59 protein-coding genes (1 of these 59 cut by a window edge) are annotated in these 55,971 nt (G+C 61.8%); 21 read left to right on the top strand and 38 right to left on the bottom strand.

Annotation, left to right across the window (positions count from 1 at the left end):
* Positions 1-271 precede the first annotated feature (271 nt).
* Entirely contained in the window at positions 272-1,009 is a 738-nt protein-coding gene (gene fabG / locus VFB05_RS04885; RefSeq protein ID WP_325009399.1) for a 3-oxoacyl-[acyl-carrier-protein] reductase, read from the bottom strand.
* An 18-nt stretch (positions 1,010-1,027) separates the two neighbouring features.
* Positions 1,028-1,981 carry an ACP S-malonyltransferase gene (gene fabD, locus VFB05_RS04880; protein WP_325009397.1) on the bottom strand — a complete coding sequence of 318 codons (954 nt, stop codon included), beginning with the start codon at positions 1,979-1,981 and terminating at the stop codon, positions 1,028-1,030.
* 439 nt (positions 1,982-2,420) lie between these two features.
* On the opposite strand from fabD, the gene rpsF reads away from it, so the two are divergent.
* The 4 genes from rpsF to rplI all read left to right on the top strand — a co-directional run bounded on the left by rpsF (position 2,421) and on the right by rplI (position 4,885).
* Entirely contained in the window at positions 2,421-2,915 is a 495-nt protein-coding gene (gene rpsF / locus VFB05_RS04875) for a 30S ribosomal protein S6 (RefSeq protein ID WP_325009395.1), read from the top strand.
* A 5-nt stretch (positions 2,916-2,920) separates the two neighbouring features.
* On the top strand, positions 2,921-3,160 hold the full coding sequence (gene rpsR / locus VFB05_RS04870; protein WP_325009393.1) for a 30S ribosomal protein S18: 240 nt from the start codon (positions 2,921-2,923) through the stop codon (positions 3,158-3,160).
* A 125-nt stretch (positions 3,161-3,285) separates the two neighbouring features.
* The gene (locus tag VFB05_RS04865; RefSeq protein ID WP_325009391.1) at positions 3,286-4,242 is read left to right on the top strand and encodes a hypothetical protein; all 957 of its coding nucleotides are present in this window, start codon (positions 3,286-3,288) and stop codon (positions 4,240-4,242) included.
* A 37-nt stretch (positions 4,243-4,279) separates the two neighbouring features.
* On the top strand, positions 4,280-4,885 hold the full coding sequence (gene rplI / locus VFB05_RS04860; protein ID WP_325009388.1) for a 50S ribosomal protein L9: 606 nt from the start codon (positions 4,280-4,282) through the stop codon (positions 4,883-4,885).
* Between the two features lie 87 nt (positions 4,886-4,972).
* Here rplI and VFB05_RS04855 read toward each other — a convergent pair whose 3' ends face one another.
* On the bottom strand, positions 4,973-5,836 hold the full coding sequence (locus tag VFB05_RS04855) for a hypothetical protein (RefSeq protein ID WP_325009386.1): 864 nt from the start codon (positions 5,834-5,836) through the stop codon (positions 4,973-4,975).
* A 439-nt stretch (positions 5,837-6,275) separates the two neighbouring features.
* On the opposite strand from VFB05_RS04855, the gene VFB05_RS04850 reads away from it, so the two are divergent.
* Entirely contained in the window at positions 6,276-7,526 is a 1,251-nt protein-coding gene (locus VFB05_RS04850; protein ID WP_325009383.1) for a cyclopropane-fatty-acyl-phospholipid synthase family protein, read from the top strand.
* A 14-nt stretch (positions 7,527-7,540) separates the two neighbouring features.
* On the opposite strand, the gene VFB05_RS04845 is transcribed toward VFB05_RS04850, so the two are convergent.
* Positions 7,541-7,861, bottom strand: coding sequence for a hypothetical protein (locus tag VFB05_RS04845; RefSeq protein WP_325009382.1), 321 nt, complete (start codon positions 7,859-7,861; stop codon positions 7,541-7,543).
* Positions 7,862-7,895: 34 nt separating this feature from the next.
* Between VFB05_RS04845 and VFB05_RS04840 the strand changes: the two genes are divergently transcribed.
* The 5 genes from VFB05_RS04840 to VFB05_RS04820 all read left to right on the top strand — a co-directional run bounded on the left by VFB05_RS04840 (position 7,896) and on the right by VFB05_RS04820 (position 13,023).
* Positions 7,896-8,018 carry a hypothetical protein gene (locus VFB05_RS04840; protein ID WP_325009379.1) on the top strand — a complete coding sequence of 41 codons (123 nt, stop codon included), beginning with the start codon at positions 7,896-7,898 and terminating at the stop codon, positions 8,016-8,018.
* 264 nt (positions 8,019-8,282) lie between these two features.
* Positions 8,283-9,782 (top strand): replicative DNA helicase, encoded by a 1,500-nt coding sequence (locus VFB05_RS04835; protein WP_325009377.1) that lies wholly within the window; start codon positions 8,283-8,285, stop codon positions 9,780-9,782.
* 51 nt (positions 9,783-9,833) lie between these two features.
* Complete coding sequence (gene alr, locus VFB05_RS04830; protein WP_325009375.1) at positions 9,834-11,024, top strand: alanine racemase; 1,191 nt, start codon at positions 9,834-9,836, stop codon at positions 11,022-11,024.
* Between the two features lie 33 nt (positions 11,025-11,057).
* Entirely contained in the window at positions 11,058-11,825 is a 768-nt protein-coding gene (locus VFB05_RS04825; RefSeq protein WP_325009372.1) for an exodeoxyribonuclease III, read from the top strand.
* Positions 11,826-11,985: 160 nt separating this feature from the next.
* Entirely contained in the window at positions 11,986-13,023 is a 1,038-nt protein-coding gene (locus VFB05_RS04820; RefSeq protein ID WP_325009370.1) for an HD-GYP domain-containing protein, read from the top strand.
* 13 nt (positions 13,024-13,036) lie between these two features.
* On the opposite strand, the gene VFB05_RS04815 is transcribed toward VFB05_RS04820, so the two are convergent.
* Both VFB05_RS04815 and soxC read right to left on the bottom strand, forming a co-directional pair.
* Entirely contained in the window at positions 13,037-13,573 is a 537-nt protein-coding gene (locus VFB05_RS04815; protein ID WP_325009368.1) for a c-type cytochrome, read from the bottom strand.
* Positions 13,560-14,897, bottom strand: coding sequence for a sulfite dehydrogenase (gene soxC, locus VFB05_RS04810; RefSeq protein WP_325009365.1), 1,338 nt, complete (start codon positions 14,895-14,897; stop codon positions 13,560-13,562). The genes VFB05_RS04815 and soxC overlap by 14 nt, the downstream gene beginning before the upstream one ends.
* 154 nt (positions 14,898-15,051) lie before the next feature.
* On the opposite strand from soxC, the gene VFB05_RS04805 reads away from it, so the two are divergent.
* From VFB05_RS04805 to VFB05_RS04780, 6 genes are all read left to right on the top strand, one after another.
* Positions 15,052-15,774 carry a sulfite exporter TauE/SafE family protein gene (locus VFB05_RS04805; RefSeq protein WP_325009363.1) on the top strand — a complete coding sequence of 241 codons (723 nt, stop codon included), beginning with the start codon at positions 15,052-15,054 and terminating at the stop codon, positions 15,772-15,774.
* A 79-nt stretch (positions 15,775-15,853) separates the two neighbouring features.
* A complete protein-coding gene (gene radA / locus VFB05_RS04800) occupies positions 15,854-17,305 on the top strand; it encodes a DNA repair protein RadA (protein WP_325009361.1) in 1,452 nt (483 codons plus the stop codon).
* 153 nt (positions 17,306-17,458) lie between these two features.
* Positions 17,459-18,088, top strand: a complete 630-nt coding sequence (locus VFB05_RS04795) for a CvpA family protein (RefSeq protein ID WP_325009359.1) — start codon at positions 17,459-17,461, stop codon at positions 18,086-18,088.
* 23 nt (positions 18,089-18,111) lie between these two features.
* Positions 18,112-19,632, top strand: coding sequence for an amidophosphoribosyltransferase (purF, locus tag VFB05_RS04790; protein ID WP_325009356.1), 1,521 nt, complete (start codon positions 18,112-18,114; stop codon positions 19,630-19,632).
* Between the two features lie 91 nt (positions 19,633-19,723).
* Positions 19,724-20,464 carry an SDR family NAD(P)-dependent oxidoreductase gene (locus VFB05_RS04785; RefSeq protein WP_325009354.1) on the top strand — a complete coding sequence of 247 codons (741 nt, stop codon included), beginning with the start codon at positions 19,724-19,726 and terminating at the stop codon, positions 20,462-20,464.
* Positions 20,465-20,581: 117 nt separating this feature from the next.
* Positions 20,582-21,649 (top strand): hypothetical protein, encoded by a 1,068-nt coding sequence (locus VFB05_RS04780; RefSeq protein WP_325009443.1) that lies wholly within the window; start codon positions 20,582-20,584, stop codon positions 21,647-21,649.
* Between the two features lie 3 nt (positions 21,650-21,652).
* Here the strand turns inward: VFB05_RS04780 and VFB05_RS04775 are convergent, their stop codons facing one another.
* From VFB05_RS04775 to VFB05_RS04705, 15 genes are all read right to left on the bottom strand, one after another.
* Entirely contained in the window at positions 21,653-22,903 is a 1,251-nt protein-coding gene (locus VFB05_RS04775; protein WP_325009352.1) for a TCR/Tet family MFS transporter, read from the bottom strand.
* The gene (der, locus tag VFB05_RS04770) at positions 22,900-24,285 is read right to left on the bottom strand and encodes a ribosome biogenesis GTPase Der (protein ID WP_325009350.1); all 1,386 of its coding nucleotides are present in this window, start codon (positions 24,283-24,285) and stop codon (positions 22,900-22,902) included. Before der ends, VFB05_RS04775 begins: the two co-directional genes overlap by 4 nt.
* Before the next feature lie 71 nt (positions 24,286-24,356).
* Complete coding sequence (locus tag VFB05_RS04765) at positions 24,357-24,899, bottom strand: hypothetical protein (RefSeq protein WP_325009441.1); 543 nt, start codon at positions 24,897-24,899, stop codon at positions 24,357-24,359.
* Positions 24,900-24,946: 47 nt separating this feature from the next.
* Positions 24,947-25,600 carry a tetratricopeptide repeat protein gene (locus tag VFB05_RS04760; protein ID WP_325009348.1) on the bottom strand — a complete coding sequence of 218 codons (654 nt, stop codon included), beginning with the start codon at positions 25,598-25,600 and terminating at the stop codon, positions 24,947-24,949.
* Positions 25,601-25,785: 185 nt separating this feature from the next.
* Entirely contained in the window at positions 25,786-26,610 is an 825-nt protein-coding gene (gene panB / locus VFB05_RS04755) for a 3-methyl-2-oxobutanoate hydroxymethyltransferase (protein WP_325009346.1), read from the bottom strand.
* Between the two features lie 3 nt (positions 26,611-26,613).
* Positions 26,614-27,216 (bottom strand): NnrU family protein, encoded by a 603-nt coding sequence (locus VFB05_RS04750; RefSeq protein WP_325009344.1) that lies wholly within the window; start codon positions 27,214-27,216, stop codon positions 26,614-26,616.
* A 113-nt stretch (positions 27,217-27,329) separates the two neighbouring features.
* Entirely contained in the window at positions 27,330-27,938 is a 609-nt protein-coding gene (locus VFB05_RS04745; protein WP_325009342.1) for a hypothetical protein, read from the bottom strand.
* Positions 27,939-28,029: 91 nt separating this feature from the next.
* Complete coding sequence (locus VFB05_RS04740) at positions 28,030-29,649, bottom strand: peptide chain release factor 3 (protein ID WP_325009340.1); 1,620 nt, start codon at positions 29,647-29,649, stop codon at positions 28,030-28,032.
* A gap of 93 nt (positions 29,650-29,742) precedes the next feature.
* Positions 29,743-30,747 (bottom strand): inorganic phosphate transporter, encoded by a 1,005-nt coding sequence (locus tag VFB05_RS04735; protein WP_325009338.1) that lies wholly within the window; start codon positions 30,745-30,747, stop codon positions 29,743-29,745.
* Between the two features lie 14 nt (positions 30,748-30,761).
* Positions 30,762-31,406: a DUF47 domain-containing protein gene (locus tag VFB05_RS04730; RefSeq protein ID WP_325009439.1), complete on the bottom strand. Its 645-nt coding sequence runs from the start codon at positions 31,404-31,406 to the stop codon at positions 30,762-30,764.
* A 141-nt stretch (positions 31,407-31,547) separates the two neighbouring features.
* A complete protein-coding gene (locus tag VFB05_RS04725) occupies positions 31,548-32,516 on the bottom strand; it encodes a branched-chain amino acid ABC transporter permease (protein ID WP_325009336.1) in 969 nt (322 codons plus the stop codon).
* 3 nt (positions 32,517-32,519) lie between these two features.
* Positions 32,520-33,383 carry a branched-chain amino acid ABC transporter permease gene (locus VFB05_RS04720; protein ID WP_325009334.1) on the bottom strand — a complete coding sequence of 288 codons (864 nt, stop codon included), beginning with the start codon at positions 33,381-33,383 and terminating at the stop codon, positions 32,520-32,522.
* Positions 33,384-33,457: 74 nt separating this feature from the next.
* Positions 33,458-34,681: an ABC transporter substrate-binding protein gene (locus VFB05_RS04715; RefSeq protein ID WP_325009332.1), complete on the bottom strand. Its 1,224-nt coding sequence runs from the start codon at positions 34,679-34,681 to the stop codon at positions 33,458-33,460.
* Positions 34,682-34,714: 33 nt separating this feature from the next.
* Positions 34,715-35,464, bottom strand: coding sequence for an ABC transporter ATP-binding protein (locus VFB05_RS04710; protein WP_325009437.1), 750 nt, complete (start codon positions 35,462-35,464; stop codon positions 34,715-34,717).
* A gap of 22 nt (positions 35,465-35,486) precedes the next feature.
* Positions 35,487-36,242, bottom strand: a complete 756-nt coding sequence (locus VFB05_RS04705; RefSeq protein WP_325009330.1) for an ABC transporter ATP-binding protein — start codon at positions 36,240-36,242, stop codon at positions 35,487-35,489.
* Positions 36,243-36,622: 380 nt separating this feature from the next.
* Between VFB05_RS04705 and VFB05_RS04700 the strand changes: the two genes are divergently transcribed.
* Positions 36,623-37,222, top strand: a complete 600-nt coding sequence (locus VFB05_RS04700; RefSeq protein ID WP_325009327.1) for a PAS domain-containing protein — start codon at positions 36,623-36,625, stop codon at positions 37,220-37,222.
* Positions 37,223-37,234: 12 nt separating this feature from the next.
* Here the strand turns inward: VFB05_RS04700 and VFB05_RS04695 are convergent, their stop codons facing one another.
* From VFB05_RS04695 to VFB05_RS04675, 5 genes are all read right to left on the bottom strand, one after another.
* The gene (locus VFB05_RS04695; RefSeq protein ID WP_325009325.1) at positions 37,235-37,612 is read right to left on the bottom strand and encodes an ArsC family reductase; all 378 of its coding nucleotides are present in this window, start codon (positions 37,610-37,612) and stop codon (positions 37,235-37,237) included.
* Positions 37,613-37,628: 16 nt separating this feature from the next.
* Positions 37,629-38,348, bottom strand: a complete 720-nt coding sequence (locus VFB05_RS04690) for a GNAT family N-acetyltransferase (protein ID WP_325009323.1) — start codon at positions 38,346-38,348, stop codon at positions 37,629-37,631.
* A 672-nt stretch (positions 38,349-39,020) separates the two neighbouring features.
* Entirely contained in the window at positions 39,021-39,701 is a 681-nt protein-coding gene (locus tag VFB05_RS04685) for a class I SAM-dependent methyltransferase (protein WP_325009321.1), read from the bottom strand.
* Between the two features lie 86 nt (positions 39,702-39,787).
* Positions 39,788-41,140 (bottom strand): MFS transporter, encoded by a 1,353-nt coding sequence (locus tag VFB05_RS04680; protein ID WP_325009319.1) that lies wholly within the window; start codon positions 41,138-41,140, stop codon positions 39,788-39,790.
* A complete protein-coding gene (locus tag VFB05_RS04675; protein ID WP_325009317.1) occupies positions 41,137-41,679 on the bottom strand; it encodes a hypothetical protein in 543 nt (180 codons plus the stop codon). The genes VFB05_RS04680 and VFB05_RS04675 overlap by 4 nt, the downstream gene beginning before the upstream one ends.
* 125 nt (positions 41,680-41,804) lie before the next feature.
* Between VFB05_RS04675 and VFB05_RS04670 the strand changes: the two genes are divergently transcribed.
* Positions 41,805-42,725, top strand: coding sequence for a LysR family transcriptional regulator (locus tag VFB05_RS04670; protein ID WP_325009315.1), 921 nt, complete (start codon positions 41,805-41,807; stop codon positions 42,723-42,725).
* A 53-nt stretch (positions 42,726-42,778) separates the two neighbouring features.
* Here the strand turns inward: VFB05_RS04670 and VFB05_RS04665 are convergent, their stop codons facing one another.
* Positions 42,779-43,153 carry an avidin/streptavidin family protein gene (locus tag VFB05_RS04665; protein ID WP_325009313.1) on the bottom strand — a complete coding sequence of 125 codons (375 nt, stop codon included), beginning with the start codon at positions 43,151-43,153 and terminating at the stop codon, positions 42,779-42,781.
* Positions 43,154-43,351: 198 nt separating this feature from the next.
* Here VFB05_RS04665 and VFB05_RS04660 point away from each other — a divergent pair, with 198 nt between their 5' ends.
* Positions 43,352-45,274: a right-handed parallel beta-helix repeat-containing protein gene (locus VFB05_RS04660; RefSeq protein ID WP_325009311.1), complete on the top strand. Its 1,923-nt coding sequence runs from the start codon at positions 43,352-43,354 to the stop codon at positions 45,272-45,274.
* 180 nt (positions 45,275-45,454) lie between these two features.
* Here VFB05_RS04660 and VFB05_RS04655 read toward each other — a convergent pair whose 3' ends face one another.
* The 7 genes from VFB05_RS04655 to VFB05_RS04625 all read right to left on the bottom strand — a co-directional run bounded on the left by VFB05_RS04655 (position 45,455) and on the right by VFB05_RS04625 (position 50,444).
* On the bottom strand, positions 45,455-45,862 hold the full coding sequence (locus VFB05_RS04655; RefSeq protein ID WP_325009308.1) for a DoxX family protein: 408 nt from the start codon (positions 45,860-45,862) through the stop codon (positions 45,455-45,457).
* A 14-nt stretch (positions 45,863-45,876) separates the two neighbouring features.
* Positions 45,877-46,686 carry an SDR family NAD(P)-dependent oxidoreductase gene (locus VFB05_RS04650; RefSeq protein ID WP_325009306.1) on the bottom strand — a complete coding sequence of 270 codons (810 nt, stop codon included), beginning with the start codon at positions 46,684-46,686 and terminating at the stop codon, positions 45,877-45,879.
* A gap of 65 nt (positions 46,687-46,751) precedes the next feature.
* Complete coding sequence (locus VFB05_RS04645; protein WP_325009304.1) at positions 46,752-47,726, bottom strand: SDR family NAD(P)-dependent oxidoreductase; 975 nt, start codon at positions 47,724-47,726, stop codon at positions 46,752-46,754.
* A gap of 97 nt (positions 47,727-47,823) precedes the next feature.
* Entirely contained in the window at positions 47,824-48,381 is a 558-nt protein-coding gene (locus VFB05_RS04640; RefSeq protein WP_325009302.1) for a TetR/AcrR family transcriptional regulator, read from the bottom strand.
* 108 nt (positions 48,382-48,489) lie between these two features.
* The gene (locus VFB05_RS04635; protein ID WP_325009300.1) at positions 48,490-49,194 is read right to left on the bottom strand and encodes a glutathione S-transferase family protein; all 705 of its coding nucleotides are present in this window, start codon (positions 49,192-49,194) and stop codon (positions 48,490-48,492) included.
* 6 nt (positions 49,195-49,200) lie between these two features.
* Positions 49,201-49,545, bottom strand: a complete 345-nt coding sequence (locus VFB05_RS04630) for a Lin0512 family protein (RefSeq protein WP_072825415.1) — start codon at positions 49,543-49,545, stop codon at positions 49,201-49,203.
* Positions 49,542-50,444: a LysR family transcriptional regulator gene (locus tag VFB05_RS04625; RefSeq protein ID WP_325009296.1), complete on the bottom strand. Its 903-nt coding sequence runs from the start codon at positions 50,442-50,444 to the stop codon at positions 49,542-49,544. The genes VFB05_RS04630 and VFB05_RS04625 overlap by 4 nt, the downstream gene beginning before the upstream one ends.
* Positions 50,445-50,713: 269 nt before the next feature.
* Here VFB05_RS04625 and bla point away from each other — a divergent pair, with 269 nt between their 5' ends.
* Entirely contained in the window at positions 50,714-51,610 is an 897-nt protein-coding gene (gene bla, locus VFB05_RS04620) for a class A beta-lactamase (protein WP_325009294.1), read from the top strand.
* A 46-nt stretch (positions 51,611-51,656) separates the two neighbouring features.
* On the opposite strand, the gene VFB05_RS04615 is transcribed toward bla, so the two are convergent.
* A complete protein-coding gene (locus VFB05_RS04615) occupies positions 51,657-52,307 on the bottom strand; it encodes a response regulator transcription factor (RefSeq protein ID WP_325009292.1) in 651 nt (216 codons plus the stop codon).
* A complete protein-coding gene (locus VFB05_RS04610) occupies positions 52,304-53,737 on the bottom strand; it encodes a sensor histidine kinase (protein ID WP_325009290.1) in 1,434 nt (477 codons plus the stop codon). The genes VFB05_RS04615 and VFB05_RS04610 overlap by 4 nt, the downstream gene beginning before the upstream one ends.
* A 322-nt stretch (positions 53,738-54,059) precedes the next feature.
* On the opposite strand from VFB05_RS04610, the gene VFB05_RS04605 reads away from it, so the two are divergent.
* Positions 54,060-54,932, top strand: coding sequence for a DUF3280 domain-containing protein (locus VFB05_RS04605; RefSeq protein ID WP_325009288.1), 873 nt, complete (start codon positions 54,060-54,062; stop codon positions 54,930-54,932).
* A gap of 6 nt (positions 54,933-54,938) precedes the next feature.
* Here the strand turns inward: VFB05_RS04605 and VFB05_RS04600 are convergent, their stop codons facing one another.
* Complete coding sequence (locus tag VFB05_RS04600; RefSeq protein ID WP_325009287.1) at positions 54,939-55,874, bottom strand: sigma-70 family RNA polymerase sigma factor; 936 nt, start codon at positions 55,872-55,874, stop codon at positions 54,939-54,941.
* A protein-coding gene (locus tag VFB05_RS04595) for an SDR family oxidoreductase (RefSeq protein WP_325009286.1) crosses the window boundary here: on the bottom strand, positions 55,871-55,971 show its end. The gene runs 658 nt beyond the window's last position; the window shows 101 of its 759 coding nt (coding positions 659-759); its start codon lies beyond the right edge, outside the window; its stop codon occupies positions 55,871-55,873. The genes VFB05_RS04600 and VFB05_RS04595 overlap by 4 nt, the downstream gene beginning before the upstream one ends.

The following is a 55,971-nucleotide window of genomic DNA, read 5'->3' as shown; positions in this document are numbered from 1 at the left end:
TTCCATTGGACCGACCCAAGACGTACGAGCCATCGTGGTCGTGAATTTCATTCGCTAGTCGCGCACAGTCTTTGGGCCCGTCACGGCCGATACGGACCCGGCGCACGATGACAGGCTCCGCATCGCCAATATACAGGGTTTCCTCATCCTGCAATGGTGTTCTTTGCCCCTCATTGGCGTTCGGTTACCATACTTCCAAAGCCTTGACTACAAGCCTCAACCTCCGTCCGGGCGGCGTTTCGCCCCGCCATGGACGCCTCAGATCAAGCCTCTAAATCATAGCCATTCCGCCGTTCACGTGAATGGTCTGGCCGGTCACATAGGCCGCTTCGTTCGAGGCGAGATAGACCGCCGCAGCAGCGATGTCGTCTGGTGTCCCCAGCCGCGCGGCTGGAACCTTTGATAGAATGGCTTCACGCTGCTTTTCGTTCAATGCGTCGGTCATGGCCGTGGCGATGAAGCCTGGCGCGATACAGTTGGCGGTGACATTGCGCCGGGCATATTCGGCGCCAAGCGTCTTGATCAGGCCGATCAGACCGGCCTTCGAGGCGGTGTAATTGGCCTGACCGGGATTGCCGGTGACGCCGACCACCGACGTCACCGCAATGATCCGGCCGAAGCGCTTGCGCATCATCAGCTTGGTTGCGGCGCGGGCGAGACGGAAGGTCGCGGTCAGGTTGACGTTGATCACCTGCTCCCAGTCTTCATCACGCAACTGCACAAAAAGATTGTCGCGCGTAATGCCGGCGTTGGCGACGAGAATATCGACCTGCCCCATCGCCTTTTCGGCAGACGGCACGAGCGCCTCAACCTCGGCTGAGTCGGAGAGATTGCAGGGTAGCACATGGACGCGCTCGTTCAGCGAGGCGGCGAGTGTGTCCAACGCCTCGCGCCGCGTGCCGGAAATCGCCACCGTAGCGCCTTGCCGGTGCAGGGCTTGCGCGATCGCGCCACCAATGCCCCCGCTTGCGCCTGTGACCAACGCCGTCCTGCCTGTGAGATCGAACATCTTTTCTTCCCTTGAAACTCAGGATGACTGCGCGAGCGCGTCCTTCGCCGAGACAATATCATTCGGCCCGCCAACTGAAACACCGACAGCGCCTTCGGCGATCCGCTTGACCAATCCGCTGAGCACCTTGCCGGCGCCGATTTCGAAAAAGCGCGTGACGCCGTGCCCAGCCATATAGGCTACCGACTCGCGCCAGCGCACTGTGCCTGTCACCTGTTCGATCAACCGGCGGCGGATTTCATCGGGCTCGGTAATCGGCGCTGCCAACACGTTCGACACCACGGGCGCGGCTGGCGGCTTGATCGTCACGCAGGCGAGTGCTTCAGCCATCGCGTCCGCCGCGGGTTGCATCAACCGGCAATGAAACGGCGCAGAGACCGGCAGCAGCATCGCGCGCTTGGCGCCTTTGGTCTTCGCAATCTCGACCGCACGCTCGACCGCGGCCTTGTCGCCGGAAACAACCACCTGGCCGCCGCCGTTGTCGTTGGCGGCCTGACAAACCTGTCCTTGCGCAGCCTCATTCGCAACCGCGACCGCAGTCTCATAATCGAGGCCGAGCAGCGCGGCCATCGCGCCGACACCTACCGGTACCGCCTTCTGCATGGCGAGGCCGCGAACGCGAAGCAGACGCGCAGTATCGCTGACGGCAAGGCTGCCGGCCGCAGCCAGAGCGGAATATTCACCGAGCGAATGCCCAGCAACGAAGGCAGCATGCTTGGCAACGGAGAAGCCAGCCTCGCTCTCCAGCACCCGCATGGTCGCCAGCGAGACGGCCATCAGCGCCGGCTGGGCGTTTTCGGTGAGTTGCAACGTCTCGCCCGGGCCATCCCAGATGATGGCCGTCAGCTTTTCACCGAGCGCCGCATCGACCTCGTCGAAAACGGCGCGCGCCGCCGGGAAAGCTTCCGCCAGCGCCTTGCCCATGCCTACGGCCTGGGAACCCTGACCCGGAAAGGTGAATGCTGCCGTCATGAGCGTCCTCGGAGATCCGTCTTCTGCTGCCCCGCTGCGGAAGACAACTTGATTATGCTTATTTTTCAATATCTTGCGAGAATTTCCGAAACCAGGAAAGCGCGCCAAATCACTCATCGCGCCGCAAGCCGCGCCGAAAGACACCGCAGGAGCCTTCCATGTCAAGCCGAGAGGCGCTGCGCCGGCTCCATCGGCCCCTTCGACCCCCCGGGCTTTCGCTTGCAAGGGCGCCCAAAATGCTTATAACGCGCCACATCCGTGGATCCCTGCCGGGAGCTGAACGGACGGTCTCAGCAATTTCACCTCTGGTGTTTTGATGTGGCAGGGCCAGTCGGCCCGTCGTCCCGTGCTTCCGCCTTCTGAGCTTATCCCGAGTCCTTTCCGAAGGTCTCGAAGGGCTTGCCGCCGGGAACCGCGCTAACGCAAGGAAAGGACATCCATGCCTCTCTACGAGCATGTGTTTCTCGCGCGTCAGGACGCGAGCACCCAACAGGTCGAAGAACTAACCGCCCAGATGACCGGCATCGTCGAACAGGCGGGCGGCAAGGTCACCAAGACCGAGAACTGGGGCGTGCGGTCCCTGACCTATCGCATGAACAAGAATCGCAAGGCGCATTTCGTGCTGCTCAACATCGACGCGCCGTCGGCCGCCGTTTCGGAAATCGAGCGGCAGGAGCGGATCAGCGAAGACGTGATCCGTTACCTCACCGTTCGCGTCGAGGAGCTCGAGGAAGGTCCGTCGGCGATGATGCGCAAGGCCGATCGCGACCGTGAGCGCGACGATCGTGGCGGCGGCTTCGGTGATCGCGGCGGTTTCCGTGGCGACCGCGACGGTGGTGGATTCCGTGGCGACCGTGATGGTGGCTTCCGTGGCGACCGCGGCCCGCGCCGCCCTCGTGATGATGCCGACGCAGCGCCGGCGGATGAGGAGTAAGAACAATGGCTGAAGCTGGTGCACGTCGTCCGTTTTTCCGTCGCCGCAAGACCTGCCCGTTCACGGGTCCGAATGCGCCGAAGATCGACTTCAAGGATTCCAAGCTGCTGATGCGTTACGTCTCCGAGCGCGGCAAGATCGTGCCGAGCCGCATCACGGCCGTGTCCGCCAAGAAGCAGCGCGAACTCGCGCGCGCCATCAAGCGCTCGCGTTTCCTCGGTCTGCTGCCTTACGTCATTCGCTAAGACGATCTTGATCCGCGGCGCAAAACGCCGCGGATCGAATTACTCATAAGGCTTCCGGGTCGTCCGGTCGCCGATGGTTGGGGTCGATAAAGACCTCTAACCGCTCGAAGGGGGCGGGACAGCTGATGATTGCGACCATAGCAATAGCGCTGGTCGCCGGCCTCGCGTCGGCACTGATGTTCGCCTCGATCACCTCGGGCGCGGCGATCTCGCTGCTATTGATCTATCTCGCACCATTGCCGCTGATGGTGGTGGCGCTGGTATGGGGCCCGTTCGGTGCGGCGATCGGCGGGACTTTCGCAACCGTTGCCGTCGCCTCGCTGTTCGGCCTTCCCTACGCCGGTGTGTTCGCTGTGGTGAATGCATTGCCGGCCTGGTGGCTGGCGCATCTCGTCCTGCTGGCGCGGCCACTGCAGAAAGATGCCGCCGCCAACGCAGATGGCGCGATGGAATGGTATCCGGTCGGACGGATCCTGCTGTGGATCGTGATTTTTGCGACGATCATCACGGCGGCCACGCTTCTCATGATGGGCTCTGATGCTGCGGCGATTCACAGCACCCTTCGCAGAGGCTGGGGTGACCTTTTCGAATCGTCGGGCCTGGCGCTGAACGATTCCACGCTCGATGCGCTGGTCGTGATCGCGCCGGTCGGAGCCGAAATGGCCACCGTGGTGATGCTGACCCTCAACCTGTGGCTTGCCGCCAAGATCGCCGCGACATCGCGGCGACTGCGCCGTCCCTGGCCGGATCTGAGAAGCACCGCGCTGCCGACAATGACGATCGCCGCCCTTGCTGCGGCTATCGCTGGATGTTTTTCCGGTGGCCTTTTGGCGATCTTCGCGCAGGTGGTGACCGCTGGTCTGTCGATCGCCTATGCCATGACAGGCTTTGCGGTGCTGCACACACTGACGCTTGCCCTGAAGAGCCGCGCGTTATGGCTGGGCTGCGCCTATGCCGTGGTCGTGGGCTTCGCGTGGGCGCTGCTCGCCGTCGCTCTGCTTGGGCTGGCTGACGCCGTCTTCGGGCTCCGCGCGCGCTACTTGCGTGACAGGCCTCCGCCGCTACCCAATCCTGAAAACTGAAACTGCAAATCTCGAACGATCTGAAAGGAAAACGAAAATGGAAGTCATCTTGTTGGAACGCGTCGCCAAACTAGGCCAGATGGGCGAGGTCGTTCGCGTCAAGGACGGATATGCCCGCAATTTTCTGCTCAAGCGCGGCAAGGCCCTGCGGGCCACCGCGGACAATCGCGCCAAGTACGACGGCATGAAAGCCGAACTCGAGGCCAATAACATCCAGGCCAAGGGCGAAGCGAACAAAGTCGCCGAGAAGATCGAGGGCCGCGACATCGTCGTTATCCGTCAGGCTTCCGAGTCCGGCCAGCTGTTCGGCTCGGTCACGGTGCGTGACATTGTCGAGGCGCTCGCCACCGACGGCATCACCATCTCCCGGCCACAAGTCTGGCTCGATGCGCCGATCAAGATGGTCGGCCAGCAGAAGGTGACGATTGCCGTGCACCCCGAGGTGGAAGCCACCATCACGGTCACGGTCGCGCGCAATGCCGACGAAGCCGAGCGCATCAAGCGCGGCGAGGATATTTCGACGCGTCAGGAAGATCGGGACGCCGCCGCCGAGGCCATCGCGGCCGCAGGCGAATTCTTCGATCCGGAAGCCCTGCCGACCGAACTGGCGCCGCAGCCGAGCGCCGAGCCCGAGCAGCAGTAAGCCGTTCGGCGTCGTGGATGGATGCGAAAAGCCCGGCCGATTGGCCGGGCTTTTATTTGCGAACGAGCTAGCGTGAATGCTGAACGACTATTGCGACATCGGGGGCGCCGGCGGTCCCGTTGACGGCGCTGGCGGCGGCGCGGAAGCGGCGGTGACGGCCGGCGATTCCGGAGCCGAAGGAGTTGGCGGCCGAGGTGCAGCAGACTCGGACGGTGCACCGGATGCAATTGCCGGAGATACAGGCGCGGAAACAGCAGCGGCCGGCGGCGCAGGCGTTACGGCAGGTACCGGATCGCGACGAACCATCGACTTGTCGCCTGGCGCGCCGTCCTTGGCCGCATCGATTTTAGGCGGTTCGGTTTTGGCGGCTTCCGACTTAACAGGTTCGGACTTAACAGGCTCGGACGTCGCCGGCTCCGCCGGCTTGGTGTCGGCATCTGGCCTCGTACCCGCATTGCCCATTTCCTGACGCGGCTCGCCTCTCGCTTTGTCGTCAGTTCCGGAATCAGCCTTGGGCGGCTCATTGGCCATCGAGGGCTCCTCGGCGCCGGGCGGCTTGCCTTGCCTGTTCCGCTGTTTGGCCGAAAGCTTGCGGCCATCAGGGCCGCGCTGCTCGGTGTCCGCCTGACCAGGCGCGTTGGCGGCAGGCCTGCCCTCCTCTGGCGCTTCACCGGGACGTGCTTGCCGTTTACGACCCTGCCGTCCGCCGTCTCCTAGAGGTGTCGTATCGTCCGGCCTTGCAGCTTCCTGGGCGGGCGCATTCCTGTTCTTGCGGCCCTGACGGTCGGCCTGATCAGTGCCGCCCTGCCCCGGTTTATCAGCGCCCTGCTTGGACTTGTCGCCCGCACCGTTGGAGATCAGGTACGTTGCCAGCTGCGAGGCCATATCGCCGCTCGTCGTGTAGTGCTCGCGCAGGAACCCCGGCAGCGAGCCGGGCGAGACCGTTTTCAAGAGACCACGCGGCGATTTGTGGCAAGCGTTACAAGTACCGGTAAAGAGCTGGGATGGACTTTTGCCAGCTTCGAGATTTGTAGCCTGCCCCCACGCGGACGGGCCGACAAGACAACTGATCAGAAGCATGACCGCCGCAAAAATGCGCGCTCGGCTCATCATTCCCTATTCTCCAGATGCGGAAAACGCGTCCAGCGCCCCTCGCGAAGCCCCCGGCGGCGCCACCTTATTATCCAATTATCCCACGAATGGAAGCAGGCTTGCGACGAAAGCATCAGAACCTGAATTCCGGGAATATCTGCTTTGTATACAACGCAGTAGCAAAAGGGCCCGTGGCGCTTTTATGATTTCACGAAGACGTACAGGAACTATCGGGTTCCAGGTACGTCGGATGTGACGACCGAGTTTTTTTGCGGGATCGCTCCCTCAGGTGATTTCGATGGACCGTTTGTTGCGTTACTTCCTTCAGAAGTTCATTCGCCGCGGCGCGATAACCTTCACGCTCGCGAATGGAGACAAATTCACCTGCGGCGACGGCAGCGGACCGCCTGTCTTCGCTCGCTTCCTCACTACCGACGCCGAAAAAAGGGTGCTCCGCAACCCGGAGCTTACGCTCGGCGAAATCTACACCGAGGGCGATTTCATCGTCGAAAACGGCTCGATTGCCGATGTGCTCGCGATCGTGATGGATCAGCCGCAAGTCGTGCCGCACTGGGCCCGACCGCAATGGTGGCTGCGCTACATGGCAAGGCACCTGCGCCAGTTCAACCTGCGCGGCCGCGCCAAAAACAATGTCGCCCATCACTACGATCTGGACGGCAAGCTCTATTCGCTCTTTCTGGATGCCGACCAGCAGTATAGCTGCGCCTACTTCGAACACCCTGATATGACGCTGGACGATGCCCAGCTCGCCAAGAAGCGCCATATCGCGGCCAAGCTCCTGGTCCGGCCAAACGATCGTGTCCTCGACATCGGCTCCGGCTGGGGCGGTCTTGGGCTTTATCTGGCGGAAACGGCAGGCGCCAACGTCACAGGCGTAACGCTGTCGACCGAGCAACTGCAGGTCTCGAATGCGCGCGCAGCGGAAAAAAATCTCGGCCACTCCGCGAGATTTCTGCTCGAGGACTACCGCGACATTCCGGGCCCGTTTGAGCGGATCGTGTCCGTCGGCATGTTCGAACATGTCGGCGTCGACTTCTACGACACCTATTTCAAACGCTGCGCCGAACTGCTGACCGACGACGGCGTGATGCTCTTGCACTCGTGCGGGCGTTCCGAGGGCCCCGATGCCACCAATCCTTGGATTGCCAAGTACATCTTTCCGGGCGGCTATATCCCGGCGCTGTCCGAGGTCATGCCTTCGATCGAGCACGCCGGGTTGCTCGTCTGCGACATCGAGATCCTGCGGCTACATTATGCAGAGACGCTGAAGGCGTGGCGCGAGCGCTTCATGGCGCATCGGGAAGAGGCGATCCAGCTCTATGACGAGCGCTTTGCACGGATGTGGGAATTCTATCTCGCCTCCTCGGAGATGGCGTTCCGCAAGCAGAACCTGATGAACATTCAGATTCAGCTCACCAAGCGCCAAGGCATCGTGCCGATGACGCGCGACTACATCACGCACGAGGAAGCCAAGTTGCGGCGGTTTGAGATCGGGAAGAAGCCGCGTCTTCAGGTGGCCGGCAGATAGGCCAAACCTCGCCGTCAGTTCCGCAAACTGAACCGCGACGCATAGGCGTGATGCGCGATTGCGGGCTGGGCCAGCCGGGAATACAGGGCAAGGCGGTCACGCCGGTCGACCGGACGCGCGCGCCATTCGGGACGGGAAAACTTTTCCATCGCCTCGATCAGCCTGGAAAGCCACAAGGACTGACCCTTTTCGGTCCGCCATGACGGGAGTTGTTGGCTCATAGCCGCTCCATCCTGCCAGCCCCTCGAAACCCGCTTACCGATAATTCCATCGCCGTCGGCTCGTTCCGCACAAAACTGCCCGAAAAGAAAATCGCAACCTGTGATCTGGTTCACAAATGACTCTGGCGCCCTTCCCTAAATCAGCGAAATGGCTCAGAAAACCTCGCCATCCTCGCAACCTGTGCATTCGGACGTCCGTACCGACTATGCGCTGATCGCGATCGCCGCCGGCGCCGCCCTCTTCGCGCTGCTCTATCTCATCCTGATCTGACACTTTATCCCCGGCAGCCAGATGCAGCGGCTCCCGGATATTGAGTGCGTCCGCTCGGCGAAAGGTTCATTCGCATCGCACATTTTTGCCGGAGCGGGCCGTCCGCGACGGCAAGTCGCGTCAAGCGCTTCAGCGACACTCTTTGTTGTCCCCCAACTCCAGTGTGAGAATCGGGCATAAGGCTGTTTGCGGCTTTCACTTGCCGCAAGAGAGGCGCTTTATCGCTGCCCCTTATCTGCCAAACTTCCGCGAACACTGGATCTCATGCCCTCGCTTGATTCGAACGTTCTGAAACTCGCCCCTGAGGTGGGAACTCCCGCTTTCCGCACTGCACCCCACAACATCGAGGCGGAGCAGAGCCTCTTGGGCGCGATTCTGGTCAACAACGACGCGTTCTACCGGGTTTCGGACTTCCTCGAGCCGAAGCATTTCTTCGAACCGATCCATCAGACCATCTTTGAAACATCCGCTAGCCTGATCCGGATGGGCAAAGTGGCGACCCCGGTGACGCTCAAGACCTTTTTGCCGGCCGACACCGACCTCGGCGGCGTGACCGTCGGCCAATATCTGGCGCGGCTGGCCGCGGAAGCCACCACCATCATCAACGCGCAGGATTACGGGCGTACCATCTATGAATTGTCGCTACGCCGCGATCTGATCCGGATCGGCGAAGACATGGTCAACGTCGCCTTCGACGCACCGGTCGACTTTGCGCCGCGTAACCAGATCGAGGATGCCGAGCGCAGGCTCTACGAACTGGCGGAGTCCGGCCGCTATGACGGCGGGTTCCAGAAATTCTCCCAAGCGCTCACAGTGGCCGTCGACATGGCCGCCAAGGCGTTCCAGCGCGACGGCAAGTTGTCCGGCATCGCCACCGGCCTGCGCGATCTCGACATCAAGATGGGCGGCTTGCAGCCTTCCGACTTGATCGTTCTTGCAGGTCGCCCGGGCATGGGCAAAACGGCGCTCGCCACCAACATCGCCTATAACATCGCGAAGGCACACCAGGACGAACTGCAGGCGGACGGAACCCGGAAGACGGTCAACGGCGGCATCGTCGGTTTCTTCTCCTGCGAAATGTCGGCCGAGCAGCTCGCCACGCGTATCATCGCCGAACGCACCGGCATTCCCTCAAGCAACATTCGCCGCGGCGGCATTGCCGAAAGCGATTTCGAGAAGATCCGCGACGCCTCGATCGAAATGCAGTCGCTGCCGTTTTATGTCGACGAGACCGGCGGCCTCTCGATTGCGCAGCTGATGGCACGCGCAAGAAGGTTGAAACGGCAGAAAGGGCTGGACCTTCTGGTCGTCGACTACATTCAACTGCTCCAGGGATCGTCCAAGCGCTCCGACAATCGCGTGCAGGAAGTGACGGAAATCACTACCAGCCTGAAAGCGCTCGCCAAGGAGCTTGCGGTCCCCATTATCGCGTTGTCGCAATTGTCGCGTCAGGTCGAAAGCCGCGACGACAAGCGACCGCAGCTGTCGGACCTGCGTGAATCCGGTTCGATCGAGCAGGACGCTGACGTCGTGATGTTCGTGTTCCGCGAGGAATACTATCTTGCCATGAAGCAACCGGTTCCCGGCACGGATGACCACATCAAATGGCAGACCGAGATGGATCGCGCGCTGGGCAAAGCCGAGGTCATCATCGGCAAGCAGCGCCACGGTCCGACCGGCACGGTCGAACTCCAGTTCGAATCCAGCGTAACTCGTTTCGGCAACCTGACCCCTGACAGTCATTTACCTGCCCGGGCTTATTAAAGCGGAACTCTCTCGGGTTGAACGGCCGCGCCTGCGTGCCTAAAATGCGGCATGAACATTGCCCCCGATCCAAAATCGCTGCCGGCCGATTCCATCCTCTCGCCGGAAGCCAACAAGGCGGCGGCGCTGGCTGCCGTCACCGGCATTCTGACCGTCGACCTCGATGCGCTGGTCGCCAACTGGCGCAAACTCGAGAAAACCGCCGTGCCCGCCGAGTGTTCGGCTGTTATCAAGGCCAACGCCTACGGCTGCGGGGTAGCGCCGGTCGCGCGGGCGCTCGCCAAGGCCGGCTGCAAGACCTTTTTCGTGGCGACCGCCGAGGAAGCCGCCGCGGCGCGGGCAGCGCTGCCCTCCGCTGTCATCTATGTCCTCAACGGACTGATCCAGAATAACGGCGATGCCTACGCCGCAATTGACGTGCGGCCCGTCATCGGCGACCTCAACGAACTCGCCGAATGGGACGTGTTTTGCCGCCGCACCGGCTGGGCGGGCGGCGCGGCCATCCACATCGATACCGGCATGCAGCGGCTCGGCCTCACCATCGCCGAAGCGCAAGGTCTCATTCCCAGGATCAACGCCGGCGATCACGGCATATCGCTGGTCATGAGTCACCTCGCCTGCGCCGAAAGCCTCAATCATCCGATGAACGCCAGGCAGCTCGCGGCCTTCCGCGAGATTGCCAGCGCGTTTTCCGGCGTGCCCGCTTCACTGTCGAACTCGTCCGGCATTTTTCTCGGAGGCGCATTTCAATTCGACATGGTGCGGCCGGGCGCCGCCCTCTACGGCGTCAACCCGACACCGGAGGCCGACAATCCAATGCAGCCGGTCGTCGAATTGAAGGCGCGCGTCGTGCAAATCCGCGATGTCGAACGCGGCGACAGCGTCGGCTACGGCGGCAACTGGACCGCGCGCCGTCCGACTCGCCTGGCGATCGTCTCTGCAGGTTATGCCGACGGCTATTTCCGTGCCGGCAGCAGCAATGACGGCACGCGCGGCGCCGAAGTCATCGTCGCTGGCAAGCGCTGCCCGGTTGCCGGGCGCATCTCGATGGACCTGATGGCCGTCGACGTCACCGACCTCGAAAGGAACGCCGTGCGCCGTGGCCACCTCGTCACCCTGATTGGCGAGGGCATCACCATCGACGAGCTCGCCCACCACTTCGGCACCATCGGCTATGAAGTTCTCACCAGCCTCGGCTCGCGTTACGCGCGGGTCTACAAAGGCGAAGCCGTTGACGGATAAGAGCGCGGCCTCGAAGTCAGGTTCGACGCCGCGATGAAAGTCGCGACCTTCAACATCAATAATATCAACCGCCGCCTGCCCAATCTTCTGGCATGGCTCAGCCGAGCCAAGCCTGACATCGTCGCCCTGCAGGAGTTGAAATCGACCGACGGCGACTTCCCGCAAGGGGCAATCGCGAAGGCCGGTTACGGTGCGGTGTGGCGCGGACAGAAGACCTGGAATGGCGTCGCTATCCTGGCGCGAAACGCCGACCCGATATTGATCCGCAACTCTGTGCCCGGCAGCAAGGATGACCAAGCGCGTTACATCGAAGCCGCGGTCAGGGGCGTTATTGTGACGAGCATCTATTTGCCGAATGGCAATCCGCAGCCGGGACCGAAATTCGATTACAAGCTCGACTGGTTCAGAAAACTCCGGACACACGCAGCCACATTCATCAAACAGGACGTGCCCGTGGTGCTCGCCGGCGACTACAACGTCGCGCCGACCGCACTCGATATCTATCCGACGAAATCGTGGGACAAGGATGCGCTGATCCAGCCGAAGAGCCGCGCGGCATTCAAATCGCTCCTCGCGCAAGGCTGGACCGACGCAATCCGGACGCTGCACCCGTCAAAGCCGATGTTCACTTTCTGGGACTACAAGCGCAACCGCTGGCCGCGCGACGCAGGGCTGCGGCTCGACCATCTCCTGCTCAGCCCGGTCCTTGCCCCGCGGCTGAAGAAGGCGGGCGTCGATCGCCCGGTGCGGGGCGAGGACGGCGCAAGCGATCACGCCCCGGCCTGGATCGAGCTGAAATAGGTATTTAAGTCCGGATTGTGTGCCACCAAGGCGGTTGTGCATCCAGCAGTGCAACCAGTTAGCTCTTGCTTAAGAGAAGCCATCATAAACTAATCGGCAATTTTATTACGATCCTACTATCTCACGACCGACGGCCTGAACCATTTTCGATTGGCCTGCAATGCTCGTTTGTTACCTGACCGATGAGCCTGGGAAGATCCCCGCCATTCGCGCGGCGCTGGAGCCGCAGTACCCGGTCGTCCCCCGCATCCTCGGGCAAGAACCGATTTTCGCTCCAAGCGGCGTGCTCATGGTGGACGCCGACCTGCGCCAAGGCGAACGCGTCGACCAGATCAAGCATGTGATGAAGGACCTGGATGCGATCGGCGAAAGGCTGTTCGTCGTCCACCGGCACCTGCATCACCTGGTTGCTCAAGCCTATGCGCTCGGAGCAACCGGAGTGGTTCACAGCGCCAAGCAGGCGGCTTCGAAGCTGACGCAGGTCGAGGCCGCGATGCGTGCTGCCGAAAGCGGCCGCGAGGCCGGACCGGCCTGGATGACCGATTGCGGGAAAGCCTTCGCCGCGATGTTCTCGGCAATCGGAAACGGCAAGACGATCCACCTCGCCGATGCCGAAACCGTCACCAGTCAGATCATCGCGAGCATCGATCAGAACGGTTTGAACGGATGGCTCGATAACGTCCGGAAGTATCACGAAGGAACCTTCCAGCACTGTCTATTGGTGACCGGCATTGCGGTGGCATTTGCGCTGGACATGAACTTCCCGCCCCAGGACGTGAAGCGACTTGGCATGGCGGCCACTCTGCATGACATCGGCAAGGCTCGGATCCCGCTTGCGATCCTCGACAAGCCAGGGCGTCTTGACCCCGACGAAGAAGATATCATGAAGCAGCATCCGGTGATCGGATACGATCTGCTCAAGGACATTCCCAACATCAGCGCAGAGACGCTCGACGCCGTCAAACACCACCACGAATATCTCGACGGCTCGGGCTATCCAGATCATCTCCCGGGTGGACAGATTTCCGATCTGGTGAGGCTGCTGACCATCTCGGATATTTTCGCTGCGCTGATCGAATCGCGGCCATACCGCCAACCGCTGTCACGTCAGGACGCCTACAAGATCCTGTGCGACATGGACGGCAAGCTTGAAACGCCGCTCGTGAAAGCGTTTCGCGACGTCGCGATGGTTGCCTAAACGCTTTTTTGGTCTAGATCCGATCCGGAAAGCGGATGATGAAGTTGTCGCGATTGGGCATCTTCACCTTCGGCAGGGTTTCCGCATTCATCGTGTCGCCAGAGTCGATCAGCTTGTTTCCAGCCAGAATATAGGCGGTGAGCGCGTAGACCTCGTCGTCGCTCAGCGAGCGCGGCGCGTTGTACGGCATCGCGCGGCGGATGAAATCGAAGATCGTCGTGGCGTAGGGCCAGAAGTTCTTGATGGTCTTCTGCGACGCCGAGATGCCGACAATCTTCTTGTCCTCTTCGACGAGTGCGTTCGCAATGCCGCCCTTGCCATTATCGCCGTGGCAGGCCGAGCATTTCTCGGCAAAGATCGGCGCGCCTTGCGCTGCCGTACCACTGCCCTTCGGCAAGCCCGTTCCATCGGGCAGGATGCTGATATCCCAGTTGGCGATCGAGGCCTCATCGATCGGCTTGCCAAGATGCGGCGTCTCGGCCAGCGAGACGCTTGCGGTTGCCGCAAGCAGCAGGGCTGCGGAAAAGACAACGGGCCTAAGCGTAGACATGCTTAACCTCGCCGCTCGTTCCAACACCCCAGCTTGTGATCGAGTTGTAATGCTGGTTGGGGAAGCTCAATATCGGCGGTTGTTTTGTCAGTTCGCCGCGCACCGCGACGAACTCGGCGCGGGTCGGCTGCACATTCCCCGCTTCGTCCCATGCGCGGCTTTGCAGCGTCGCCGGACCACCATCCCAGCGCCACGGCATGCGAAAGCGCGTGAAGGCCTTGCTCAAGACCGGCTCCTGAAGCGCCGCCTGCGCCCAGCTTTTTCCGCCGTCAGCCGAAATCATCACCTTCTCGATCCGCCCGGTGCCGGAATAGGCGACGCCGGAAATCTCGTAGAGACCGGGCCCCTTCAACGCCATGCCGTGGGACGGATTGGTGATGAAGGATTTGACCTCCTGCAGGAAGTAGAACCGATAGGCTTTGCCGTCGGGCAGGATCTGCGAATAGGTCCGCGATTCGTACATGCTCATCGCGGGTTGCTCGACGAGCTTGATGCGGCGCAGGAACTTGACGTTCATATTGCCCTCGTAGCCGGGCAACAGCAGGCGCATCGGATAACCGTTGCCGGGCATCAGGCGCTCGCCGTTCTGGTAGAGCGCGATCATCGCGTCATCCAGCGCCTTCTTCACCGGCACGCTGCGGCTGAGGCGCGGTGAGTCGGCGCCTTCGGCGACTATCCATTTCGCCTTCGGATCAATGCCGGTTTCCTCGAGCAGCGTCGAGAGCATGACACCGGTCCACTCGGCGCAGGAGACGAGCCCGTGCAGCGCCTGCACGGTTTCCTGCATCGGCTCGGGCGCAAACATCGGCGCGCTGTTGCCGCCGCATTCGAGGAAGGTGACGCGCGAGACTTGCGGATAGCGCGACAGCGTCTCGAGCGAAAACTCGAGCGGCTGCTTCACGAGACCATGGATCACGAGGCGATGCCTGTCCGGATCGATGACCGGAATGCCGCCGTGATTGATGGAGAAGTGCAGCCCATTCGGGGTGGTCGTTCCCTGAAGCAAATGATGCGGCGTGCGCGCATGCGAATTGCGCGGCTCGTTGTTGGGGTTGCTCCGCGTGCGGATCACCTTGGCCTCGAATTTCGAGGGCGTCTGATAAGGCGGCGTCGCTTCGCCGATCTCCAGGCTCCATGGATCTTCAGTGAGCGGCTCGGCGCCGGCTGCGATGGAAGAGCTAATGCCCGCCCCCATCGCTCCTGCGAGCGCCACGCCGCGTCCGAGCAGCGCGCGGCGGTCGATCAATCCATTGCCGGCAACGACCGGCAAATCGTGGCTATACGCATCGCGCTTCGGCGCGATGCCGTCGGCGGACTTGTCCATCACAGCCCTCCCTGTGCGATGAGCTTTTTCAACCATTCACCGCTTGGCCAATACGCTAGCCCTTGGCCGTGTTGCCGTCTATATCCGCTCGCTCATAGCGCTATACAAAACGGCGTCATCGCCAAATCGAAACAGTCGGCAGGAGCACAGACGGTTGAGCTTTCTCTTCATCCTCGCCGTCGGGCTGATCGCGGGCACCATTTCGGGCATCGTCGGCACCGGCTCATCGATCATGCTGATGCCGGTCCTGATTTATGAGTACGGTCCCAAACAGGCCGTTCCGATCATGGCGATCGCAGCTGTGATGGCCAACCTCTCACGTATCCTCGCCTGGTACCGCGATGTCGACTGGCGCGCCTGCGCGGCCTATTCCGTCCCCGCGATTCCGGCCGCCGCGCTCGGCGCGCGCACCTTGCTCGTGCTGCCATCGCACATCGCGGATATTTCCATCGGCCTGTTTCTGATCGCGATGGTGCCGATGCGGCATTGGCTCGCCAGTCACCAACTGAAGCTTTCGCTCTGGCATCTCGCCATCGGCGGAGCCGCGATCGGCTACCTCACCGGCATTGTCGTCTCGACCGGTCCCTTAAGCGTGCCGCTGTTTTTGTTTTACGGTCTCACCAAGGGCGCCTTCCTTGCCACGGAGGCGGCGAGTTCGCTTGGCATGTACGTGAGCAAATCCGTCACCTTCCAGCGCTTCGGCGCGTTGACAGGCGAAGTCGCTTTGCAGGGCCTGATTGCGGGCTCGTCGCTGATGTTTGGCGCGTTCATCGCCAAGCGGTTTGTGTTGCACATGAAGCCGGACGTGTTCCATCACGTCATGGACGGCATCATGATCGCGTCCGGCCTTTCCATGGTTTGGACGGGATTGTCGTAAATCCCCCTTGGCCTGCGGCGCGGCCGTCATTCCATGCTATGGGTGGGACCTAACCCTCGAATCTGTGCCCGATTTCCGCATGGCCAAATCCAGCCTTTCCTTCGTCTGCCAGAACTGCGGCGCGGCCTATAACCGCTGGCAGGGCAAATGCGATTCCTGCGGCGAGTGGAATACGCTGGTCGAGGAGGACACGACCGGCGCCACCACAATGCCAGTCTCGATCCGCTCCAAACGCAAGGGCCGGCAGTTTGCGCTGGAAAGCCTTTCCGGCAAAAGCCAGGACGCCCCACGCCTCTCCTCCGGCATGGCCGAGCTCGACCGCGTCACCGGCGGTGGTTTTGTCCGCGGCTCCGTGCTTCTGGTCGGCGGCGATCCCGGCATTGGCAAATCGACGCTGCTGACGCAGGCGACGAGCCAACTCGCGCGCGCCGGCCACCGCGCCGTCTATATTTCCGGTGAGGAAGCCGTGGCGCAGGTGCGGCTCCGCGCGGAGCGCCTGGGGCTCGCCGACGCGCCGGTACAGCTCGCGGCTGAGACTTCGGTTGAGGATATCGTTTCAACGCTTTCCGAAGGCGCAACTCCGCGCCTGATCGTGATCGATTCGATCCAGACGATGTGGACCGATACGGTTGAATCCGCGCCCGGCACGGTGACCCAGGTCCGCGCCTCGGCGCAGGCGCTCATTCGTTTTGCCAAGAAATCCGGTGCGGCGATCATTCTCGTCGGCCATGTCACCAAGGACGGCCAGATCGCCGGCCCTCGCGTGGTCGAACACATGGTGGACGCGGTGCTGTCGTTCGAGGGCGAAGGCTCGCAGCAGTTCCGCATCCTGCGCGCGGTGAAAAACCGCTTCGGCCCGACCGATGAGATCGGCGTGTTCGAAATGACAGGCCTTGGCCTGCGCGAAGTCTCCAACCCTTCCGAGCTGTTTTTATCCGAGCGCGATCTCGGCAGCCCGGGCACCGCCGTGTTCGCCGGCATCGAAGGCACCCGCCCGGTGCTGGTGGAATTGCAGGCGCTGGTGGCGCCGACTTCGCTTGGCACGCCGCGCCGCGCCGTCGTGGGCTGGGACCCCAGCCGGCTGTCGATGGTGCTGGCCGTGCTGGAGGCTCATTGCGGGGTCAAATTGTCGGGCCACGATGTTTACCTCAACGTCGCCGGTGGGCTTCGCATCCAGGAACCAGCCGCCGACCTCGCCGCGGCCGCCGCTCTGGTCTCGTCGCTCGTCAATGCGCCGCTACCGGCGGATGCGGTCTATTTCGGCGAGATTTCGCTGTCGGGCGCGATTCGCCCGGTTGCGCAGACCTCGGCGCGGCTCAAGGAAGCCGCCAAGCTCGGCTTCAAGCGCGCTGTATTGCCCGAATCGGCCCGCGGCGAGGCCGGCAGCGATTCCGGCCTGGCGCTCACGTCGGTTGGAGGGCTAACCAGCCTGGTTGCAGAAATCGCCGCGCGCGGATCCCCTCGAGGGAACAGGGACGCGGCAAACGAAAAAAATGCCACACCTGCGAGATTCCGTCGTCAGGAAGGCTAGGTGGGCGTGACCTTACTCGCCCCCGCCGCTATACATCCGGCGCGCAAGCCTGGACACTTTTCCGGGCTTGCCGAGCGCCCCATCGGGCCGTCAGCTTATGGCGGTGCCGACAAACCGATTCGGTTTGAACCTTGATGCGGACCTGACCAGCCGATGCCTGTTACAATTCTCGATCTCGTTTTGCTCGCCGTGATGCTGATCTCCGGCCTGCTAGCGATGGTGCGCGGCTTCATGCGCGAAATCCTCTCCATCGCTGCCTGGGGCACCGCCGCGCTTGTGACGCTCTATTCCTTCTCCAAGCTGCTGCCGACCGCCAAGACCTATTTCAACAACGACACCGTCGCGAGCATCGTCGTGGTCGCCGGTGTTTTCGTCGCCACCCTGATCGTTGTTTCGGTCATCACCGTGCGGATTTCAGACATGATCCTGGATTCCCGGATCGGGGCGCTCGACCGCACCCTCGGCTTCCTGTTCGGGCTGGCGCGCGGCTTGTTGATCGTCGTGGTGGCCTTCCTGTTCTTCACCTGGCTGGTTCCCGACAAGCAACGGCCGGACTGGGTGACGGCGGCGAAATCCCGGGTGGTCCTGCAAGGAACCGGGGATTGGCTGATGGCGCTCTTGCCGGATGACCCCGAGAACACCATTTTGAAGAGATTCAAGAAGAATAAACCCGAAGATGAGCAGACTGACGCCGACCCGGCGGCCACGCCGTCAGGCGACGGATATAGTAAACCGGCCCGAGACAGCCTTAAAAAGCTGATCGAAAAGCCCGCGGCCCGGTGATAGCAGGTCAAAAGAGAGGCGCGATGGACAGCCAAAAGAGCCCTTCCGACGACGCCAAAGCCCAGGAGCCGAATACCGGCTCCCTCTACCTGGAAAACTCCGATCTGGAAGGCGACACGCTACGCGAGGAATGCGGCGTGTTCGGCATTTTCGGCCACCCAGAGGCCGCCGCCATCACCGCCCTCGGCCTTCACGCCCTTCAACATCGCGGCCAGGAAGCCGCCGGCATCGTCTCCTTCGATGGAACCCGGTTCCATTCCGAACGGCGCCTGGGCCTCGTCGGCGATACCTTTTCCCGCCGCGAGGTGATCGATCGCCTGCCCGGCAATACCGCCATCGGCCATGTCCGCTATTCCACGACAGGCGAGACCATCCTGCGCAACGTGCAGCCGCTGTTTGCCGAGCTCAATGCCGGCGGATTTGCGGTCGGCCATAATGGCAACCTGACCAACGGTCTGACGCTGCGGCGCGAGCTCGTGCGGGGCGGCGCGATGATGCAGTCCACGACCGATACCGAGGTCATCCTGCACCTCGTCGCCCAGTCCAAGCGTAATCATTTCATCGAGCGCTTCATCGAGGCGCTGCGGACGATCGAGGGCGCCTATTCGCTGGTCTCGCTGACCAACAAGAAATTGCTCGGCGCGCGCGACCCCCTTGGCATCCGCCCGCTGGTGCTCGGCGAATTCGAAGGCTGTCCGATCCTCGCATCCGAGACCTGCGCGCTCGACATCATCGGCGCCAAATATGTCCGCGACGTCGAACCGGGCGAGATCGTCGTATTCGACGAACGCGGCGCGCAAAGCCACAAGCCGTTTCCGCCCAAGCCGCCCCGCCCCTGCATCTTCGAATACATCTATTTCTCGCGGCCGGATTCGATCGTCGGCGGCCGCTCGGTCTATGACGTGCGCAAGGCCTTCGGCGCCCAGCTTGCGCGCGAGAGCCACGTTGACGTCGATGTCGTGGTGCCGGTGCCCGACTCCGGCGTTCCCGCCGCGGTCGGCTACAGCCAATATTCCGGGGTGCCGTTCGAGCTTGGCATCATCCGCAACCACTATGTCGGCCGCACCTTCATTCAGCCGACCCAGAGCATTCGCGAATCCGGCGTGAAGATGAAGCACAACGCCAATCGCGCCGCGATCGAAGGCAAGCGCATCATCCTGATCGACGACTCGCTGGTACGAGGCACCACGTCGAAGAAGATCGTGCGCATGATGCGCGACGCCGGTGCACGCGAGGTTCACTTCCGCCTCGCCTCGCCGCCGATCATCTATCCCGACTATTACGGCATCGACCTGCCGGATCGCGGCGGCCTCTTGGCTGCAACCCACAATCTGGAAGAAATGCGCGAACTGATCGGCGCCGACACGCTCGCGTTCCTGTCGGTCGACGGCATGTATCGCGCCATGGGCTATCCGGGCCGCGATCCCGCCAATCCGAAATTCTCGGACCACTGCTTCACGGGGGTCTATCCGACCAACCTCACCGACCACGACCAGGTCGAGCCGCAGCCGCGGCAGCTGTCGTTGCTCGCCGAAGCAAGCTGACGCGACGCGTCAGACCCTGAACTTTCTGTCATGGCCGGGCTTGTCCCGGCCATCCACGTCTGTAAAACCCGCCGCAAACGTGGATTGAAACATGACCAAACCCCTTACTGGCCGCATCGCTCTCGTCACCGGCGCCTCGCGCGGCATCGGCTATGCCACCGCGCGCGCACTGGCAGGCGCCGGCGCGCAAATCATCGCAGTGGCGCGCACCCAGGGCGGGCTCGAGGAGCTCGACGACGAGATCCGCAAAGGTGGCGGCAGCGCTACGCTGGTGCCGCTCAGTCTGACCGATTTCGACGGCATCGCCCGGCTTGGCGCAGCGCTGAATGAGCGCCACGGCAAGATCGACATCCTCGTCGGCAACGCTGGCGTCGCCGGCCCCTCCTCGCCGCTCGGCCATATCGACCTGAAACCGTGGAACGATGTGCTCGCAGTCAACGTCACGGCCAATTTTCAATTGATCCGCTGCATGGAGCCGCTGCTCAAGAAGTCGGATGCCGGCCGCGCGGTTTTCATCACCTCGGGCGTAGCCAACAAGGCGACCGGCTATCTCGGCCCTTATGCTGCCTCCAAGGCGGCGTTGGAAGCGCTGGCGCGGGTCTGGGCCCACGAGACGGCCTCGACGCCGCTGCGGGTCAATCTGTTCAATCCGGGGCCCATCCGCACCCACATGCGCGCCACGGTCTTTCCGGGCGAGGACCCCATGACGCTCGATACGCCCGAACAGGCAGCTGAATTGATCGTGCCGATGTGCTTGCCATCGTGGAACGAGAGCGGCAAGTTTTACGACTACCCGACGCGCACGCTGATGAGCTTTCGCGCGCCGCAGTGAGCGCCGGAAGGCAGCGGAGCCAGAAGAACAAACGACGGGAGGGTGACGATGCGGACCGGGACCCGTTTGATGCGCACTATTTGCGCAAGCACCGGCACGGCGTTAATCACCTCCGTGATGCTGCTCGTGGCGCCTCATCTCTTACAAGCCAGCGAGATTCCGACCTTTGCGGTCGATGCGGCCTGGCCAAAGCCGCTGCCCAACAACTGGATCCTCGGTCAGGTCGGTGGCATCACCGTCGATTCCGAAGGGTATATCTGGCTGATCCATCGTCCTCGCTCGCTCACCGACGACGAAAAGGGCGCAACTTTAACCCCGCCGCGCTCGAAATGCTGCGTGCCGGCGCCGCCGGTGCTGGAATTCGATGCCGACGGCAATCTCTTGCGCGCCTGGGGCGGCCCCGGCGAGGGTTACGAATGGGTCGGGCGCGAACACGGCATTGAAGTCGATGAGCGCGGTTTCGTCTGGATCGGCGGCAACGCCGAGAACGACAATGCCATCCTGAAGTTCACACTCGACGGCAAATTCGTGATGCAGATCGGCAAGATCGCGCCGAGCAAAGGCAGCAACGACACCACGCAGCTCGGCAAGCCGGCCGAGACCGCCATCGACAAGGAGGCGAACGAGATCTATGTCGCCGACGGCTACGGCAACCACCGCGTCATCGTGTTCGACGCCACCACAGGCGCCTACAAGCGGCACTGGGGCGCTTACGGCAATGTGCCTGCTGATGACAAGCAGCCGCCCTACGATCCCAAGACGCCGGTTTCGCAACAATTTGCGAGTCCCGTTCACTGCGTGAAGATCGCCAATGACGGACTCGTCTACGTCTGCGACCGCATCAACAATCGCATCCAGGTCTTCCGCAAGGACGGCACCTTCGTGAAGGAGTGGTTCTTCGAGAAGAACACGCTGGGCAACGGCGCGGTCTGGGATATCGCGATCTGGCCTGATCCGAAGCAGAGTTATCTGCTCAATGCGGACGGCGAGAACAATGAGATCCGCATCATCAATCGCGCGGATGGCACCGTCGTCGGCAGTTTTGGGCGAAGCGGCCGCAACGCCGGACAGTTTCACTGGGTGCACGCGATCGCCGTTGACCCCAAGGGCAACGTCTATACAGCCGAGGTCGACAACGCCAAGCGCATCCAGAAGTTCAAACTGACTTCGGACGCGCTGCGATAACTGTCATTTGCGGCTACCTGCCAACGTGCGTGCGGCAATACCGAGCGCCAGTACGACCAGCACTGAGGCCAGGTAGAACGGCGCGCCCGGCAGATGCAGCGGCGTCTGCGCGCCGATGAAATAGGCAAAGGTCAGCGTAAATACGAACGGCCCCAGCAATTGAGAAATGCTCTGCACGCTCGTATTCGCGCCCTGCAACTGGCCTTGCTGGTCCGGCGCCACACGCTTGGTCATGAACGATTGGATCGCCGCGCCTGACACGCCCCAGAGCGACATCACGGGAATGCCAAGCCACGACAGTGGCCCTGTCGGCGCTATGGCGAAGATGAAAAAACCCGCAGCGCCGCAGACTAATCCGAGAAGCAGCGCCCGGCGCTCGCCGAAAAGCCGGATGATCGGCCCGATGCCGGCCCCCTGCACCAGCATGGCGCAGATGCCGACCATCGCCAGCGTCACGCCGACCGTCTTGGAATCCCAGCCATATCGATAGGTCGCATACAGCACGAAGGTCGATGGCAGCACGGCGTGTGCAAGTTGGGTGAAGAAGGTCACCACCGACAGGCCCGCCAGGATCCGATCGGAACGGAGCAGGTGCAGCGCGCCGACAGGGTTGGCGCTCTTCCATCGGAACGGCGCGCGCCGATCGCGCGCCAACGACTCCGGCAAGATCAGGAGGCCATACATCGTGTTGGCAAAACTCAAGCCCGCCGCGACCCAGAACGGCAGCCGGGGATCGGCATCGCCGAGCAAGCCGCCGATGGCAGGACCGATGATGAAGCCGGCACCGAAGGCCGCTCCCACTTTGCCGAACACCGCGGCTCGGCGTTCCGCGGGCGTGATATCGGAAATATAGGCAAAGGCGGTGGAGATACTTGCCGACGTGATGCCGGAAATCACCCGGCCGATAAACAGCCAGATCAATGAAGGCGCAAGCGCCATCAGCACATAATCCAGCGCCAGCCCGAAATTCGACAACAGCACCACCGGCCGGCGGCCAAATCGATCGGACAGGCTGCCAAGCAGCGGCGAAAACAGAAACTGCATCAACGCCCATGCCGTGCCGAACACGCCGAAAATGCGTGCGGCGCGTGCGGTGTCATTATCGACGAAACTTTCGACGAGCTTCGGCAGGATCGGCATGATCAGGCCGAGCGCCAGCATGTCGAGCAGGATGGTGACAAAGATGAAGGCGACCGCCGCGCCACGCGCGGACGACGATGCTGACGGCGCGCCGACCGCGCTCGTTTCACTCATGACGGCCGCTTTCGCTTATGCGCGAAAGGATTGGCCTTCTCGCGCAGCGCGATCCGCACCGGCGTGCCCGGCAATTCGAACTGCTCGCGCATCGAATTGACGAGATATCGCAAATAGGATTCCGGCACGGCGTCGGCGCGCGAGCAGAACAGCACGAAGCTCGGCGGCCGCGCCTTGGCTTGCGTGATGTAATTCAGCTTCAACCTTCGGCCGGAAACGGCCGGTGGCGGGTTGGCGTTCACCGCCTGCTCGAACCAGCGATTGAGCGCCGCCGTGGGCACCCGCCTGTTCCACACGGCGTATGCGTCTTCGATTGCGCGCATCAGGCGGTCGATGCCCTCGCCCATCAGGCCGGACACGGCAACCAGCGGCGCGCCCTTCACCTGCGGCAGCCAGTGATCGGCTTCCGTGCGAAGTGCCGAGATCGCGCCGGGCTTCGCATCGACCAGATCCCATTTGTTGACCGCGATCACAAGCGCCCGGCCCTCGCGCTCGATCAGGTCGGCGATACGCAGGTCCTGCTCTTCGAATTTGTTTTGCGCATCCGTCATCAACACAACAACCTCGGCGAAGCGCACCGCGCGCAAAGCATCCGCCACCGAAAGCTTTTCCAGCTTTTCCTCGATCCGGGAACGACGGCGGAGGCCTGCGGTATCGAACACGCGGAAGTCCCGGCCGTTCCAGTTGATCTCGACGGCGATCGAGTCGCGCGTGGTGCCAGCTTCTGAGCTCGTGAGCAGCCGCTCTTCGCCAAGCAAGCGGTTGATCAGCGTCGACTTGCCTGCGTTGGGACGGCCAATGACGGCAACCCGGATTGGCCGCCGCGCCAACTCCTCGTCCGTCTCGGCCACATCATCGTCATCGTCGTTGTCATGATCTTCCGCAGCTTCCGGCATCAACATGCGCAGCGCGTCGTACAGCTCGCCCATGCCCTCGCCGTGTTCGGCGGAGATCTGCACGGGGTCACCGAGCCCCAAAGCATAGGATTCCATGGCACCGATTTCGCCGTGCTTGCCCTCGCTCTTGTTGGCGAGAAGAATCACCGGCTTGTCGGCGCGCCGCGCATAATCGGCAAAGGCGCGGTCGGTAGGCGTTAGCCCCGCCCGGGCGTCGATCACGAACATCAGCGCGTCCGCGAGCCCGATCGCGGTCTCGGTCTGCTCCTGCATCCGGGCCGTGAGCGATCCCTTCGTGCCCTCGTCGAGCCCTGCAGTATCGATCACCGTGAAGCGGAGGTCGCCAAGTTGCGCGTCGCCCTCGCGCCGGTCACGCGTCACGCCCGGCGCGTCGTCGACCAGCGCCAGTTTCTGTCCAACCAGGCGGTTGAACAGCGTCGACTTCCCGACATTGGGCCGGCCGATAATCGCAATCGTAAAAGGCATGATGGATTCGACGCCGCGGGAGGACCGAACGAGAGCATGTGGCAGAGCCCGTTAGCCTGCCGTATCCAGCTTTAGCGCGTAACCGTACCGCCCGGTAGCGGCGCCGGGAATGGCGCGGCCGATTGCTGGACCTGCGGTGCTGATTGCGCTGGCTGCGCACCCTGCTGCTGGGCTGCCTGATTGGGCGGCGGCGCGGTGGTGCGCTGACGGACGATTTTCTTCTTGGGAGCTGGCGGTGCCGCCGCCGTTGCATCTTCTTCCGGTGCCGCCGCAGGGTCGGTGCTGGCGGTCGCCGCAGGCTGTTTCTTCCTGGCGGACTTTTTCGGCTTGGTTTCTTCGGGTGGCGGCGGTGGCGGAGCAGCAGCGGCCGCTGCCGCGTTGGCATCGGCCTGTTCCTGGGCGCCTTTATAGAGCGACTTCGGGACACCTTGTTCGAGGCCGGGCACGCCGTCCGGAAATACCGGCTTGCGCTCGCCTTGCAGCTTCTTCTTGGTGTCGATCCAGTCGAGCCAATCCATCGGGTCAAAACTGTTGACGTTGCTCGAACAGCCGACGAGCGCGCCGCACAGCGTAACAAGAACGGTAGCGGCGATCAGACGTTGCAGGCGACCCATGATCGATTTCTCGTTCAACCCGTTTTCCTGTTCGTCAAGTCTTGCCGTCAACTCTTGGCGACCGGCGGAAGCAGCGCCTGGAGCGCCTCGGCGCGTTGACGCATTGCCGAAGGCGTCTCGCCGTCATTGGCGATCATGTCGAGCCATTGCCGCGCCGCCGTGGTGTCATTGGCGCGCCAAGCCGACAAGGCCAGCAATTCACGCGCCGTATGACGGAAAGTCGCGTCCGGCTTGGCGGCCGCTTCCAGCCGTTGCAGCATGTTCGGATAAGATTCGGTATCCAGCAGCAGCGCCGCAGCGCGGACCCGCGCGAGGTCCTGCTGCACGGTGCCGATGCTGCGATCGGCAGCAATTTCGTCGTACAGTTTGGCGCCAGCCTTCGGGTCACGGGTTGCGACCTCGCCCGCCGCGCGCAGCCGCGCCAGCGTGCGATATCCCGACGGTGCTGACGTCGCCAGCTTGTCGAACGCTGCCTCGGCCTCGGAATGCTTACCCTGCTCGGAAAGGTCGATTGCCGCGTCAAAGGCTGCACCGGCCTCGGCGGCCTTCTGCGCTTCAAGGTACTGATAGCCACGCCATGCACCGACGGCGGCAATAACCAGAAGCGCGGCGGCGATGATAAAGATCGAATATCGATCCCACAGCTTCTTGAGCTGCTCCCGGCGGACTTCCTCATCGACTTCGTCAAATAATTCAGACACTTAAGTGCACCTTATCCCCGGCTGACCATATCCGGAACCAACCGAAGCCATGAATCTGTCCCTTGAAGCGGCCGCGTTACCCTAGCGATATGGCGCTGGCAAGGCAAAGCGAGGCCGGTCAAGGCGTTAACGGCCCGCTTTCGAGGATTATCCCAAACCCTTCGGCGGGACGGATCCGGGTACGCTTACGCCTTCGCCTTCATGCCGTAAACATGTTCGGGTCCCGGGAAAGCACGGGAGCGGACGTCGGCCGCATAGCCCTGGATAGCGGCCTCGATCATGGGACCGAGATTGCCGTAACGGCGGACAAATTTCGGCGCCCGCGGCGATAGCCCCAGCATATCCTCCAGCACCAGCACCTGGCCGTCGCAGGCCGCGCTGGCGCCGATGCCGATGGTCGGAATATCGATCGTCCCGGTGATCTTGCGGGCCAAGGGTTCGGCGACCGCTTCGACCACAACCGAGAACGCGCCGGCTTGCGCCACCGCAAGCGCATCGTTTTCAATCGGCGCCCAGTCTGCCTCCTCGCGCCCCTGGGCGCGGAACGAACCCAGCGTATTGATCGACTGCGGCGTCAGGCCGATATGGCCCATCACGGGGATGCCGCGCTCGACCAGAAAGGCGATAGTCTCCGCCATCCGTGCGCCGCCTTCGAGCTTGATCGCGCCGCAATGGGTTTCCTTCAGCACTCTCACGGCCGAATGAAAGGCTTGTTCTTTCGAGGCCTCGTAGGAGCCGAAGGGCATGTCGACGACAACAAGCGCATGCTGCGAGCCGCGCATCACCGCATGGCCCTGAAGGATCATCATGTCGAGCGTCACCGGCACGGTGGTCTCAAAACCATGCATGACGTTGCCGAGGGAATCGCCGACCAGGATGACGTCGCAGTAGCGGTCAACCAGAGCCGCCGTGTGTGCGTGATAGGAGGTCAGCATCACGATCGGCTCGCCATTCTTGCGCGCGCGGATATCGGGTGCGGTCTTGCGCTTGATCGCGGCCTGAACTGACATCTCTTAAACTCCTACGACGGGAACGCCGATCACCACGGGATGGAATGCGAAAGCCAGCGCCAGATAGGCAACGATACCGACCGCAATCGCAATCATATCGTTACCCCAACCACCGACGGGAATAGGCGGGCTGCCGGCGTCAGCTCGCCGTTTGAGCGATATCCGGTCGAAGACGGCCCAGCCGAGGAACGAGCCAAACAGGATGATCGAGCCGAGATCGCCATTGGCGAGCAAATGCGCCGCCGCCCATAATTTAACTCCGGCCAGCATCGGGTGCTTCAGCGCCTTGTAGATGTGTCCGCGCAAATAAGCCGCCACCACCAGAATGACCGCCGGCAGCATCAGCGCAATCGTAATGTGCTTGAGAATGACGAGGGTCCTCGGAGATACCGCCCCCTCCCAGACGTCAATCATCCCCACCGCACGGTAGTGTCCAAAGCCCCAGGCGATCAGCACGATACCCAGCAGGGAGACCAACGCGTAAACGAGCTTGTAGCTGCCTTCGCCCATGGCACCGACGATGCGCCCGCGTAGTCCGCGCCAGGCCGGCAACACATGAATGCCGAGGAACAGCACAAGGCCCAGGATCATCACGGCTAGTCCCATCGCATCGCCTCCTTCGGACCACGTTGCGGCTCTCGGGTACACGTTCGCGGGCGCCGCGGCAATGCGTGAAATGGCCGGCGCGCGGGCGCCTAGGCTGCACCAGGAGCTAGCAGCTACGGTGTCGCCTTCTTGTCGAACTCGCGGTTGTCGACATAGCGGATGGCGATTGGCCGGCCCGCCAGGGCTCCGCCGAGATTGCCGGTGAACTTCAGCGGCACACAGGCGTCGATGGAGTCGTTGATCGCCTTGAGGTAGGTACTGCGGACGTCGGCCGGCGTGCCCTGCGTCGCAAAGGTCAGGCGCGGGGGACCGATAAGATCGCCAGACCGCTTGAAGCTGAAACGCACGGTCATCTGCATGCCCTCTTTCGCGTCGCCCGCCGGCGGCGGCGTCCAGCAGGAACGGAGCGCCGCAAAGAGGTCGCCGATATTGTCGAGGTCGTGATCAGGCTTCTGATATTTCGACGCGTCCTCTTCCGCAGGCTTGCTTTCGACCGTCAGTTGGAGGTTCTCACCATAAGGATAATAGATCTCGGGAATGCAGGGACCGCGATTGAACACGCTGCAAAAAGATGGCGTGCACGGATGATGGGACAGAACACTGCAAGGCTCGTGCGAGAACGGGATGGCATTGATCCGGTGCCACCGTCTCGCGTCAGCGCTTGCCGTGACGGCCAATCCTGCAACGGAAACGATCAAAACGACAGCGATGCGACCGAGCATGTACGGCCCTCGAAAGCAGCACCGCTAGAATATAGCGCCAAATTGAGCTGAAAGAAGTTCACATCCTCGCGTGGAGCGGCATCGCGCCACTTTATGATTTCTTCTTCACGTCCTTGACGTTTGCGAAGACGATGCCTTCGGCGCGCTCTTTGGTGTAGCCGAGATAGAATTCGTTCTTGGCCATGAACACGGGATCGCCGTCGACATCGTCGGCTATTCCGGAGCCGTTCGCAGCGATGAACGCGTCGAGCTTCTTGCGGTCGTCGGACGAAACCCAGCGCGCGAGCTGGAACTCGGACACTTCGAATTCCACGGGCAATGCGTATTCCGCGTCCAGCCGGGCCTTGAGGACGTCGAGTTGCAGCGGCCCGACCACGCCGACCAGCGCCGGCGCACCGTCGCGCGGACGGAAGACCTGGACGACGCCCTCCTCCGACATCTGTTGCAGGGCTTCCTTGAGTTTCTTGGCCTTCATCGCGTCGGTGAGGCGCACGCGGCGGACGATTTCCGGCGCAAAGCTCGGCACGCCAACAAAGGTGATGTCCTCGCCTTCTGTCAGCGTATCGCCGATGCGGAGCGACCCGTGATTGGGAATGCCGACGACGTCGCCGGCAAAGGCTTCGTCCGCCACCGAGCGATCCTGGGCAAAAAAGAATTGCGGACTCGACAGCGGCATCGTCTTGCCGGTGCGCACCAGCTTCGCCTTCATGCCGCGAGTCAGTTTGCCCGAGCACAGCCGCGCAAACGCGATACGGTCGCGGTGATTGGGATCCATATTGGCCTGGATCTTGAACACGAAGGCGCTCATGCGCGGCTCGGCCGCCTCGACCTTGCGTAAGTTGCCTTCCTGCGCCCGCGGGGGCGGCGCAAAGCGGCCAAGGCCCTCGAGCAGATCGCCGACGCCAAAATTGCGCAGCGCGCTGCCGAAATAGACCGGCGTCAGATGGCCTTCGCGAAACGCTTCGAGTTCGAACGGCTTGCAGGCTTCGGAGACCAGCGCGAGTTCGTCCTTGACTTCGGCGACATCGAGATTGGCGTTGCGTCCAGCGAGATCGGCAATGTCGATCTTAAGCGCCGCGCCGGTCTTGGCGCCGCCGCCTTCCAGGAGCCGCACGCCGCCGGTCGCGAGATCGTAGGTCCCGAGAAAATCGCGGCCGCGCCCGACCGGCCACGTCATCGGCGTGGTATCGAGCGCCAGCGTCTTTTCGATCTCGTCCAGAAGCTCGAACGTGTCGCGACTTTCGCGGTCCATCTTGTTGATGAAGGTGATGATCGGAATGTCGCGAAGACGGCACACCTCAAACAGCTTGCGTGTGCGCGCCTCGATGCCCTTGGCGGCGTCGATCACCATGACCGCGGAATCGACCGCGGTCAGCGTGCGGTAGGTATCTTCCGAAAAGTCTTCGTGGCCCGGCGTATCCAGGAGGTTGAAGACGAGACCGTCGAATTCGAAGGTCATCACCGAGGTGACCACCGAAATCCCGCGCTCGCGCTCGATCTTCATCCAGTCGGAACGGGTGTTACGCCGCTCGCCCTTGGCCTTGACCTGCCCTGCCAGATTGATCGCACCGCCAAACAGCAGCAGCTTTTCGGTCAGCGTGGTCTTGCCGGCGTCCGGGTGGGAAATGATCGCAAAGGTGCGCCGTCGCGCCACTTCGCTGGCGAACGGCGACGGAGATGACGAATCAGAGCTGAACGCAAGGTCGGACATGGAGCGAAGCGTTTGGCAGGGAAAGCGGCCCGGATCAAGGATGATACATCCCATATAGGGAGCCCGCGGACCAACTCCAGCCGGCGAGGCACGCTAGCGCAGCAGCACTACCGACCAGTAAGCCAGGGCAGCGACGCCGGCCGCGGCCGGGATGGTAATAACCCAGGCATAAACGATCGAGCTTGCCACGTTCCATCGCACCGCCGAGACCCGTCGCGCGGCGCCGACGCCGACGATGGCGCCGGTGATGGTGTGGGTGGTCGACACGGGAACCCCGAGGAAAGTGGCAAGGAACAGCGTCGCTGCGCCGCCCGTTTCGGCGCAAAAGCCCTGCATTGGCGTCAGCTTGGTAATTCTCAAACCCATGGTGCGGACGATCCGCCAGCCGCCCATCAGCGTTCCCAGCGCCATCGCCGCCTGACAGGACAGCACGACCCAGAACGGGATATAAAATTCGGCGCCCAACTTGCCTTGCGAGAACAGCAGCACCGCGATGATGCCCATGGTTTTTTGCGCATCGTTGCCGCCATGGCCGAGCGAATAAAGCGAGGCGGAGGCAAATTGCAGGATCCGGAAAGCCCGATCGACCGCAAACGGTGTTGAACGGACCGAAGCCCATGACACGATCGCAACCAGCGCAAGCGCGAGCAAAAATCCGATCAATGGCGACAACACGATCGCAAGCAGCGTTTTGGTCAAGCCGCTCCAGACCGCAGCCGAAATACCCGCTTTCGCCATCCCGCCGCCAACGAGCCCGCCAATCAGCGCATGCGAACTGGAGGATGGAATGCCGAGAGCCCACGTGATCAGGTTCCAGACGATCGCGCCAACGAGTGCCGCAAAGATCACTGCCACGTCGATCACGTTGGGGTCGATAATGCCGGTGCCGATGGTCTGGGCCACATGGAGCCCAAACACCGCGAAGGCGACGAAGTTGAAGAATGCGGCCCAAAACACCGCATATTGCGGCCGCAGCACCCGCGTCGATACGATCGTTGCGATCGAATTGGCCGCATCATGCAGTCCGTTGAGAAAGTCGAACAAAAGCGCGACGGCAATCAGAACGACGAGAACCGGAAGACCAAGCGCAGCATCCACCTGATGGCCCTGCCCTATACCTGTTCGATCACGATGCTAGAGATTTCGTTCGCCACGTCGTCGAAGCGATCGGCCACCTTTTCGAGGTGGTCGTAGATTTCGACGCCGACAATGAAATCCATCGCGTTGGCCTCGCGATGTTTGAGGAAGAGTTCTTTCAGACCGATGTCGTGGAGGTCGTCGACCCTCCCTTCCAGTTTGGTCAGTTCCTCGGTGATCGAGGTCAGCATCGAAACATTGCTGCCGATCGACTGCAGCAACGGCAACGCGCGGCCGGTAAGGTTGGCGCACTCGACGAGAAGCGTCCCTATCTCGCGCATCGGAGGCTCGAAGGTGCGGACCTCGAACAACATCACTGCTTTCGCGGTTTGCTGCATCTGGTCGATGGCGTCGTCCATCGCCGTGATCAGGTTCTTGATGTCGCCGCGATCGAACGGTGTGATGAACGTGCGCCTCACGGCAGTGAGGACTTCGCGCGTGATATTGTCCGCATCATTCTCGAACTGGTTGACGCGCTGGCAGAAGACCGGCGTTTCCTCCCCGCCTTGAAGCATGCCTTGCAGCGCGAGCGCGCCTTGTTGCACGGCCTGGGAGTGTTTGGCGAAGAGTTCGAAAAAGCGCTCCTCTTTGGGAAGGAGGGCGCGAAACCACCGCATCAACATCGATATGTCCAAAATCGCAGGCCGGAATGGCCCGTCACAAATATGTCATATACGATTTTCGGCAAGTTTGCGCGGTAGGCAATCCGGGATTCATCCACGGCTTTGTGGCGCGGGCACCCGATCGAGGGCCGCCGTCCTCTACAGCGAACGTCGGAAAAAATGGGCGATTTCGCCGACAATGCCGCGGCGGAACAACAGCACGCAGGCCACGAAAATAGAGCCCTGGATCACCGTGACCCACGAGCCGAACCCGGCCAGATATTGCTGGGTCGCCACGATGATGAAGGCGCCGATCACGGGACCGAAGACCGTGCCGAGGCCACCAACCAGCGTCATCAGCACGATCAGGCCGGACATGCCGACCTCGACATCCGACAGCGAGGCATTCTGGACGACGAACACCTTCAGCGAACCGGCAAATCCCGCCAGCGTCCCCGAGAGGATGAAGGCGAGCAGCTTGTATTGGTCGGTCTTGTAGCCGAGCGAAATCGCGCGCTGCTCGTTCTCGCGGATGGATTTCAACACTTCGCCGAACGGCGAGTTGATGGCGCGGAAGATCACCAGAAAGCCGAACAGGAAGTTTGCGACAACGACGTAGTACAGCACCGTCGACTTCGAGAGATCGAGGATGCCGAACAAGTGCCCTTGCGGAATGCCCTGGATGCCATCTTCGCCGTGTGTGAATGGCGCTTGCAGATAGATGAAATACATTAGCTGCGACAGCGCCAGCGTGATCATGGCGAAATAGATGCCCTGGCGGCGGATCGCGACGATTCCGGTCACAACACCAAGCGCCGCCGATGCGGCAACACCAATCAGAATGCCGAGCTCTGGCGGGACGCCCCACACTTTGACAGCATGAGCTGTGACATAACCGCCCGTCCCCAAGAACATCGCATGGCCGAATGACAACAGGCCGCCGTAGCCGATCAGGAGATTGAAGGCACAGGCAAGCAGCGCAAAACACAGCGCCTGCATCACGAAGAACGGGTAGAGGCCGGTGAGCGGCACGAGCGCCAGCAGCACGGCCATGACCACGAACGCAATCATTTCGTCGCGGATCGCGCCCGCGGTTACCGGCAAGGTATCGTCAGTCATCGCCGTCATTTGTTATGCCGCCCGCCCCGTTAATCCCGCCGGTTTGACCAGAAGCACCAGCACCATCAACACGAAGACGACGGTGTTCGATGCTTCCGGGTAGAAGTACTTCGTCAATCCCTCAATCACGCCGAGCGCAAAGCCGGTGATGATCGATCCCATGATCGATCCCATGCCGCCGATGACCACCACCGCAAACACCACGATGATGATGTTCTCGCCCATCAGCGGCCGGACCTGATTGATCGGCGCCGACAGCACGCCGGCCAACGCGGCAAGGCCGACACCGAGGCCGTAGGTCAGCGTGATCATTCGCGGCACATTGATGCCGAAGGCGCGCACCAGCGTCGGGTTCTCGGTCGCCGCACGCAGGTAAGCGCCAAGCCGCGTTCGTTCGATCAGGTACCAGGTCGCCAGACACACGATCAGCGAGAAGACGACGACCCAGCCGCGATAGATCGGCAGGAACATGAAGCCGAGATTGGTGCCGCCGCGCAATTCGTCGGGGATGGCATAGGGCAGCCCCGACGAGCCAAAATAGTTCTGAAACACGCCTTGAATGATCAGCGCTAGGCCGAAGGTCAACAACAGCCCGTACAGGTGATCGAGACCAGCGAGCCATTTCAGCATGGTGCGCTCGAGCACCATGCCGAAGATGCCGACCACGATCGGCGCGATGATCAGCGCCCACCAATATCCGATGCCCCAGATGTTGAGCAGGAAGTAAGCGCAGAACGCTCCCATCATATAAAGCGCGCCATGCGCGAAATTGATGATGTTGAGCATGCCGAAGATCACGGCGAGCCCAAGGCTGAGCAGCGCATAGAACGAGCCGTTGATCAATCCCACCAGTAGCTGTGCGTAAAGCGCTTGCATCGGTTCTCTCGGCGTCCGGTACGTCGCAATTCAAATGTCCCGGGCGGCACCGCCGCCCGAGACTGCAAAACGGATCATTTCTTCAGCAAGGGACAGGTGCTCTTGTCCAGCGGCGTAAAGGCGTCGTCCGCGGAAATCGTCGCCACCAGCTTGTAGTAGTCCCACGGCCCCTTGGACTCCGAAGGCTTCTTGGCCTCGAAGAGATAGGCTGGATGAATCGTGCGGCCATTCGGCTCGATGCTGCCCTTGCCGAACAACGGATCGTCGGTCGGCATTTCCTTCATCTTTGCGACAACCTTCGCTCCGTCATGCGGGTTGCCGCCGAGAGCCTCCAGCGCCTTGAAATAATGCAGCAGGCTCGAATACACGCCGGCCTGAACCATTGTCGGCATGTTGTGGTTCTTGATGCGCTCCTGGAAGCGCTTGGAGAAGGCCCGCGTGCCGTCATTCATGTCCCAGTAGAATGTCTCGGTGAAGTTGAGCCCCTGCGCCGTTTTCAAACCGAGCGCATGGATGTCAGTGATGAACAGCAGCAACCCCGCGAGCTTCTGGCCGCCAGCGGTGATGCCGAATTCGGCCGCCTGCTTGATCGAGTTGGTGGTATCGGCGCCGGCATTGGCGAGGCCGATAATCTTGGCTTTCGACGCCTGGGCCTGCAGCAGGAACGAGGAGAAATCAGCCGTCGAAAGCGGAGCCTTGACGCCGCCGAGAACCTTGCCGCCGGATGCCTGGACCGCCGCAGTGGTATCGCGTTCCAGCGCTGCACCGAAGGCGTAGTCCGCGGTCACGAAAAACCAGGTATCGCCACCGCTCTTGGTCAGCGCCGTCCCGGTACCGTGCGCGAGCGTGTAGGTGTCGTATACCCAGTGAATGGTGTTCGGCGTGCACTGCTTGTTGGTCAGATCCGATGTGCCGGCTCCGGAATTGAGAAAAACCCCGTTTTTCTCCTTGATGAGGTTGGAGACGGCCAGCGCAACACCGGAATTGGGCACGTCGACAACGACGTCGACCTTGTCGACGTCGAACCACTGGCGCACGATATTGACGCCGATGTCCGGCTTGTTCTGGTGATCGCCCGAAATGATGTCGATCTTCCAGCCCTTGGCGACCATCCCGGAGTCTTCCACAGCCATCTGCGCAGCCAGCGTCGAGCCGGGGCCGCCGAGGTCGGCGTAGAGACCCGACTGGTCGGACAGCGAGCCGATCTTGACGGTCTTGTCCTGGGCGCTGGCTATACCCGCGGCCGAAAGGCTGAGCGCCGTGCCGAGCAGGAGACTGGCGAACATTTTCTTCTTCATGGCGTGGTCCTCTTTTGGATATTCCCGTTGTTCTTAGACGCCGAGATAGGTGTGCAGCTTGTCCATATTGGCTTGCAGCTCCGCATTGGCGAAGCCGTCGATGATCTTGCCGTGTTCGACGATGTAATAGCGATCCGCCACTGTCGCGGCGAAGCGGAAATTCTGCTCGACAAGCAGGATGGTAAAACCCTCGTTCTTGAGGCGTTTGATGGTTTGGCCGATTTGCTGGATGATGACGGGAGCAAGCCCCTCGGTCGGTTCATCCAGCATCAGGAAGCGCGCGCCGGTGCGCAGGATGCGCGCGATCGCGAGCATCTGCTGTTCGCCGCCCGACAGCTTGGTGCCCTGGCTGGCGAGCCTCTCCTTGAGGTTCGGGAACAGCTCGAAAATCTGATCCATCGAGAGTCCGCCGTTGCGGACCGTTGGCGGCAGCAAAAGATTTTCGCGAACGTCGAGGCTCGCGAAGATCCCTCGTTCTTCCGGGCAAAAGGCAATCCCCGAACGCGCGATACGATCCGACGAGGCGCGGATGATTTCCCTGCCGTCGAAGCGCACCGAGCCTGAGCGTTTGCCGATGATCCCCATTACCGATTTCAAGGTGGTGGTCTTGCCGGCGCCGTTGCGGCCAAGCAGCGTGACGACCTCGCCCGGGCTCACCTGGAAATTGATGCCGTGCAGGATGTGGGATTCGCCGTACCACGCCTCGAGGTTCTGTACTGCCAGGATCGGCGCGCTCGACGCCGACGGTATCGAGGCGCCGGAGGCCAATGCCGCGTTCGGCATGTTCGGATTAGCCATGTTCGGATTAGCCATGGCCAGCCCCCAGATAAGCTTCCTTCACACGCTCGTCCTTGGAGAGATCGGCGTAGTTGCCTTCCGCGAGCACGTGGCCGCGCGTCAGCACGGTAATGATGTCGGACAGGTTGGCGACAACACTGAGATTGTGCTCGACCATCAGGATGGTGTATTTCGCCGAGATGCGCTTGATCAGCGCTGCGATCTTGTCGATGTCCTCGTGGCCCATGCCTGCCATCGGCTCGTCGAGCAGCATCATTTCCGGATCGAGCGCGAGCGTGGTTGCAATTTCCAGCGCGCGCTTGCGGCCATAGGGCATTTCGACCGCGGGCGTTTTGGCGAACTCGCTCAAGCCGACGTCGTCCAGCAATTCAAGCGCGCGGGCATTGAAGCGGTCGAGCACGCTCTTGGAGCGCCAGAAATCGAAGGAGTGCCCGTGCTGACGCTGCAGCGCGACCCGCACATTCTCGAGCGCAGTCAGATGCGGAAATACCGCCGAGATCTGAAACGAACGTACAAGACCAAGCCGGGCCACATCGGCCGGGGCCATCGCCGTGATGTCCTGTCCCTTGTATTGGATCTGGCCGGCCGACGGACTGAGAAACTTGGTGAGCAGGTTGAAGCAGGTCGTCTTGCCGGCCCCATTCGGGCCAATCAACGCATGAATACTGCCGCGCCGTATCTTGAGGGAAACGTCACGTACGGCAAAGAAACCCGCGAATTCCTTGGTCAATCCGTGGGTTTCGAGAATGAACTCATCCGACAATCAAATTCCCCCGAAAGCCATCGCCGCGACGTCCTGATCGCGGGTGACTAATCTTTCCTTTTACAGCGGGTTCCTCCCGAGGGCCTGAAAATACCGCGCTGGTTTCGCGTGTTTAAATTCGCACCCTGGGCCCGCCGCCTCCGGGCCGGAATATGCCGTCATCGCCCCGGCTTGTGCAAGGCGGAAAGCTGCACCGGCCGGCCCTTCGCCCTTAGTCGTAGGGGCGCCGCTTGGAGCCCCGGATCATGCGCGCCGCGGCTGCACATTTGGAAAGCAGTCGTTAACGTTGTTCGGTCACCCTCAAACTTACCTTCGCCAAGTCTTTCCCGCTTGGGCCGAAGGTTCGACGTTTTTGTTTTTAGAAATCGGAATTTGAGACCTTGGATTTCCAGAGCGCCAACCCGTCGATCGTCAAATCGATCAAGCAACGTGATCTCTTGAACACGTGGCTGCGGCTTTATGCCCCTGCGCAGCGCCTGCCGCGCACGGAGAATTTTCAGCCGGCCCGGATCGAAGACGAGCTTCCCGACCTGGTTTTTATGACGATCGAAATGGCAAACCCGGCGCGCGTGATCATCGACAGCGACGGCAGTCGCATGTCCATGGCTTATGGCCATACCGGACGCGGCCGCTATCTCGACGAATATCTCGGGGCTCGGCTGGCGCCGCTCGTGATGCCGATCTACCAGCACTGCCTCGACCGCGCGCTGCCCGTTTACACCGTCTCCCATGTCGACGACGCCACAGGCCGCATTGTCGCCTATGAGCGCCTGCTGTTGCCGTTCTCGGCTTCCGAGGGCGTCACACATTTGATCGCTTCCCTGAAAACGATCAGCGAGGACGGCAGCTTCGAGATCCGCAATCTCATGCGCGCAAGCGACATATTGCCGACGCCGATGATCCGCGCAGTGATCGACCGCGAACTCTTCCACCGCGCGCCAGGTCGCATTCCAGCCGCCGATCAGATCGAGTTCAGCTAGATTGGGTCGAGCTCACGCGCGTGCGCGCTTGCTGGAAGCGCCTACTTCCTTCGCATAGACGTCCGGCTTGAAGCCGACCAGGAGCTTGCCGCCGACATCGAGCACCGGCCGCTTGATCATCGATGGCTGTTCCAGCATCAGCGCCAACGCCTTGCGTTCGTTCAAACCTTGCTTCTCGGCGTCAGGCAACTTGCGAAACGTGGTCCCGGCGCGATTGAGCAGGGTTTCCCAGCCGAGCTCGCTCGCCCAGGCCTTCAGCTTGTCCTTGGGCGCTCCTGCGGCCTTGTAGTCGTGAAAATCGTAGGCGACGCCGTGGCTGTCGAGCCAGGCCCGCGCCTTCTTCATGGTGTCGCAGTTCTTGATGCCGTAGATCGTGATGGCTTTGGTCATTTGCTCGCTTCCGGATTCACTTCGATTGTGGCGTTTCGCTCGCATCGGTGCGGATCAACACCGTCACGTGGATACGGCGCCGGATGTCCATGCCTTGGCGCCGGTATAACGCGATGGCGGCATTGTTGTCCGAAAAGACATGCAGGAACGGAATTTCTCCGCGCGCTGCAATTTGCCGGGAGACCGCACTCAGCAGCATTTGCGCGTAACCGCGACCGCGGTAGTCCGGGTGCACGCACACGGCAGTAATTTCCGTATACCGGGCTGGCTTCATGCGCTCACCGGTCATTGCTACCAACCGGCCGTCTGCCCTGATACCAAAAAATGTACCTAGCTCGTGTGTGCGCAAGGTGAAGGGGCCCGGCTTCGTCAATTCCGCCAGTTCGACCATCGCCGGAGCGTCAGCGGGCCCCAGTCTGACAATTTCGGCGCTTGTCGCCGCTTCCGCCGGCATTCCGATCATTTGTTCACCGGTCGCCGCCAATGCGATTTTGAAACCTGCCGAGGCGGTCACCGGCTCCAGCGTAAAAAGCACGGCCTGCTCGGACGGCAACATCAGCTCACGTAACGCGCTGAAGCATTCCTGCGACGATTCAGATAGCGCCGCAAACGGAGCTATAGCAGGAGGATAACGCCGCGCCAGCGCGCCGCCCTGCGCGAGCCCGCTTTGCGTCGATGTCAGCGCAAGCCAGATCGGGTGATCGAGCGGATGGATTGGCGAGTTGGAGGACGACATGCGACGAATTCTCGGCGACTCTCGGTCTATTTGCTCTTCGCGAAGCGAACGCGCTCAGGACGGCGAGCGTCATCCGAGCCCTCCCGCGTGCGAGTATGCGCATTCGTTCCCGCGGCGCAAGACGCCCGAGTTTGGCGGCGGTCCTACCCTCCGGAAATGAGAGGGCGCAGGGAAAGCCGGGCGCTGGACGCACCCGCAGCCTCGTATGCAAATCAAAAAGCATACGAGTTAGTCACTACAGGTACACCGAAGCAGTCCGGCCTTCCCTGCGCGATTGGTTTTAACGGCTACTCCGCGCTCTTCCTGGTGATCGGGCTTTCTTGCCACCATCCCCGCGCAATGCGAAGCATTGTCGCGAGTTGATATCAGCGTCGAGATATCAGAACCACACGGCTTCGCCGTCCGCGGCCGGCATCGTTCGTCGTCCGATGCCAACTACGTCCACCGCATCCCGCACTCAACGTTCGTGACGATCGCGAAACGCCCCTCTTCAAGAGCGCGGGACGCGCGAAGAGGAACCACTGATTTGCCCGACGGCACAAGCGAATATTTTTCCAGAAAGCTACTGGACTCCGGGGATTGTCACCTGCCGCGTGATTTGCCCGTCGGGTAAACCATCGAGATGGCTTCGGCCAAACGACGCCGGCCGCTCAGTCTGCGGATATTCTAGCGTTAAGTGCGCAGCTTCATTGCCGAGATTGCGATCATTGCTGCGTGCGGCTGTCTGGTCGCTGACAGAGCGGAAGCCCTCATTTGTCCGAGAAGCCACTCGGCTGGCAGACGAAGTTTTTGGTAACGGCTCTTGTGCAATGTCCATCCGTGATCATCGCGAACATGAATCAAATCGTTCACGACAACGGTCTCGGCAGAAGTGCATTCAAGAAAGCAAGTCATGATGCGCTGATCATCGCTGCGCACCGGAATGAATCGGTCAAGTCCCTCCAATTCGACGGCGGCGAGGTCTCGATAGGTAACGACAAATTGGCCGCGCGGCCTCAGAATGCGGGCGACGGCCCCAACGAGTTCGCTCACCGCACCAAAGCTTGGCAGATGCGTGATGGTGTCCCCCATGCAGACAACCACATCGGCGCTGGCAGGTCCGGCGAGCGTCTCGATTTCGAGAATATCGCCGCAAGTGGCGTTGATGGGATGCGAGGCCGATCGCTCCTTGAGCGTACGAAGCAGCCATTCATTTGTATCGATCGCGAGGACGCGATACCCCAGATCAGCCAAGGCAAGGGATTGAAAGCCGGAGCCGCAGCCGAGATCGATCGCAAGCGAGCCGGGTTCGCCGAGACCGACGAGGCTTTCGAGAAAATGCTTTTGTTCAGCGACTTTCGTCTCGAACGGCATTCCGAACATCCAGTCGTAGTGCTCGGCCAGAAGATTGGAATAGTGCTCGCGAACATAATTTGAGGTCACACGCGGCTCCTGTTGCTTCATCGCGTCGAGCATTCGACTTTCCCTGCCCGCAGCGCGCTTACGCATCCTGCCGCCAAGGTCAGCACCGCCCCGATCCCGAGAGCGACCCTTGGCGCCGCTCCCATAGGCGTCAGAACGAAGAGCAAGGTCACGATGACTGCGCCGGTGCTCTGGCCCACAAGCCGGGCGGTCCCTTGCATGCCGCCCGCGGCGCTGCTGCGATCGCGGGGCGCCGACAGGAACATGTTACGGTTGTTCGACACGTTAAAGAGGCCGAAGCCGAAGCCGCAGAGTAAAGTGATTGGAACGAGCGGCCAAGGATCGCCTTGCAACGGGCAGAGGCTGGCCGCGGCGAGACCGATCGAAAGCACCAGACCGCCGACCGCGCAAAGCCATGCTGTGGATAAACGATCAGCCAAATGACCAGCGAGTGGAGCCGTGATCGCAACAGCCACCGGCCAGAACGTCATGTAGAATCCAGTCACCAGCGTAGTCTGTCCGAGGTCGCGCTGTAGATAGAAAGACAATGCCAACAGGCCAGCCGCTTGACCGGCAAAGCAACAAACCGAGGCGATAACCGAAATGCGGAACGCTGGCGCCCGCAACAAATCGAAGGGGATCAATGGTGCGCTCTTCGGCGCCTCACGTTGAACAAGGATGATGAGGCAAAAGGTTGCGACGACAAACAGAACCACCGCCGGCAGAGGTATCGCGGCCAGGAGCTCAGCGCCAACGACCAGGCTGGCGAAAGTCGCGACATTCAGCCCAATACTCACGACGTCCGGTCGCCGTCCGATACCCTTCACGCGCGGGAGGGCTTGGCAGGCGAACAGTGCGGCGCCGCCTAACGGAAGGTTCACGGCGAAAAGAGCGGGCCAGCTTGAAATCGACAGAATCGCGGCACCAATCGCCGGCCCTGCCGCGGATGATGCTGCCACCGTGACAGCGTTCCAACCGATCGCGGCACCGAGTTGGTGATGCGGAACGGCAAAGCGCAGCAGCGCAACACCGAGCGCCATGATCGATGCTCCACCCAGGCCTTGGACAATGCGCGCCGCGAGAAGCCATGGCAGCGAAGGCGACAGGGCGCACGCCACTGAGGCCACCGTGAACACAGCAATGCCGAGCACGAAGGTTCGCCGATAGCCAAAACTCTCTCCGATCGAAGCGCATGGAAGCAACGCCATGACCAGCGCGGCCTGATAGGCCGTCACGATCCAGACCGACATCGCCGGGGTCACCTGCAATGAAACCGCGATCGTCGGCAGCGCCACATTAGCAATGGCCGCATCGAGAACCACAAGCGCCATCGCCAGGAGCACCGCGGCAATCGCAAGCGCGCGGCGCGGGTTCTTCAACGCAGCGCTCATGAGGGGACCGTCCAAACGCCGCCACGATCGACGTAGCGCGTCACGGGATAGCCTTCACTCTCCTCCTTCCTGAGGTCGCGATCAGTGAAACGATAATAGAGAACCGGGCCTGCCGTGCAGCGTGTGTCGTGAATATCGCCTGGCAGATAGGCCTTTGTCTCGCCGGGACGCACCCGGTAGTTCTCTCTTTGGACCAGCCTCACGCGCCCGGCCGGGTCCTGTAAACGCATATAGGTCCTAACCTCAATTTCTCCCTGTTGGACGCCGTAGATCACCCATCCGCGGCCGTGATCGTGCGGTGCTCTGAAATGACCCATCGGCTCGGCGTGAGCGAGCAGCAGGAAATCGTGCGAGGGATCGCGATACAGCTCAGCGGTTTCGGGAAGGTCCCGCTGCAGGTCGGCCAGCCATGGCTCGGTGGCCGGCGCAAGCAGCAGCTGTTCGATCCGGCCGCGGCAGTAGGTAATCAGCTCTGAAGTCAGAGGCCCCCATCCCGCGTTGATGTCTTCGATAAAGGCCCTCAGCGATTGACCGGTCATGTTCTCTCTCCAGCGTCTTTGAAGGCAGAGATAGCCCCTCGCCTGACATGGCGGAACACGCATCATTTGCAGCTAAATAGTGCATGCGACGCTATACCTGGGCCAAAATGTGCTAGGATGGTTGGATGTCCAAACCCGACCTGAATCTGCTGGTCACCCTTGACGTTCTACTTGCCGAAGGCAGCGTCGCCCGCGCCGCGCGACGGCTGCGCCTCAGCCCGTCCGCGATGAGCCGGGCCCTGTCCCGGTTGCGTGCAACGACAGGCGATCCTCTACTCGTCCGGGCCGGACGTGGATTGGTCCCGACACCGCGCGCGCTCGAACTCCGCGAGCGGGTTGGTCAAGTCGTGCAGGATGGAGAAGCGATCCTGCGCCCGGCCGAAAAGCTCGATCTCGGCCGGCTCGCCAGGACGTTCACGCTGAGAACCGGTGATGGCTTCGTCGAAAACTTCGGACCGAAGCTCATTGCGCGCATCGGAGACGAAGCGCCCGGTGTGAGACTTCGTTTCATTCCGAAGACGGACAGCGACACGACTCCACTTCGCGACGGAAGCGTCGATCTGGAGACTGGCGTCATCGCAAAGTCGATGGATCCTGAACTGCGTTCGCGGGCACTTTTTCGCGACCACTTTATCGGCGTCGTACGGAAAGGCCACTCGCTGAGCCGGGGTAAGATCACGCCGGCACGCTATGCCGGAGGGCGCCATGTGCTGGATTCGAGACACGAAATCGGCAATGGCCCGATTGACGATGGCCTAAAGACGCTCGGGCTTGAACGGAAGATCGTGACGATCGTTGGCGGGTTTGCAACAGCGCTTGGCATGGCGCGCGGCTCCGACCTGATCGCAACAGTTCCCGCGCGGCACACGGGCAACCTGCGCATCGGCATGCATAGTTTCGCTCTTCCTGTCCGCACAACGGACATCACCGTTTCGCTCATTTGGCATCCTAGATTTGATGCCGATCCTGCCCATCGCTGGTTGCGCTCTTGCGTTCGCGAAGTCTGCGAGACGGGTGTCGGCCAGTCTGGCAGCCGCTCAGGCTGACGATCGCCCGCGTGATTTGCCCGTCGGGTAGAATTTGGGAGACGCAATGACGATCAGCCGATGCGCTCGAACGTGTCGAGACTGGTCCCGAAGGCGCGCCAGGTTCCGACCTCGGTGATTTCAGCAGGCTCCCCTTCTTTCGGCGCCGTGAGCGTGTGACCCGCGACGGTGTGCCAGAGCATCTCGATTTTTCCGTCGCGCAGAATGCCGGTGTAACTGACCGCGGCGGGCCCCGCCTTTCCACGCGCTGCCGACGTGAAGCCGATGACGTCGCCATGCGCCATGCCGTGTACTGCCACCTCAAGCCCGGAAAAGTTGCTGTCCTGCAAGACCGTCCTGAACACGCCGCGGATCACGCCGTTCGAGTCGTCATCGATCCTGACGGTAGAACCATATTGATTGCGCCACGTGCCTTTCCAGCTCTGCATTGATTCTGCTCCGAAGTTCGGCAGGCGCTGCCGCGTTCCACTGTTTGGGTATTAACCCGAAGGCAGAGAGCAGCGTTCCGTTCGCCAGAAGCGCGTCCTTGCGGCCCACACGGGTCAAATCTTCGCGAGATGCAAAATCCGTTCGCTAACGTTCAGCCAGCCAAAGCTAGCATCTCATATCGAGCGACGGAGCCTGGTATGCAGTCCCTCAGCCGGCGGCGTGTGTTGACGCTTGCCTCGTCTTTCCTCACCGCATCGCCGTTCCTCAGCGAGGCGGGCCAGGCGCAGACTACCCCGCCTGCGGGCGAGGCCGTTTTCGACATGGCGAGTTTCCTGACGGCTGGGACCGATGCGGACACAGCTTTTGCCAAGGCGCTCGTCGCAATTTCGAAAGCAGCCAGCGATGCGGCCAAAGCCAGCACGGGACCTTTCCATATCGTCTTCAATCTCGGCAAGAACGCCGTCTATCGCATCAGCCGTCCCCTCGCCTTCAAGGCGCTTCATGGCTTTGAGCTGAACGGCAACGGCGCCCAATTGATCAACACCGCGCGGGCATCATCGCTGACAATCAGCGGCTGCAGCCGCGTGACTGTACGCGATCTCACCGTCGACTATGATCCCCTGCCATTCGTCCAGGGAACCATCGCGGCGATCGACAAGGCCGCCATCCAGATCACTGTCAAGGTCGATGCAGGTTATCCCGACGATCCCCCTCTTCTCGCCAGCATTAGCGACAGCTTTTTCAAGGTCATGGATCGCGGCACCAAGGCGCTAAAGGCGGGCGCACGCGATTTCTTATCTCCGGCCAAGGTCGAGCGGATTTCGCCGGGGCTGGTCAAGGTCCGGTTGGGCTGGAGCGACAAAGATCGCTTCCCAAGTGAGCTCCCCATTGCCGTCGGCGATACCGTCACGATGAACAGCAACGGCCCAGAGGCGATCACGATCGAGGGCAGCGAGGCGACGAGCCTGATCGACGTCAAGCTGTTCGCCTCGCCAGGGATGGGAATCCTTGAAAATGGCGGCCCCGGTTCGACGCTGTTCAAGAAGGTATCGGTTGTTCCCGGACCTCGGCCCAAGGGAGCAACGACGGACCGGTTGATAGCGACCAATCAGGATGGCTCGCACTTCACCGCGGTCGAGCGGGGACCGACCATCGAGGATTGCACCTACGCCAACACGTCGGACGATGCGGTGAACGTGCACGGCTTTTATTATTATGTCGTGCAAAAGCCCGCGCCGCGGCGCTACTTACTCTCGCCCAAATGGGACATAGGGCTTGCTGCGGGCGATGCTATCGAGAGCTGCGAACACGCAACCTTCCGTTCGCTCGGACGAGGCAAGATCGACAAGCTCGTCAAATCGCACAGGCCAGATCTGAAGGGTCAGATTGCAGCCATCTGGAAAGGCAGGAGCCCGACCACACTGCCCGATCTCATTTATGACATGACCCTGCAACAGGACCTTCCGCTCAAGGTCGGAGATTCCGTCACCTCCTTGAGCCGGATTGGCAACGGCACGGCGATCCGGCGCTCTTCGTTTCACGCTTGCGGCCGTGTTCTCGTCAAGGCGACGAACGCGACGGTCGAAGACTGCCAATTCACCTATTCATCAGGGGTAGCGCTACAGGCCGGCAGCGATATCGGCTTCTGGTCGGAATCCGGCTTTGCCGAGAACCTCACCTTTCGAAATAACCGATTCACCCACAGCGTCACCGGCGCCAATGAACTGACCGACGGCAATGGGGCGCTCGGGGCCATTTATGTCGGCACGGTTGCCCCTGTGGGGGTCAGGGGTTTTCAGAACAACCTTCAGAACCGCAATGTCACCATCGAAGGCAACCACATCGACGACACCTACACTTACGCAATTTTTGTCAGCAACACCGACGGCCTCAAAATCATCGGCAACACCATTGGTCAGACCTTTATTCGTGGTACTGCGTTCGATGCCGGCGGCATCTACAATGTCAAACCCAACAGCGCGATCTTGGTCGGAAAGTCAGCGCATGTGGACGTCAGTAACAACAGCGTTGCCTCCGGCAAAGTGACCCGGGCCGCGGTCGTCATCGATCCGAGTTGCGACAAGGCAACGGTGCACGTGGCAAACAACAAGCTCACCTAGTGTGGCGGTTCGGAAGTCCGCATCGATTGTGCCGCGAACCCGTCATGTGGACTTCCGAACCAAAGCCGCACTTGAAAAATACGTTTGCTAGTGTCCTTTCGATTCCGAAGTTCGAAACGTGGCTCCGAAAATTCTACGAACTTCGGAATCGGGACACCAGGCTCGCCGAAGCCCTATCCGTTAGGAAGTCGCCGGCGCTGGAGATGAGCCCGAAAGCCGGCGGTCTTGCGGCCGCAATGCCCATGACAGCGCAACGAGGCCCGCGATCGCAAACGGGAGAAAAAGCTCGGGGCCGTGATCGCCGGCTGCGGCGCGCGAGACGATGGCGCCGGTGATGTCGAAAATCATTCCGGCATAGGCCCATTCCTTGAGATACCGCGCGCCGGGAATGAGAACGACGACCGCACCCAAAACCTTCCAGATACCGAGAAACGGCAGGAAGTATCCGGGGTAACCGAGCCGCGTCATCTCCGCGACGAAGTGCGGGTCGCGCAGCACGAGTGCGAGCCCTGGCGCCGCAAACAACAGCGCCGTGAGGGCAGTCGATGCCCAATAGGCGATCACGATCCCATTTCCACGGTCTTGCATGTTTCCTCCTCGCTTCAAGCCGGAATTTGCTTGGCCAGCATCTGTTCAATCATCCTGCCCATCATGGTTCGCGCCACACCGGCCGGAATAAGCGCGCTCATCAGGCGGTTGGTTGTTCCGGGCAGACAGAGCGACTGGTTTCGCTCGATCGCGCGGATGGCCTCCTCAACGCACTGGCGGGGGCTCATTGGCTTGATCGGCATGGTGTTGGGATCGAGACCAAATTTGGCAAGGATCGCTGTGTCGGTCGGCGGCACGACCAGCACCGTGACGTGCACGCCTTTTCGCTTCAGTTCGATGTGAAGCGACTCGCCAAGGCTTTGGACGAACGCCTTGCTGCCGGCGTCGTTGGCCATGAACGGAATTCCGTGGGCCGCGCCCATCGCTCCGCCGAGAAGGAGCCCGCCGCACCCCCGCACCGCAAGCTTGGGGCTGAAATGATGGGCCAGGTCGAGATGCGAGAGCGCGTTGAGGCGAAATCGCCGCAACATTTCATCGCGATCTTCATGAAGAAAGCTGCCCGGATTGCCGGTGCCCGCATTGGAAACCACAAGACCGATGTCGAGATCGCTGACCGCCGCATCGAGACGGGAGACAGCGTCGGGCTCGGAAAGGTCCACGCGAACGCTGCGCGTCTCGATGCCAAACTTGCGCTGAAGGTCGTGCCCCAGTTGGTCGAGCAACGCTTCGCGCCGTGCGGCCAGCACTACGTTCAGCTTGGCCGCTGCCAACTGCCGCGCGAACTCGGCGCCAATGCCGGAGGACGCGCCGGTCACCAGCGCCCAGGGGCCGAAACGATTGCTCAGTCCAGATTGACCATTCATCACGCGCCATCCCTGCTTGAGGTCATTTGCCGTCCCGACGCGGCATTAGCTTCCGATGGCCGCCGTTAGGCCCGTGATGCCGCAACGCCCCGAAAACCCGCGCCTGCGATCTCGCCATAGTCCACGCCGGTGAGTTCGACCGATATCTCCCACAGGCGGGCCGCGGCTGCGGGATCGCATGCTCGCGCGGGAAAGGCCTCGACCACCGGATGCGGAGGCTTCGGCCATTTCGCTCCAACCACATAGCTTGAAGCGCGCGCGACGGGATCGACCGCCTGGTAAAGGACCGGCAACGCTCCGACGGCGGCCGGCCGGCCCAGCATCATCTGAACGATCCGGAGCAATCTTTCCTGTAACGTCAGGGATCGTCCCCAATCGCCGGATTTCGCCGCGAACAAATCTGTCCTCGCGATTCCGGGATTGGTCGCAAAACTGCTCAAACCGGCGCCCGCGCTTCGAGCACCACGTTCCAGTTCAATTGCGAAAATGAGGTCCGCAAGCTTCGACTGCGCATAAGTCCTGACAAGTCCGTAACGACGGATGGCCTGGAGATCGTCGAAATCGATCTGCCCCGCAGCCGCGATATCGCTCGACACGGTGACAACGCGCGCGTGGGACCGCGCGTTCAGCAGAGGAAGCAGGAGCCCCGTCAGCGCGAAATGCCCGAGGTAGTTCACCTGGAACAGCATTTCGAAGCCATCCCTGGTCTCGCGGCGGGGACCGCCCGAAATGCCGGCATTATTGACAAGAATATCAAGTCGGCCGTGGCGATCGGCGAATGCACGCGCAAAGCTGCCGACCGAAGCAAGCTCGGCGAGATCAAGTCGTATCGCCTCGACGCTGGCTCCGGGGCATGTCGCGCGAATGGATCGCGCAGCCTGACCAGTTCGGCCTTCATCGCGCGACGCCAGCACGACGTGAGCACCGTGAGCCGCCAGTTGTCGTGCGACTTCGTATCCGACCCCGCCACTCCCGCCGGTCACGATGGCCGTGCGTCCATCGAGACGAGGAATATCGCCGGTGCTCCAATCGACCTTCATCTGGTTGCCTCTGGTTACCTGTATGTTAGTTACCTAACTTATGCCGAAGCATTTTCTTGTCTGTCTCGAAGTCGACGTATCCGGCTCCCAGATTCCTCTAGAGGCTATCGACCCAGGCCTTCAGGCGCCTCGTCTCCATTGTCACAAGATCGGGGTCATGGAACGTGTGGGCCAGAAGCGAGACACCTTGCAGGGCCGAGAGCAGATGAACGGCAAGGCCGCGTGAGGCTTTCCCCTGGCCTAGCGCGCGAAACTGGACCTCGAGCCATGCCAGATATTGCGAGAATATCCCGGTCGCCTTGGCCGCGACCGCTCCCCCCGTCTTGTGCAGTTCCGAGCAAAACGTGCCGACCGCACAGCCGCGTTGCGCAAGGAAATCCCGGTTGCCGAGAACGGCTTCGATGCAGCGGTAGAGCCGGTCTCTGGGCGTCGCCTCGCCATCCCATCGCTTCAGCATCGCCGCCATTTGCGCGAGCCGAAGCTCGACGATGGCTTCGCCGATCTCATCCTTGGTCTTGAAGTAGTAGTAGACGTTCCCCAACGGAACCTTCGCCTCGCTGGCGATATCCGCAAGCGAGGTCGCGCCGAACCCGTTGCGGTAGGCGAGGTTGACGGCGGCATCGACCAGCCGCGATCGCTTGTCGGCGAGCGCCATGGTGTCTCCGAGTTAGTTGACCCACTTAATTTGGAGCCAATCGCGCGCGCCTGTCAAGCCACACGCAATTATGATGCGATCATAAGTCCGCGACGGACGCAGGCTTGCTCACGGCCGCTTCGGAATATTCAGCCCGCGTTCGACCGCCGGTCGCGCCAGGCAGCGATCGAGCCAGGCCGGGACATGAGCGAACTCATCGTAAGCGACGAGGTCGCGTGCCTCGTAGAAGCCGATCAGGTTGCGCACCCAGCCGAGCATCGAGATGTCGGCGATGGTGAATTCGTCATCCATGATCCATTGCCGTCCTGCAAGGCGAGACTCCATCACGCCGAGCAGCCGCTTTGATTCATTGACGTAGCGCTCGAGCGGCCGTTTGTCGGCGATCTCCTTGCCGGCGAATTTATTGAAGAAACCGACCTGGCCGAACATCGGCCCGATGCCACCCATCTGGAAATGAACCCACTGGATGGTCTGCCAGCGGCGCGCGGCGTCCGCCGGCAGCAGCTTGCCGGTTTTCTCGGCGAGATATTGCAGGATCGCGCCGGACTCAAACAAGCCAAGCGGTTTGCCGCCCGGTCCGTTCGGATCGATGATCGCCGGAATCTTGCCGTTCGGATTGAGCGACAGAAACTCCGGCGTTTTCTGGTCGTCCTTGTTGAAGTCGACGAGATGCACCTCGTAAGGCAGTCCTGTCTCCTCAAGCATGATCGAGACCTTGACGCCGTTCGGCGTCGGCAACGAATAGAGCTGAAGCCGGTCGGGACGTTGCGCGGGCCAGCGTTTGGTGATCGGAAATGCGGACAGATCGGACATGAGCGGCTATTTCCCGTCGTCGAAACTGACGATTACGGCGGCGTTCGCAATGAGGATGGGATCGTTGCCGATATCGGAGGGAATTTCGAGCCCGCCTTTGACCGCCGTCACCTTCTTTGTGCCGTAGGGCAGCTCCTTCGCCACCGCTTCTGTGTCGACGGCTTCCGGGTTCGGCACTGCGATCGTGACATCGACGAACATGTCGTTGGCGGTTTTGCCCAGCATGCGAAAGAAGCCGAGGCTCGAATGGCGGATCGCATCCGATACCGCGCGTTTTGCGGCTTTGGTCGCGTCCCGGCCGTGGACGTCAACGCCCATGCCCATTTCAGTCACACAGCGCACACGTGTCATCTTTTTCTTCCTTGTTTTGATGTCGATTCGCTGCTGGACAGCTGCGCCAGCAGCCAGCCCTGGAATGTCTTCATGGCTGACGTCTCCCGTTTCGATTTCAGGCTCGTCAACCAGTAACTACCAAGACTGACTTCATTCTTGAAGGGTTGGACCAGACGCCGCTTCTTGAGCTCGGTAGCGAACATCGCGACCGGCAACAAGGCAACGCCCGCGCCCTGCACCGCAGCCTCGGCGATGCCGATCGAGGAATCAAACACCGGCCCTCGCGCCTTGGGACAGGGAACGCCAACGCCGGCAAACCAGCGCTCCCATTCGTCGGTCCGGTAGGAACGAAGAAGAATTTCGCTGCGAAGATTTTCGGGCCGGCGCAACCTCCCCGCGATGTCGGGCGCACATAGAGGCGACTGCGGCGCGGCCATGAGCTCCACAGCCCGGGTTCCATGCCACGAGCCGTCGCCGAACCTGATCGCAAAATCGAGCCCTTCGCCGGCGATATCGACCCGATTGTTGTTGGTGAAAATGCGCAAGTCGATTCTCGGATGTGTCTTGCGAAACGCCTGTAACCGGGGCAACAGCCACCGCGTGGCGAACGTTCCAACCGCGCCGACCGTAACCGTCTCGCGAAACTGACCGTCGGCGAATTGGTCGAGCGTTGCGCGGATGCGCGCGAATGTTTCGGTGAGTACCGGCATCAGCGCCAACCCCTCGTCGGTCAGGGCCAGCCCGCGCGGGAGCCTGCGAAACAGCTTCACCTTCAGCATGTCTTCGAGCGTCTTCACCTGGTGACTGACGGCGCTTTGCGTCACGCACAGTTCCAGGCCGGCGCGGGTGAAGCTGAGATGGCGGGCGGATGCCTCGAAGGCACACAGCGCATTGAAGGGCAGATGCGATCCGAACATTTTCCTAGTGGTCCGATTCTAACATTCGCATCCCTTCTCAGCAGTCACTTTTGCGAATGTTATAATCAAAGGACCACTAGCAAATATATTTTTCTAGTGGAGTTTAGGATTTGACATTCGCTGTGAGAGTTTGCGGCCAAGCCGTTAGCGAATGTCAAATCCACTCCACTAGAGACCCAAATTATCCTCATGGTTCGTCCAATTTTTCATCGCTTGTCAATCGGTTTCGTTTTGGCGCATTGACGCGAGCGCAACAGAGGGCAGCAGAAATGATCGAGCGGCGTCAATTTCTTTGTGGAATTCTTGCAGCGACAAGCGGGGGCCTTTTGCGCGGCTCGGGCGCATTCGCGCAAGGCAATCATGATTGGTCCGAGCAATTCGCACGCCACATCGAGACCCTCGAGAAGGAGCGCAGCGGCCGTCTCGGCGTGGCTATCATCGATACCGCCAGCGGCAGAAGCGCGGCATTCCGGGGCGATGAGCGCTTTCCGATGTGCAGCACATTCAAACTGCTCGCCGTCGGCGCGACGCTGGCGCGGGTCGACAGCGGCAAGGATCGACTGGAGCGCCGCATCAGGTTCGACGCCGGCGACGTCGTAGCCAACTCGCCCATCAGCAAGGAGCGCGTCGGCGGAGATGGAATGTCGCTAGCCGAGATCTGCGAGGCGGCGATGACCGTGAGCGACAACACGGCAGCCAATCTGTTGCTGGCGAATATGGGTGGACCGCAGGGACTGACTGCTTACGCCCGGTCGTTGGGCGACAAGGTTACACGGCTTGATCGCAACGAACCTGCCCTCAACGAAGCCGTGCCGGACGATCCCCGCGATACGACATCGCCTCTCGCGATGCTCGCCAATCTGCGCACGCTGGTGACCGGCAAGGCCTTGTCCCCTGCTTCCCAAGAATACCTCGTCGGTTGGCTGATCGGCAACAAGACCGGCGACACGAGGCTGCGCGCCGGGCTTCCCCGCGACTGGCGCGTCGGCGACAAGACCGGGTCTGGCGAAAAAGGCACCACCAACGACGTCGCCGTCATCTGGCCTTCGTCCGGCAGGCCGCCCATCTTCGTGTCAGCCTATCTGACCGGAAGCTCGCCGGACAGCGAACACCGCAACGCGACGTTGGCGGCCGTGGGTCGCACAGTCACCGGCGCGATCGGGTAGCGGGCGGGCGCGCTTGGTCGGCGTGATGCCCTGTTTCCAATCTCCGCTAGGTCAATATTCCCTGCCGAAGCGCAAGCCGGACAAGCTCGATATCAGAACCGACGCCGAGCTTGTCCTTGATGAGGGAGTGGAGATTCGCGACCGTCTTGGGGCTCAAATGAAGTGTCTCGGCGATTTCCTCGCTGGTCTTTTCAGCCAGCAGCATCTGCAACACCTCGAATTCCCTCGGCGTCAACACATCGGCCGCGTTCGTTTCATCGCCAAGGTCGCCAAGCCGGCTGAGCGCGAGTTCATGGTCGATGTCCGGGCTGATGGCGATCCGGTCAGCCAGAACATCCATGACAGCTCGTATGAGCGTCTCGGGCGGACTCGTCTTGGTGACGTAGCCCTTGGCGCCCGCTCGGATCGCCTGCACGGCAAAGGCGGCGTTCTGATGCATGGTGAACACGAGAATCCGGGCGTTGCGATCCCATTGGCGAATGCGACGGATGGTTTCGATGCCACCGATCCCAGGCATGACCAGGTCCATGATCACGAGATCAGGCCGGACCTCCTTTAACAGCCGATAAGCCTCAACGCCGTCAGCGGCCTCGGCGACAACGCGCAGTCCCGGTTGTTTGCCCAGAACGGAGCGGTAGCCTTCCCGAACGACAGAGTGATCGTCGACCAGCATGATCGTTCTGGCAGCGCCGTTCATGCCGCGCACTCCTCACTGACGGTCTCGAGCCGACCGCCGTCAACGGTCGCGGCCGCGGGAATCGCGACGCGCAGCGCAAATCCTCCGCTCGGCCGAGCCTCGACGTCGAGAACTCCGCCGATGGCGGCAACGCGCTCGCGCATGCCAAGCAGGCCCATTCCGGATTTGACCGGGCGATCGCTTGGTTGGCCGTCATCTTCGACGACGAGTTCGATTGTCCCGGAGCGGCCATCGCCAGGCGCTACTGGCTTCTCGCGCATCACCACGCGAAGGCCTATCCGGCTCGCGCCCGAATGCTTTGCGGCGTTGGTGATTGCCTCCTGCGCGATGCGGTAGAGATTGCCGGCCAATTCGCCCGGCAAATTCACAAAACTGCCGGACAGTTCAATGTCGAAGCGGGTCTTCCCCTGGCTGCGTCCATTCCATCCGGCGATCAAGCCCTCCAGGCTTGCCGCCAGCCCCAGCTCGTCAACGTCAGGAGGACGCAACCTGAAAAGCGCGCCGCGCAATGTCTCCATCATACCGGCTGCAGTTCGCGCGATGGCATCGCATTCAGCCAGGACCTCGGGACATCCTGTTGCGGCGCTCTGGCGCGCCGATGCGGCGAGCGCGCCGATGGCCGCGAGAGATTGTCCGAACTCGTCGTGAAGTTCGCGCGCGAGGTGCCGACGTTCATCGTCCTGCAGGGCGATCAGCTTGCGCGTCAATTCGCTTCGCTCGGCCAGCGCCTCGCTCAGGCTTGCGGCGAGGTGGTTAAAGACCTCGCGGATGGCGGAAAGTTCGGCGAGATCAAACGGCGGCAGCCTGGCGGAGAGGTCATTAGCGGCAATGCGTTCGAGCCCTGCGCGGATCAATCGCGTCGGGCGAAGCGCCCGCGCGAGCGCCGCATAGACGAGACCGCTCAGCACGGGCAACGCGATCAGCAGCGCCGCAATCACCCTGCCCGCCCCGCGCCAGGCTTCCGACGTCAGCGTCGCCGCATCGGCCCAGACCACCGCTTCACCGATTTTCGCACCGCGCAGCGACACAGTCCGGACCGCCTCGCGGCCGGGATCGAACAGCTTGCGATAAAAGGCCGTGAAGACATAAGGCGGATCCGACTTCCGGTCTTGCGCGCCGCCGCACACCTGCTGGATGGTCGCCCCGTTGATGTCGCGATAGGCAATGCAGAGACCGGGCATTACCGCTGAACCAGCGACGTCCTGCAGATCGGGAAACGCCGAGCGCGGCTGGCCGACCCACCGGCCCATGTTTTGCTGCAGCTCCATGGTTCGCGCCGTGACGTCGGCGATGACCTCGATCTTTGCGTGTACGGACCGGTCGGCATCGACGAGGAAGTAGGCCGCAATGGCGACGAAACAGATGGCGGAGACCGCGATGACGCGAACCGTCAAACGAAATTTGAGGTCACTCTTCGAAAACGTCCACATTGGCGAATGCCTTCGCGAAAAGCGGCTGCAACGGCCGAGAGGCTGCTGGCGTCATCCTATCTAACGGCAGAACGTATCCGGGGGAAAGCGCCACTTCGGCGCTCGGAGCGCGGTCGTGAAAATTTCCCGGATAGGGTCGGGAAACGTTCCGCTTCGGGAGTTGCGCAGCAACTCTAGGCTGGCTCGATCTCCTCCGCCGAATTTTCATAGGTCACACATCATGGCTCGCCACCTCGCCGCATTGACCGCCCTCGCCCTGACGGCAATCTTCGCAAGCCCGACGCGGGCAGATGCGGAAGCGCCTCCGGCAAACCCGATCGCCGTGGCTATCGACGATTTCATCTACCTCGACACGTCCGGCGAACTAACGGACCAGGCGGCCGCTCACAGATCACACCTGGAGCAATTCATGGCCGCGCTCAGAGGCGATGTCGCGGCGGACCATACCTATCGGCTCGTCACCTCCGCCTGCACCTCACCTTGCACGCAGAGTGCGATGACGCCGGATCGTCTTCGCACCGCCAAGGCAGACGGCGCAGCGATCCTGATCACCGGGGCCATCCACAAGATGAGCACGCTCGTGCAGTGGGCGAAGGTGAGTGCCGTCGACACCGGCACCAGCCGCGTGGTCTTTGACAAGCTCTACACGTTCCGCGGCGACAACGAGCAGGCCTGGCAGCGCGCTGAAACCTTCGTGTCGCAAGATATCCGCGCGGCGCTGGCCGCACCGTCCCTGCCAACCCTGCCGGCAGCGGCGCAAGCTCCGGTCAACCTTGCGGTCTTCGACTTCGAGCTTGAAGACGAGAGTGCAGCGACGTCCCAGGTCCCATCGGATGCCAAGGAACTGGCGAACACCACGGAGGCGATCCGACAATTATTGGGCCGGTCCGGACGCTATCGGGTGGTCACGATCGGCGGCGACGCCGTCGCGACGAACGCAGCCGCTTTGCATGACTGCGCCGGCTGCGATGCCGGCATCGCGCAAAAACTGGGCGCGGATCAATCGTTCATCGGCGTTGTCAGGCGGATCAGCCGGACCGAATATACGATCCGCTTTCAGCTACGCGATGCGCGGGCCGGTACCGTCCTCGCCGCAGGCGATACCGGGCTGCGAATGGGCGCCAACTATTCATGGAGCCGCGGCGCCGTTCGCTTAGTGCAGGATCGCCTGCTCGACGCTCAACCTCGCCAGTAAAAAAGCTCAGGCAGGATCGATGTTGCCCGCGGCGCTGTCATCGCCAGCCAGCATGAGCTTCGCATCGTCCACAATATAACGCGAATACCGATAGTCACGGATGAAGCTGATGCGGCCGTCGCGCCATTCGAGCCACATGAAGTAGTTAGGCGTTGTGCCCGCGCCTTTCTCGAACACGGCGATCACCTCCCGTCCCTCGACCCAGGCCGGCTGAAGTCGCACGCCGTCGAACGTGGCATAGATCGTAAAGAACCTGCCGACATCGGCGGAGCCCACGCGCAGCGGATAAGTCGACTGATGAAGTTTCACGTCGTCGGCGAGCAGCGCCCGCAAGCCGTCCCAGTTCTGCGCGTTGAACAGGGCGACGTAACGCGCGACGGCAGCCGACACCGGACGTGCGTCGGCGAGCGTGGCAGCCTGCGCATTGATCTCGCGAAGCCGCGCCCGGCCGCGCGCGAGATGCGCCTTCACCGCATCGATGCTGAGATCGAGCAGTTCGGCGATATCCTTCAAGGACTCGTCGAGCACGTCCTTCAAGATCACGACGCTGCGCTGAACGAGCGGCAACTCGGCAAAGCGCGACACGGCGGTCTCGACCGCTTCCTGACGCATCAGGACCTCCATGGGATCTGCGTTGGCTTCGTCGGCGACATCGGATGCAGCTTCGATCGGTTCTGCCTTGCGCCGCGCGCGGCTTCGCAACAGATCCAGCGCCCGGTTATGGGCGATCCGAAACAGCCAGGGCCGGAGCTGCGGCATCTCCTTGATCTCGTCGAGCGCCGCAAGCGCGCGCGCCATCGTATCCTGCACGACGTCCTCGCCGTCGATCACCGACCCCATCAGCCGCGAACAGTAGCGGTGCAGTTCGGGGCGCAACTCGCCGGTCAGAGCCAGCAGCTCTGCCCGGCGGTCGCGTTCGCCTTCGGATGGGCCTGCGTTCAAGCCGCCGCTCCCTCAATCATGGTAATTCCGGTGTCGCCCTTGAGCCCAAAGACCACGCCGTCAGCGTATTTCGCCTCTTCGAGCACGGAAACGACTT

The organism is Bradyrhizobium sp. (assembly GCF_035652035.1).
Classification (GTDB): domain Bacteria; phylum Pseudomonadota; class Alphaproteobacteria; order Rhizobiales; family Xanthobacteraceae; genus Bradyrhizobium.
Note: the sequence above shows the minus strand (reverse complement) of the source record. Positions and strands in the feature narration are given on the sequence as shown.

Excerpts from the sequence above, each read along its gene's own strand:
- VFB05_RS04645 (WP_325009304.1), bottom strand. The coding sequence starts at position 47,726 with ATGAAGGTCGATTGGAGCACCGGCGATATTCCTCGTCTCGATGGACGC.
- VFB05_RS04850 (WP_325009383.1), top strand. The coding sequence starts at position 6,276 with ATGGACCGTTTGTTGCGTTACTTCCTTCAGAAGTTCATTCGCCGCGGC.
- VFB05_RS04675 (WP_325009317.1), bottom strand. The coding sequence starts at position 41,679 with ATGACCGGTCAATCGCTGAGGGCCTTTATCGAAGACATCAACGCGGGA.
- VFB05_RS04670 (WP_325009315.1), top strand. The coding sequence starts at position 41,805 with ATGTCCAAACCCGACCTGAATCTGCTGGTCACCCTTGACGTTCTACTT.
- VFB05_RS04635 (WP_325009300.1), bottom strand. The coding sequence starts at position 49,194 with ATGTCCGATCTGTCCGCATTTCCGATCACCAAACGCTGGCCCGCGCAA.
- VFB05_RS04610 (WP_325009290.1), bottom strand. The coding sequence starts at position 53,737 with ATGTGGACGTTTTCGAAGAGTGACCTCAAATTTCGTTTGACGGTTCGC.
- VFB05_RS04655 (WP_325009308.1), bottom strand. The coding sequence starts at position 45,862 with ATGCAAGACCGTGGAAATGGGATCGTGATCGCCTATTGGGCATCGACT.
- VFB05_RS04665 (WP_325009313.1), bottom strand. The coding sequence starts at position 43,153 with ATGCAGAGCTGGAAAGGCACGTGGCGCAATCAATATGGTTCTACCGTC.
- VFB05_RS04685 (WP_325009321.1), bottom strand. The coding sequence starts at position 39,701 with ATGCCGTTCGAGACGAAAGTCGCTGAACAAAAGCATTTTCTCGAAAGC.
- VFB05_RS04715 (WP_325009332.1), bottom strand. The coding sequence starts at position 34,681 with ATGAAGAAGAAAATGTTCGCCAGTCTCCTGCTCGGCACGGCGCTCAGC.
- VFB05_RS04780 (WP_325009443.1), top strand. The coding sequence starts at position 20,582 with ATGCTGCTCGTGGCGCCTCATCTCTTACAAGCCAGCGAGATTCCGACC.
- panB (WP_325009346.1), bottom strand. The coding sequence starts at position 26,610 with ATGTCAGTTCAGGCCGCGATCAAGCGCAAGACCGCACCCGATATCCGC.
- VFB05_RS04725 (WP_325009336.1), bottom strand. The coding sequence starts at position 32,516 with ATGACGGCGATGACTGACGATACCTTGCCGGTAACCGCGGGCGCGATC.
- VFB05_RS04615 (WP_325009292.1), bottom strand. The coding sequence starts at position 52,307 with ATGAACGGCGCTGCCAGAACGATCATGCTGGTCGACGATCACTCTGTC.
- VFB05_RS04745 (WP_325009342.1), bottom strand. The coding sequence starts at position 27,938 with ATGCTCGGTCGCATCGCTGTCGTTTTGATCGTTTCCGTTGCAGGATTG.
- VFB05_RS04710 (WP_325009437.1), bottom strand. The coding sequence starts at position 35,464 with ATGCCGAACGCGGCATTGGCCTCCGGCGCCTCGATACCGTCGGCGTCG.
- VFB05_RS04680 (WP_325009319.1), bottom strand. The coding sequence starts at position 41,140 with ATGAGCGCTGCGTTGAAGAACCCGCGCCGCGCGCTTGCGATTGCCGCG.
- VFB05_RS04840 (WP_325009379.1), top strand. The coding sequence starts at position 7,896 with ATGGCTCAGAAAACCTCGCCATCCTCGCAACCTGTGCATTCGGACGTC.
- VFB05_RS04650 (WP_325009306.1), bottom strand. The coding sequence starts at position 46,686 with ATGAATGGTCAATCTGGACTGAGCAATCGTTTCGGCCCCTGGGCGCTG.
- fabD (WP_325009397.1), bottom strand. The coding sequence starts at position 1,981 with ATGACGGCAGCATTCACCTTTCCGGGTCAGGGTTCCCAGGCCGTAGGC.
- VFB05_RS04795 (WP_325009359.1), top strand. The coding sequence starts at position 17,459 with ATGCCTGTTACAATTCTCGATCTCGTTTTGCTCGCCGTGATGCTGATC.
- alr (WP_325009375.1), top strand. The coding sequence starts at position 9,834 with ATGAACATTGCCCCCGATCCAAAATCGCTGCCGGCCGATTCCATCCTC.
- rpsF (WP_325009395.1), top strand. The coding sequence starts at position 2,421 with ATGCCTCTCTACGAGCATGTGTTTCTCGCGCGTCAGGACGCGAGCACC.
- VFB05_RS04630 (WP_072825415.1), bottom strand. The coding sequence starts at position 49,545 with ATGACACGTGTGCGCTGTGTGACTGAAATGGGCATGGGCGTTGACGTC.
- bla (WP_325009294.1), top strand. The coding sequence starts at position 50,714 with ATGATCGAGCGGCGTCAATTTCTTTGTGGAATTCTTGCAGCGACAAGC.
- rpsR (WP_325009393.1), top strand. The coding sequence starts at position 2,921 with ATGGCTGAAGCTGGTGCACGTCGTCCGTTTTTCCGTCGCCGCAAGACC.
- fabG (WP_325009399.1), bottom strand. The coding sequence starts at position 1,009 with ATGTTCGATCTCACAGGCAGGACGGCGTTGGTCACAGGCGCAAGCGGG.
- VFB05_RS04750 (WP_325009344.1), bottom strand. The coding sequence starts at position 27,216 with ATGGGACTAGCCGTGATGATCCTGGGCCTTGTGCTGTTCCTCGGCATT.
- VFB05_RS04765 (WP_325009441.1), bottom strand. The coding sequence starts at position 24,899 with ATGGGTCGCCTGCAACGTCTGATCGCCGCTACCGTTCTTGTTACGCTG.
- VFB05_RS04695 (WP_325009325.1), bottom strand. The coding sequence starts at position 37,612 with ATGACCAAAGCCATCACGATCTACGGCATCAAGAACTGCGACACCATG.
- VFB05_RS04660 (WP_325009311.1), top strand. The coding sequence starts at position 43,352 with ATGCAGTCCCTCAGCCGGCGGCGTGTGTTGACGCTTGCCTCGTCTTTC.
- rplI (WP_325009388.1), top strand. The coding sequence starts at position 4,280 with ATGGAAGTCATCTTGTTGGAACGCGTCGCCAAACTAGGCCAGATGGGC.
- VFB05_RS04775 (WP_325009352.1), bottom strand. The coding sequence starts at position 22,903 with ATGAGTGAAACGAGCGCGGTCGGCGCGCCGTCAGCATCGTCGTCCGCG.
- der (WP_325009350.1), bottom strand. The coding sequence starts at position 24,285 with ATGCCTTTTACGATTGCGATTATCGGCCGGCCCAATGTCGGGAAGTCG.
- purF (WP_325009356.1), top strand. The coding sequence starts at position 18,112 with ATGGACAGCCAAAAGAGCCCTTCCGACGACGCCAAAGCCCAGGAGCCG.
- soxC (WP_325009365.1), bottom strand. The coding sequence starts at position 14,897 with ATGGACAAGTCCGCCGACGGCATCGCGCCGAAGCGCGATGCGTATAGC.
- VFB05_RS04785 (WP_325009354.1), top strand. The coding sequence starts at position 19,724 with ATGACCAAACCCCTTACTGGCCGCATCGCTCTCGTCACCGGCGCCTCG.
- VFB05_RS04820 (WP_325009370.1), top strand. The coding sequence starts at position 11,986 with ATGCTCGTTTGTTACCTGACCGATGAGCCTGGGAAGATCCCCGCCATT.
- VFB05_RS04815 (WP_325009368.1), bottom strand. The coding sequence starts at position 13,573 with ATGTCTACGCTTAGGCCCGTTGTCTTTTCCGCAGCCCTGCTGCTTGCG.
- VFB05_RS04835 (WP_325009377.1), top strand. The coding sequence starts at position 8,283 with ATGCCCTCGCTTGATTCGAACGTTCTGAAACTCGCCCCTGAGGTGGGA.
- VFB05_RS04690 (WP_325009323.1), bottom strand. The coding sequence starts at position 38,348 with ATGTCGTCCTCCAACTCGCCAATCCATCCGCTCGATCACCCGATCTGG.
- VFB05_RS04720 (WP_325009334.1), bottom strand. The coding sequence starts at position 33,383 with ATGCAAGCGCTTTACGCACAGCTACTGGTGGGATTGATCAACGGCTCG.
- VFB05_RS04740 (WP_325009340.1), bottom strand. The coding sequence starts at position 29,649 with ATGTCCGACCTTGCGTTCAGCTCTGATTCGTCATCTCCGTCGCCGTTC.
- radA (WP_325009361.1), top strand. The coding sequence starts at position 15,854 with ATGGCCAAATCCAGCCTTTCCTTCGTCTGCCAGAACTGCGGCGCGGCC.
- VFB05_RS04865 (WP_325009391.1), top strand. The coding sequence starts at position 3,286 with ATGATTGCGACCATAGCAATAGCGCTGGTCGCCGGCCTCGCGTCGGCA.
- VFB05_RS04825 (WP_325009372.1), top strand. The coding sequence starts at position 11,058 with ATGAAAGTCGCGACCTTCAACATCAATAATATCAACCGCCGCCTGCCC.
- VFB05_RS04625 (WP_325009296.1), bottom strand. The coding sequence starts at position 50,444 with ATGTTCGGATCGCATCTGCCCTTCAATGCGCTGTGTGCCTTCGAGGCA.
- VFB05_RS04640 (WP_325009302.1), bottom strand. The coding sequence starts at position 48,381 with ATGGCGCTCGCCGACAAGCGATCGCGGCTGGTCGATGCCGCCGTCAAC.